Here is a 57,671-nt window from a genome sequence, read left to right on the forward strand (position 1 = left end):
CAATTTAACGATGGATTGGCCCCAGCGAAAACGGAAGAAAAACTCAAAACCGTGTCCGGGATGAGTTGACCACTACACGTGGCCGTGAAGGATTGGATGACGTACTACATCAACTGCGCTCGTAGCGTTGTTGTTCTGATACAGCCCAATCATTTGCAATGCAAAAAGGTGGTCAAATGAAGCGTAATTCCCCAATCGCCACGTTTAGTAGCGTTGTTTTCTGAAAACTCGCATTTGTTCTCAAATCCTTCAGGTGACGCGTCGAACACTTTCTGAATGGACACTGATGCCCTAATTTTTAAAAAATATCTCGTCGCCATGGACACAGTTAAATAGCGCTACAAAGCACTAATTTCGGTGGTTTCGCCAACTGTCCATACCCTGCTAACTAGCGGATGATGTCGCCAGTGCCGTCCTCAGTATTCTGGCACTTGACTGCCCAACGCTCGCTCATAATCTTCCGAGCCCTCATCCGACATTATGAGAATGACACACATCATTATGCTCGGACGCAGAGCTGACCAAAGGAACGTACAATTCCCCGGGAGGCATGCACTGCCGCTGCTCGAACGCCGGATAACAGCGAAATGGGTCAATGGCTTTGCCGCCTTTCCACCGTCACATGGTTACGAGCTTGATCTGGCAATTACACGAAAAGGAAATAACATGAACCCTGATGAGCTTTATGTTTCCGTCGACGTCGAGACTTCTGGACCTATACCAGGCGAATACAGTCTGCTTTCCATTGGAGCTTGCCTTGTAGATCAACCTGCCACGTCCATCTATCTTGAACTACGACCTGACAGTCCAAAACACGACCCAGAAGCACTGGCAGTATCGGGGCTGAGTCTGGAGAAGCTGGAGCGCGAAGGACTCACTCCGCAACAGGCGATGCTGACATTTGGTGAATGGCTGAAATCATGCTGCCAAACGGGACAGAAGGTCATTTTCGTAGGACTCAATGCACCGTTTGACTGGTCATTCGTCAACTACTACTTCCACAAATACTTGGAAACCAACCCCTTTGGATTTACCGCTATCGACATGAAGGCCTACTTCATGGGAGCTGTAGGTTGCAGCTGGCAGGAAACAAAATCATCCAAGATGACCGCTGCGCTGAAGCCACTCAGCGAACCGAACCATAACGCCTTGGATGATGCTCGCTTTCAGGCAGAGCTCTTCGCGCTAATGCTTGCGGGTAAAGGTAACCGCTGACGTGCCTCCCACGGCACCGACTTGAAGCTTATCTAAGCCAAGTTGCCTCAACATATCTGCCGCCCCTGAACGACCACGCCTTGATGCCTTCTGGTTTTTCGGACTTGCCAACGATAATGGCTATTGGGTGCGGCAGATCCTGCGTATAACGCGCAGCAAATCTGAAAAAACTTCCTATGTCTGCCGGAGAAATCACCGGGACAGATTGGGGATGCGTATGCCAATAGCCCACCAGACGTAACCCTTGTTCGTTGGCAGCTTGGATCTCCTGACGGCACCGCTCCGCATCCAACTCTAGCCAAGACCAGCCTGACCGATCGGCGCAATGAGGCAACGTGGCCAAGGCCAGCAGCAACCCTTTCGGATTAACCGGGCTGACGAATAACTGTCCCCCTCGCTCCACGCCAAAAAGGCCCTGCCGATGACTATCCAAGATGTCCGCGACAGCTTGCGACACCAATAGCTCGGAATCCACCTCCGCCCATCTCCAGCGCCAAGCGATATCCGTCATACAGTTTCATCCCTATGTTCCGGCCATCCGCGCTCGAGTAAGAGTTGCTGCGCCCCCTCTGGCAGCTTGGGCCCATGGTATTGGCCTCCTAGGCTCGGCACATCTTCAGGCCTGTAGATGCTGCTGACCCAAGATGCAGTGCCGATGTTGCCGGTCAATGCGCGTAAAGCCGTGTGCGACACCATAGAGGCAATATTGGTCATACCCAGCGACCCGCCTGGAATAAAGCTCTCCCCACACGCGGGCAGTGGAACCACACCTCCTCCCGGCCACTCTGTAAACTTATGAAGAAAATCGCCGATGTCCGTGAATAAATGACGGCCATCAAAGATACCGGCTGGTGCGAATAGTGCGTGGCCCACCTGGGTATAAGGTTCGCTCCAGGCTTGTAAAAGTCCCCAAGAAACGCCGCTGGATTTGGCTCGCCATACAGTGACCTCCGACTGCCAGTCTGCTGTCGTAATCACGACAAGATCTGCGTTATCGAACACTTCTGGTTTGCTGCTCATCACTACTTCTGCAAAAGTCGAATAAGCGGTGCATTCTGTAGTCGGAAGATCTAACAGAATCTTGTCCCTCAACGCTGAGGCTTTCAGCCTCCCTAGGCTATCCGCTCCCAGAACGTGCCTACCCAGATTGGCTGACACCAAAGTGTCAGGATCGATGAGGGTAAGGTGGCCGACACCGGAGCGTGCCAACTGTATTGCCACCGCACTGCCTAACGAGCCAACGCCAACACAAACGACCCGAGCATTTTCAAGGTGCTTTGCTGTGCCGCTTATATCGCGGGACAGAATGGACGCACGATCAAGCACGTCTAGGGCAGTTGCGCGGACGAGTGCCGGAGGATGTGCATTTGCTATGGCTGGCCGGCGGCGCGCTGTGCGCAAGCCAAACTTTGCCCCCCGCTCTTGCTGTACGCCAAGCGAGCGCACATTGAGGCAATAAGTTGGAGCATCCGTCCCCCCAGGAAGCTCCAGGACAATCCATCGACTCGCCAACGTTCCATGCAGCTCAAACCATGCCAGCAATTGCTCGGCATCGTCTGGTTGAAGGTGTGGCGTTAGCCACAGCAATAAATCTTCTGGATCCGGGGTGCGGATATCCGGATAAGTCTGAAGCTTGACGTAAAAACCGGGAGTTTCGGCCGCGCGAATGACAGCGGAGCGCCCGACAACCCGTCGGTAATGCCCTTTGAGTGCAGCTATGTTCGATGCTAGCCAAACCGTTTCCTGACCGGATGGCACAGCCCGGCGCGGATCGCTGAGAGCAAACAACTGCGAGGCGGTCTGAGGTCGATCCAAAAGTAAGAGGTTCTGGAATGACTGACCGTGCTGAAAAGACCAGTAGGTAGTGATCTCATTCTGAAATTCGATATCGCGCGTTGTCTGGCTTGATCCCATTTTGGACAACGAAACGATCTGGGCCAAGCGCGCAAGGCTGTCCTCTACCACGACCTCCGGGGAGCCCATAATGGGGCGCTCCTGAAAGCCATGAAGACAAAGCCCCGACTTGGTGGCATGCGGCCAAACCAGCCATGGAGAAGGTTCGACGTTCAGCCGCAAGAGCCCACGGGGAAAGTTGGAGGGGAAACCTATACGCAGTCGCCGCTCCTGCCCCGTGTAATCGATGGGCAAGGGGAAGTGAAAGCACGCCGCTTCGTCAGCCCGCATGGGTGCGGGCTGGAGCAATGCATCGGCCGCATCCTGACCTAGGGTGTTTCGCAGTGCCGCGATTCCGCGCTGCAATGGCGTCTTAATAGGATCAGCCAAGGCGTCCAACTGGCTTTACGCTCGACTGAGAGGTTCCGCCACCGCTGGCCCCTCCGAAGAGCGAACCCATCGAAGCAGAGTTTCGAGTAGTGCCATCCGGTCGGCCGGGCATCGTCCAATTCGCAGGGATCTCATTGTTCACTACCGTAATGAGTGCCGGTGCAATACCGAAATTCTTTTTCACTGCCTCGGCAAAGGAATCGTTGGATTCAAAACTTTCCAAACCCAATGACACAGATGCACTGGCGTCCGCATGCCACTTGGCAAATGATTGACGATAGCCTTGCCCCTCACCCGGTCGATTCCACTTCTCTGCAAAGTTTTCGCCATTATCGGCAGGGTTGCAGACAAAGAAATCGCTACCTCTTTGCGCGATGTGCTGCGGCATTCTGCGAACGATTTCCAAAATTGCATCGAGCGGTGCCAAAGGCTTCGACTGGGACTCCTTCACGACATCTAGGTACGCGTGAGTGGCCAAAGTGGTGATAACAGCAGATATGGGGCGAGTATCAGCGCTCCTTGTTTTGATGGCCCATTCATCGCGATGCCGCTTAAGCAGCTTTATGGTCGCACGCAGGGGATCTAGATCGATGTAGTCCTGATAATGCGGCAAAGGATCTTGTGTCGCGGCATCAAGCATTCGCTGGCTTTTGGCAATTGCCAAGCTTTCCATAGAGATTTTCTGGGCCGAAGCAACCTGCAACCAATTCGAGTAAGGAATAGGGCTGCTTGCTTTCCACCCTGTGATCCGATCCGGAACCTCCAGCTTACCCTCGCCGTTTGCTTCGCCATTTCCGTTGATCGCGCGGGCAGGTGTGACATCAATGTGGAAACCTGGATTTTCGTCGGCATAAACGATCCGAATACCACGACGTAGTTGCTTAACTTCCTCCTGAACGCGGGAGCCTTCTCTAAAACGCTGTTCAATCGCCTCTAGAACTTCCTTCGCACCAGCGCCTTGAGCGTGAGGGAGCCAGATAATCGCGTCCGCATCAATGGTGTCCAGATCCGCAGGCGCGCCGGGAATTGGCTTGATGGTGGTTTTCAGCCGCATTGAGCCCTGAACGAAGATATGGGCCTCAGCGAGCAACGGATTGTCAGAAGCCGAGAGGATTTTTTCCAGTTGGGAGTAGCGGTCGTTGATTTTTTCGTACTGCGCCTCCGACAGCGAGATTTCCCGCGCGGCGCGAAGCAGAAAATATTCCCAACTGCTGCGCTTGGTCTGTTCGTTGCTCAAAAGCATTTACATAGCCTCCTGGGCCACCGAGCCCAATTGCAGTGTTTGCGTAAACCGATCTTGGTTTTCTTTGTCCCGATCGAAGATCAGGTACGTATGTTGATGCTGCGTTGTGAGCAACGCGCCAAACTCGATGGCCAGTGCCGCAGGAATGGCAGCGAAGACGTGGATAGGATCAGGAGTCAGAGCATCAAGCTGACTCAGTCGTATTTGGAGTGCGTCGCGAAAGGCATGAATCACCCGACGGTTCTGTACCATCGCGTAGCTTGGTTCAGGGATCGACAGCTCTGCAATACATGCACCGGGTAGAGCGTCGGTCACGTCGCGAACTGGAACTTGTGCAGAAATGGAGAGCACCAACGCCAGTGGACCATCGCCGTTGGGTGGAGGCGTGAACAGAAAACTGGGCGGCTCAGCACACTGATCGGGCCAGCGCAAAAGATGCTCGCGGTGAAAAGAGAAGATTAAGCGTTTGGAACGATCGCCGATGCTCTGGCCCAACATCATCAAAGCTGGGATATCGGCCAAGCCTACTACTGCTAGCGCGGGCGAGTCGCCATAGGTGCCGCCCCGACGCTTGAGTTGCTGCTCCAGCTCATACTGGATGCTGTCTTTGACGTTCTGCCAATAGGCAGCGTCCCTGCCGCGCGGTCCGGGCGCAGGGAAGGCAATTTTGATGCCTTGATCGAAGGCGGTTAATCCCTCCGCAGACATCGCAGTCAATAGATCGCGAACGGGAATATCGTTGATCGTCTGGAAATGCTGACTCTGAACAATGAGAGGAATCGCTCTGCCACCATCAGGGGTCGTTGCGGCGATTCGGATGCGCTCTAGGTATGCTTGGTGTAAACCACTCAAATCATTTTCAGGATAACCGTCTGCGTCACGATCAATTTTGTCATGACAGCCTGGGCACAGGAGCATCAGGTTAGCAGTATCGTTCGTGTGCGCCTCAGCATCATGATCCGCGCGTCCCCGAGGCCCCTTGGGACTGGCGGGTAGGATATGCGCCACTTCGCCCCATTTCATTGGCTTGCCGGCACGATAGTCGAACGTTAGATCTGTGCCGCACAGTTCGCAATGACCAGCGGTCTGTGTCCATACGATCCGCTTCGTCTCATCATTCGTGTTAAAGCGCCCAATCGCGGGCTTAGCGTCTTCTGGTTCTGCCATTTCGACCTATCCCCGAGAAACATCCATGATTGAAAACGATGATGGCAAGATAAGATCATATTAAGGTCATTTGCCTCAAATTCAAGAGAGATCTGAGTGGTGACCAATGCTGAGCCAACTTCGAGCAGGACGCTTGTTTTGACTCATCGAAACGGAGTGATGGCAGCTTTCGCTTTCTGGAAAATGCTGATGGGTAATGGCGCTGACCAAAGCGTATGTTGCAGCACTTCGGGAGAGGCAGAAAATCGGCCAAAAGCAGACGGCAGTGATTATCACGCTTCAACCGGCTTAGGCATCGCGAGCATAATGAATCGTTCCTACCAAGACCAAATCGTGGAAAATATTATGATCGAAGCTCAGCGCTGGAACGTGAAATGTCAAAATCCTACAGATGGAAGTGGAGACGTCATCGTTGACTTACCTGCTGACCTACTCGTGAGCATGGGACTCAGTATCGGCGATGAATTGACCATTGAAGTGGTCGACGGAGCAATTGTTTTAACTCCTAAGTCGAAGGATCAAACTATCCCCTGAACCATTTCAGGGCTCGAGTTAAATCTCAGGTTAGCACACAGAAATTGGGGCTATCGACGGCGAAGAAAATTCTATTGGGTTAGACAAGAAACTGCCGTGCTACGCTGCAACTGGTCGATTTTTACCTGTCGCCACCCTTAGATACGTGGCTTGGGTTGGCGACCACTTAAATATTGAGAGTTGGATCGATTGATGGTGTTAAATCCAGTCCGGGATATGACTGACGCCCCTAATATTTTAAGCTTCAATCGACACGAACCTGTTGGGTGACCCCGCGGTAAGTGAAGGCGGCTTAATACCCCGCGGGCGAAAAGTGAGAGTACCCACTTACATCGATGTGACCGACACTACTTTCACAAACCTAAATTTTTTTTGGCCGTCTTTGTAGCTTCTCGTTCTGCAACTAGGAAGCTCAGCGTATCGGCCTCATGCACCATCTGGTGCGTCTCACCCTCGAATTCGCTCCCCACACGGAGCGTAACTTTCGACCTAGATGTGAAGCCTTTTGAAACCGCCTTTTTCCTCGCTGCCTTCCACGGTTGCACGATCACGACATCCGTGACTGTGTCCTGAACGTCTGAGTTAATTGCGGGCGTAGAGGGCTCAGAATCACCGAATAGCGCCCCACGTATCTCATCTTCCATCAATTGCGTATTCATACTATTTCTCAGAAGAGTGACTGACAACTGTCGATCAGTAGCGGTCAACCTATCTCCTTAAAAGCCCCCGGCAATCAACTATCGGTGGGGTTTCTACAACGTTAGGAGGCGAGTTTTGAGAATATAATCACTCACAGCAATTTACCCGTTAGCAAACCTACCGGTTCATGCTCGACTCCAAATATAGCTGCAGCATCAAGGAAATGGTTCGAAGCATCACGGGATCGTCTCCGCAGTATTAGCCTCGCCTCCCTCTCGAATTGACCTTTCATGAGCCACTTGGATGTTTCGGCCTTACGTTTGCCTTTCATGGTCAATCTCATTAGGTCTAATCGTTTTTTTAGGGGGGTCTTGGGGTAACGGTATCACCAAACGCTGGAGCATGGTGATTCACAACGCAAACCGGTCTGACACTTGAATAAACATCACCTCAACCATTCTGGTTTCGGCAATGACCGCAAGAGTAGCGCTGCCGTACTGATGCATAGCTGCCGGCGGAAAATATCCGAATATATCCTGCTGACTATAATCTATAGTCACCAGGATATATTCAGATAGGTGTGGGAGCACTTAGCATTCAGCGGTAACAGTCAGTCATAAGAAAATTATCAATTAAGACAACTTCGGTCCAGCCACATCATCAGAGTGAAGACCTGAAATGTTCTGCGGCTGAAACGGTATACCAAAAGGCGTTCCCAAAGCGCAGAAAACATTTAAACCAGTAAAACAAACACAATATTTATTGAAAGTAAGAAGCATATCCACATTATCAAAATTTTGTGAACACGAATAACGCTTTTCTGCATAAAGTCTGACACAGCACCAATTATCTCTCTAAATATTCCGAGGGTGCGCTTTACGCGCGTAAGGATTTCTGATCATATTTACAAGCTTTAGTGCATACAGTCTGAGCAATTCGTGGTCAAGACTCTGGCTTTGAGGAATCAAGCTTCTGAAGAAGAGTTTTCGTTAACCCGGAACTTTCATTGTCATACTTTCTGAATGTATCTTCAAGATGATAATGCCGTCCGCTTCCCAGTACTTTAACGCATTTAAATCCAACCTGGCCAGGTTATCTTAAATTTTTACACCTATTGTAGGCCCGCCTTCAACTTAGGGGATTCACGACACAAAATATTAAAATTAAAAATCCGCTGATTCTTCTTATTTACCAATTTCAACAAAGCTCGTCTAGTTGAAATGCCAATCACCAAAATTAGCAAACTGAATTTAATAATGACTGAAGCCGCCTACATATTAAAAGCCACATAAAATTATGCACGGCCATTTTTATTCAATGAGCACGCCTTAGCTTCGAGGGTAAGTAAATCATTTGATCATATCCCTTAGCTATGGGTATCGCTGAGGTTGGAATAGATTTAATAATTCGCGCCCACACTTCGAATCAAGTATAAAAAATTGATTTCTAACGAATTGCAGCTAAGGGTCCATAGCAAGTAGACGCACCTCCGGCATTGGATTGCAAATAGGGCATTCAACCACACCTGCCATATCACGCCTAATAAACTTAGAAATATCTAACGACTCTTTTACGATAACGCTGATCACGTGCAAATATTGCACGCGCAACGCCTCATAACTCATGATTGTACGAGTCAAGTCATTCTCTAGCTTTGAAATTTTCACTTTTAAATTGGCAGCGTGCGAGTCCTTATCCAGACTATATTTTTTAAGAGAAAGTGTAGATATGGCTTCATCAAGCTCCCCCTGATGCTTCCTGATAGTTTCTCTAGAAACGTTCGCAAAAACGGCTAATTCCTTTTGGCTATATACATATTGTTCCCCACGACTTAGATATTCAGTATTCAATGCATTCAACGACTCATTAAGATACTCACTCAACCGCTTTCCTCTACGCTGCATTTTGAGTCTCCGGCGCTACTTAAGTTGGCGAACCTCCAACAGGCGAGCGGTACTTCTTGCCACGCGGCTGAAATGGACATCTTGATGACCACCTTCCCCACCGTTCGCTTGAATATATTCCCTAATAGTATTAGCATCATCATTGATTTTTTTCAGCTCAATAAATTGACCTTCATTCTCTACATCCACCACCAAACTTTCACAGCAGTCTCCTCGCTCATTGACTGACAAGCAAGAGAGACTATGCCTGCACGTTTTCAGAGCTAAATCTAATGTACATCCCCCATGTGGCATTGGATTGACAATCCGTACTGCGGCTTTGAGGTATTGTTCGGCAGTTTGGCGATCGGTCATGCCCAAAATGTTATAAGTCTCTTGTATTTGCCCAATGGCTTTATCTTGCCGGATGCTTGTCAGCAAATCCTGAACAACTTTGCTTCTATCGATCGCTAACGTCTGATCATATACTCGCGCCTGCGCTAAGCTTTTTCTAGACAAGAGCGCGTTAACTTGCAAATCAGTCAGCCCCCCTTGCTTGTAAACAGTATTCAACCAGTGTCGTATATCATGCCATGTGAAAGTGGCAACATTACCAGTTCTAGGATCAATAACATTGTATTTAGAAAAAACTGAATCTAGGCCTTTCGCGGCATCGGCCAGCCAATAACAAAATTGTGCTCGAGATACCATCGTATAATTAGCCAAATCCGTATTGAACGAAGTATGAAAAAAGAAACGGGGTAGAACCATCAGCGCATCCTCAACCTCAAGCACTGCACCAGTACCATCTCGAATAACTGGCTCAATTTGTTTATGAAATTCTCCCTCAAAATTGGCGTCATATGTAAATGGGAACGATTTTTTCAACAACTGATCCGAAAGACACACATCAAAAATCTTCCTCACAATACTAGTCGCTGTTTTGTGATGCCTAAAGCGCATCTGATAAAACTGCTCGAAGCGATTGAATGAAACCGAATGAGGATGCACCAACAATACTTCCCTCCAATTAGGAGTATCAAGCGTCACAGGAAACGAGCGCCAATTCGAATCTAAAGAATAATAGACACCTTCTTTAAGTGCCATTTGCCTGTTAACCTGCCTTTTAAAATGCCTTGCACTAACACCTATATACTTAGCTCCTCCATTGATACCCAGGCGCCGCTGGACTCCAACAAAATCTATAAATTGATTACGTTTACCAACCCAAACTGCATCAGGCGTAAAGATACTAAAGCTGGTGGTCCACTCGTGACAAAATCTCCTCGCATAGTACTCTGTAGCTTCCGGCGATTTCCAAACCTTATACCAATCGACAGCCGATGATTCTTTTCTTTTGCGCGCTATACGTCTGCCCCCCACTGTTAGGTTCTTCAAAAACTCGACTGCACTTTTAACTGCCGGCAGCAAATCCTGTGGAAACAATCTCAACGTCTGACCTTCGACCTTTTCGGGAAACAGTCTGAGCACCCACGCGCCCTCATGAAATACTAAACAATCAACTGGCAAACTTGCCAGCTCGCCAACACGCCCCCCCATTGCAGAATTCAGTACAATTGCATTTATAAAAAAGCGATCTTTCGGAGCAAGACTTTCGTTCGACGCTAGCCCGAAAAAATCCCTCATCACCTCAATAGGTATGAGTTTATTACGTCTCCCTTCCTCAGTTCCATCCCGACCATGCTCTATAGTGCTGGTTGCGAGCGCCTTATAACTTATTCTAAGACCTAGATTTATTCTCAGCCAAGAACCAAAATTAAATAGCTTTTTTTGAAGATTGACGTTATTCCCCACGGCAATTTCAAAATCACCATTATTCACCTGCATAATACTTTTTGACCCTAAAATTTCGTCCAGTTTTTTGATAGCCCTCATATCTCCAACGGCGGTAGCATCACAGATATTAGATTTCCAGCGCTTATTTAATATGTATGCTTTAGCTACAGCTCTGAGACCAAGATTACTAATGGACGAAAAAAGAACATTTGAATATCGCGCATTGCCGGGACGTCTTTTCCAACGCAAAACATTCCATTTGTCAGAAAAAAAATCGATATCATCTTCCAAAATCTGCATCCACCGCGTGCACTTATCGATTAGTTGACTTGGCATACCGATTGCTTTTAATTTCTTTAATAATTCCAATTTAGTCACCTGCTTCGATTTTAACAATCACATCTGTGATGGATTGATAAACACGCTCCAACTCTTTAAGCACTTTACTACGTTCGGATCCGTTGATTGCCGCATTCCACTTATTCAACATAGCTTCTATGTAATTCAAAGACCGATAGTGATCGGCATCTTTCCAAGCGATAAAAAATGGACATCCGTTATAACAGCTAAAAAATGGGTGTTTAGTACAAGCAACTTGACTTCCACAGGACCCCACTACTGCGGGGGCAGCTATAACTGGGATCAGTATTGGATTACCTGGCGAAATCGGCGCTATCTTCCCTGCAAAAAATGCAGCTGTGAGCTCGGAAAAGATACCGCCTAACTTTCTTCCGACACGATCCAAGAGTGGACAAAAATCAGATACTAGGCAGTCAATATATGCGTTTACTGCGAAAAGGCTCTTATGCTCCAACACATACCTTATCTCTTCGCTAGTACATCCCTGCATGGCCATTTGTGTTGCGCCGCTATGACGGATACGATACGGCGTCAAAATCAAGATTTCGTTGGTTCTAGGGCTAATGATTTTCTTTTTTCTGGACCAGTTTTTTATCATAGCGTCGAAATTCGATTTTGTGCCAGGTTTAGATGTTACAATTAGCCGCCCCTTAGCCTTTTGACACTCACTTACGCCTTCACGCTTTCCATACTCTAAAATTTCATTAGCTAGTTCAGCTGTAATAGGCCACAAATCACTGGGCTGTCCCGCGTTATACTTAATTTTCGGAATTCTCAAGAAGAATTCTTTTTCACCTAAAATACCTGGCGGCGACCAGAGAGCCTCAATATCCATACTTGAAATCTGCATTGGTCGCTTGAGCGTTTCAAAGGAAATCCAAACAAAAAGTCTTGCAACATTTTCATCCCATGACTCGTTCCCACTCTCAAGCATCGCTCGGCGCACCAACTCCAGCTCTGCGTTAGTCAAAGCCCCACGTTTTTTATCCCAATCCGATATAACTCTTGTCGATGGCGAGCCCACTGCAATTTGATTAAGTTCAGCAGCGTAAATTTCGTCCGCCTGGGCCAAACCATTATCAGCACAATATGTATAAAATTTTCTAAAACAAAGCCTTATAGACTTCGACGCGGTAGCGAACATCTCAAAAAGTTCATGCCATGACAACGACGAAAAATTTTTCCACTCATCCTTCCATACAACAGCCATCATCTTTAATGCTGACTTCACTTCATTTACAATTGCCGGCGTATGGTCTTGAAGTTTATCACACACATATTCGTATGCTGCATCAACTACCTGAGAGCAAAACAGGTACATGGAAAAGTCAATCCAATATCTTCTGCCCCTCCAGATACTTTCTATCCTCGGCCCAGTCACATCAATCAACAAACAGGAAGAAGGATCAGCGTAACACTTTATGAAGATATTCCCGTCGCTATTTACATACTTCCCCTGTTCATTGACTTCCATTCTGAACCCTCCTCTTATTATTTTCAGTAACTTTTCTACGTGTAGAATCTCTCACTGCCCGGTTTGCATAAAGAAGCAAAGACGTTTCACTTCGCCACCCCCCCATATATACGATGCTATCGATTGCAGCGTTTCGGTCAGGAGATTCCTGAGCTGCAATATATAATCGGTTAAACTTTGAATGGCGAAGCAAATGCCATCTAAACGTTACTCCAGATTTCCGCTGAATGACATTTGCGATGCGGCTCGCGGAAGAACAAGACAAAGGTTTTCCTGCGCCAAAACTTCCATGCGTAACAAACAGATAATCATGATCTAAAAAATTAGTCACTCTCATCTTGCCCCTGATAAATTTCTTCATAACCCTATATTTCTTTACATACAGCTCAAGCAATCCAACTAGATCATCATCCTCAGGCTGTATATACAAATATCGACCTAGCGTTTTAACTTTTGGATTATAAGGAACTCTGGAGTCTAGATTGCTATTTCTTCTATCCAGATGAACTATTTCAACATACGGATCACTACCCGACAAATTCAAATCTTCCAACCTAAGCGATAGTGCCTCACCAATTCTTAATCCAAACGCTTTTACGAGTCGCCATAATAAATAATTTCTATGACAAATACCCTTGTCAAATTTTGCCTCTTCAAATTCATGTAGCAAGAGATTTTCGATTGAATTAAGCTCACTATCGCTCAAGTCCAAAGCGAGTTTTCCTCCCTCCCCTCCAATGGTCGCCTTACTCCAAAAAAAACGCTGCGTATTAACGAGGGCAATTAACTCCACATCCGCCTTAATCAGCTCACTCGAGCTTACATAGTTGAAAACAAACCACACAACAAAAGTTTTACAGCTTTGCATTACCTGCCTATTGTAGGCGCTGATAGTGTTTGAGTCTTTGTCAACCACCTCACTGAGCCAATCCGAGAAACTTTTTATTTGTTTATAGCGAAGCCCAAATCCACTCAATAGATAGAATTCTAAATCGACTTTTCCTTCGCTAGCCCAAGTAAATAAAAATGCTACGTGATGAAACAGGGTAAATATGCTACCTTTGTTTTTTCTTTCCCCTCGGGCGTACGCTGCCTCGAAAAGCGATGCAGCCAAAGACGGAACCAGTGTTCTAGAATTGACAAATAAGCATCTACCGACCCCTTCAGCTTGAAACTTGACTAGTTTATACCGTAGATTTTTTCGACCCTTCGATATGCGAATATTAACTTTCACAGTTCACGCCCCCATTTAGATTCGCAGGCGTCCGTCCATATGCAGCCAAACAATGCACATCGATATAGATTTTTCTTACCTATAGCGAACAATAACGAGCGGAAGATCACAGACACATAGAATTTCTTGCCCATGGGCTTAACATCCCACCAGGCAACGCCCGGTAGACCAATTAGAGATTCGGCTCGAAATTGATATTGAAGGTGTGATCTTTTAATACACATGCGCACAACCCCGACGTCTTAGTAAACGTTCGTGGGTACAGATGCGCGTCAGCGGACTCCGACAGGCGGTCGCTATCTATGGTCCCGAGGCGTTGCGATGACGCCCCTAATTGACGATAGCGCGCTATCAGCAGGTTCGCCACTCCGCAATTTAATATATTCCTAAAATTAAGTAGGCACCTTTCGATCCACTAAATCATGGATAAAGCCGAAGCTGACCGTCATGACAAAATGCTTGAACTCGCCGAGTTGCTGGCAGAAGTGTTGCAAAAAGCCGTGCCGTCCCTGAGCGAGCAGCAGGTGGAGGAAGCCGGGATCTACATGGCGAAGAATCGCGATGTGTTTGCCAAGGCGTTCAAGAGCCAACCGGACGCGCTGTCCGAGTTGCTGAACCCGCCGGCGGAATAAAGCCAGAATTGAACAGGCCCTGAATCATTGGTTCAGGGCCTTTTTAATGCCTGGCTTTTGTACGAACAGCTCAGCGGTACAACAAGCGCTCCGCCAACTCATCCGCCACCCGCGCGGGCGAGCGTTTTTCAGCCTGGGCATGGGCGAAGACTTCGGTCAGGCGGGTGCCAATGTTCGACAGGTGGGCAGTGATGGTCGAAAGCTCTGCACCGCCGTGCTTTAGGGCGACGTAGATCAGCCCGCCCGAGTTGATCACATAGTCCGGGGCGTAGAGGATGCCGCGGCCTTCCAGTTGGTCGGCCACTTGCAGGTTGGTCAACTGGGCGCTGGCGGAGCCAGCCACCGCCGCGCAACGCAACTGGGCGACGCTTAGGCGGTTGAGTACCGCGCCCAGGCCGCAGGGTGCGAGGATGTCGCACGGGGTGCTGAGCAAGGCGTCGTTGGCAATCGGGTGGGCGCCCAGTTGTTCCATGGCCAGTTGTACCTTGCCGTGGTCGATATCGCTGACCAGCAATTCAGCACCAGCAGCATGCAGTTGCTCGGCCAAGGCGAAACCCACATTGCCCAGGCCCTGGATTGCCACCCGCAAGCCTTCCAGGTTATCGCTGCCCAGGCGCGCCATGGCAGTGGTACGGATGCCGGCAAATACGCCCATGGCGGCATGGGGTGATGGATCGCCAGCGGCGGTGGTGCTGGTGACGTAGCGAGTTTGTTGGGCGATGCAATCCATATCGGCCACGGAGGTACCGCTGTCGATGGCGGTGATGTAGCGGCCGTCGAGTTGTTCAATGCAGCGACCGAAAGCTTCGAACAGCGCCGCACGGCTTTCCACATGGGCGGGGCGAATGATCACCGCGTTGCCACCGCCCACGGGCAAGCCAGCCAGGGCGGCCTTGTAGCTCATACCCTGGGCCAGGCGCGCAGCATCCGCCACGGCACTTTCATCGTCCGGATAGGCAAGGTAGCGACAACCACCCAGGGCGGGCCCCAGGCGGCTGCTATGAATGGCAATGACCGCCTTCAACCCGGTCACCGGGTCAACACTCAGGTGCAGCGATTCAAGGCGAGTGCCGTGCATGAGAGCAAACATCGTCGAGCTCCCGAATCACTTCTTGTAGTCGATAAGTATAGGCTGCCGGTGAAAGCTTGCCGAAGTACGCCGGAATAAGCCCGCCGGTTTTACGGGCTTTACGACATAACCAGATAGGACGCTTCTCAAGAGACTGGACGAAACTTCACAGCAAGGCTAAAACGGGACATCCGTCGGAGAAAGTGATGAATCCCCGCCAAGCCTTTTTTGCCTGTCTGGACCGGTCACCGCCCGCGCTGTTTGAAGCCGCGCTGTGGATTGCTGCCGAGCATGACCCGGCCGTGGAACCGCTGACCATCCTGCACGACTTCAAGCTGCTGCAGCAGCGGATCAGCCTCAGCATGCCGATGCTGCCAGCCGATGAGCTCGGCCAGCCATTGTTGCGGCGAATGAACGACCTGGGGTTCGCCCAGGATGACTACACCCCACTGCGCCCCGCTGCCGCCCTATTGGACAAAGTCTTGCAACGCCTGCGCGGGCAGCCATTGGCCCTTGGGTTGATCGCCCTGGAACTGGCGCGGCGCCTGGACATTCCCATGGTCGGGGTGAACTTTCCGGGGCACTTCCTGCTGCGAGTATCTGGCGCGGATCATCTGCTGGACCCTTGCGGTGGCAGGCGCTTGTACCCCAGCGATTGCCGCGAACTGCTGCAACGCCAATATGGGCCGAACCTCAAGCTGCAAGCCGACCACCTGCACACCGCCGAACCTCGGCAGATCCTGCAACGGCTGTCGCGTAACCTGCGCCAGCTGCACCTGTCCAACGACAATCACCTGGCCGCCCTGGTGGACGCTGAGCGAGTGCTCGAACTGGGCAATGCCAGCGCCGCCGATTACCTGGCCAGGGCCAGCTTGTATCAGCGCCTGGACTGCCCGAACGCCGAGCGCTTTGACTTGGAGCATGCGCTAATGCTCAGTGAAGACCCGATCCAACGGCTGCGACTGACTGAGCGGCTGGGGCATTTGCCGCCCAACTCGGTGGTGCACTGAGAGGCTGATGGCTTGGCTTGCAAGCTAAACCGTATCGCTTCCATCGCAGCCTCGCCAAGGCTCGACAGCGCCTACAATTGATCGGCGACCGACTCAGGATTTAGCCAGGGTTTTGCGAATGTCGAGTAGCGCGCGAAAGCTGGCAATCTGTATAGCTATCGCAGGCAAGCCACACTGCTCTATGGCGTGTCCGGGGTATCAGGTTGGTTGGCAGGATGTGCCTGAACAAACGCCGGATGCTGCGCAGCCAGCGCCGCCACTCGTCGAATCCGTGGGTACGCCGCCAACGACACCTTAAACCGCTCGGCTGCATACACCTGCGGAATCAGAAAGGCATCTGCCATCCCCGGCTGCTCGCCAAAGCAATAGCCCTGATCCCCAATCAACTGCTCCACAGCCCCAAGCCCTTGGCTGATCCAATGGCCGATCCATTCCAGCACTTGTGCCTCGTCATGCCCCCACTGGCGCAGCAGGTTCTGCGTGCTGGAGTTGTGCAACGGGTGGATATCGCAACCAATGATCGAGGCCACCGCCCGCTCGTGGGCACGGGTCGCCAGGTCGCGGGAGAGCAATGGCGCCTGTGGATAACGCTCCTCCAGGTATTCGATGATCGCTGGCGACTGAATCAACAGTTCGCCATCCTCGGTACGCAAGGCCGGCACGCGACCTTGCGGGTTGATCCTCAGGTACTGCGGCTGACGATTGGCGCCGCCCTTGGGCACCAGCAGATTGACCGGTACCGCCTGAAAATCCAGGCCCTTGAGCGCCAACGCGATACGCACCCGATACGACGAAGTGGAACGGTAGTAGGTATAGAGTTCCATCGCCCTGCCCTCTCAGCGCGCCGCGACCACAGTGCCCCGGCATTCGCCAAAGCCGATGGAGGCAAAACCATCACGGGTGCAGCGGGCCCGCAGGATGATTTCATCGCCATCCTCAAGGAATTTACGGACTTCACCGGACGCCAATTCAATCGACTTTTTCCCGCCTTCGGTGATTTCCAGCAGGCTGCCGAACTGCCCAGCCTCAGGCCCGGACAAGGTGCCCGAACCAAACAGGTCACCGGCCTGCAACTGACAGCCGTTGACACTGTGGTGCGCAACCATCTGCGCCACGGTCCAGTACATATGCCGGGTGTTGCTCAGGGTCAGGCGATGGGCCGGCAGGTTTTGCTCGCGCATCGTTTGGGTGGTCAGCAGCACTTCCAGCTCGATATCAAAGGCACCGGCCGCTTGGTCACGCTTGTCCGACAGGTATGGCAGCGGCTGCGGATCGCCCTCGGGACGCGCCGGTTGAGCCTTGCGGAACGGCTCCAGTGCTTCGGCCGTCACCACCCACGGCGAGACGCTGGTGATAAAGCTCTTCGACAGGAACGGCCCCAGCGGCTGGTATTCCCAGGCCTGGATATCCCGCGCCGACCAGTCGTTGAGCAGGCAGAAACCGGCAATGTGCTCAGCCGCATCGCCAATGGCAATCGAGTCGCCCATGGCATTGCCCTGACCGATCCAGATACCCAGTTCCAGTTCGTAGTCCAACCGGGCGCAAGGGCCGAAGGTTGGCTCGGTCTGGCCGGCGGGCAGGGTCTGGCCTTTTGGGCGGCGAACATCCGTGCCCGACGGGCGAATGGTCGACGCACGGCCGTGATAACCAATCGGCACATACTTGTAGTTGGGCAGCAATGGGTTGTCGGGACGGAACAGTTTGCCGACGTTTTGTGCGTGTTCTATGCCGACGTAGAAGTCGGTGTAGTCATTGATCTTCGCCGGCAGGTGCATCTGGCAATCGGCGGACAGGGGCAGCACTTTCGCCCCAAGAGCTTCCAGTTTGCCCTGCAGGGTGCTGCCTTCGCTGAGCAGTTCCAAAAGGCGCTCGCGCAGGGCAACACGGGGGCCACGGCCCAGGTTGAAGAAGGCGTTCAATTGACCGCCAGCGGTAGCTTCTACAGCGCTGCGGGCTTGGCCTTCAAAGAAATCCAGCGCGGCGTGCAGGTCGAAAATATGCTCACCAATGGCCACGCCACTGCGCGGCGCCGAACCATTAAGGCTGAACACACCCAGCGGTAGGTTTTGCAAAGGGAAATCGCGGTGACCGTTGGCGGAGGTCACCCAACTGCGAATGATGGTGGACTGAGTCATGGGTTATCTCCGGTTCGGGTTGAAGGTTGCCGGCAGCGAGGCCCAGCAAGCGTCGTAATTGTTTTGCAGCTGCGTGCATTCCAGTGCGAACTGAGTGGGACGCAGCACCTGGCTGGTCTCGAACATGAACGCCATGGTGTTATCGATCTTGTTGGGCCCCAGGTCCACGGCGATGGCCTTGGTACAGGTCTCACCATCCGGCCCGTGGGCGCTCATGCAACTGTGCAGGGACGCGCCACCCGGCAGGAAGCCTTCGGCCTTGGCATCGTAGGCACCCTGGATCAGGCCCATGTATTCGTTCATCAGGTTGCGGTGGAACCATGGCGGCCGGAAGGTGTTTTCCGCCACCATCCAGCGCGGTGGGAAGATCACGAAGTCGAGATTAGCCAGGCCGTGGACGCTGGTGGGCGAGGTCAATACGGTGAAGATCGACGGGTCCGGGTGATCGAAACTCACGGTACCGATGGTGTTGAAGCGGCGCAGGTCATATTTGTACGGCACGTTGTTGCCGTGCCAGGCCACTACGTTTAGTGGCGAATGATCCAGCTCGCAGCCCCACAGCTCACCGAGAAATTTTTGCGTCAGCGTCGTGGGCTGCTTGAGGTCTTCGTAATGGGCCACGGGGGTGAGGAAGTCCCGTGGATTGGCCAGGCCGTTACTGCCAATTGGGCCAAGGTCCGGCAGGCGCAGCGGGGCGCCATGGTTTTCGGCGACGTAGCCGCGGGCCTGGGCGTCCAGCAGTTCGACACGAAATTTCAGGCCACGAGGCAGTACGACGATTTCCAGCGGTTCGACATCCAGCACACCCAGTTCGGTGGCGATGCGCAGGCGGCCTTGCTCGGGAACGATCAACAGTTCGCCGTCAGCGTTGAAGAACACCCGGTCCATCGAGCGATTGGCGCAGTAGTTGTAAATGCTGATGCCGGACGGTTTTTGCGCCGCCGAATTGGCGACCATGCCCACCAGGCCGTCGATGAAATCGGTCGGTTCGATCGGAATATCCAGCGGGTTCCAGCGCAGCCGATTGGGGGTCACAGCACCCAGCGGGCCACCGGCCAATTGCCGCTGCAGCTTGACGAACGCCGGGTGATTGGCCGACGGCTGGATGCGGTACAGCCAGGTGCGCCGGGCTTCGCTGCGGACCATGGTGAAGGCGGTGCCGGAGAATAGTTCGGTGTACAGCCCGTAGGGCGCTTTTTGCGGGGAGTTCTGGCCGACGGGCAATGCGCCTGGCAGGGCTTCGCTGGCAAATTCATTGCCAAAGCCCGATTGATAATCGAGGGTCATGGATCTTCCTCTACGCTGAAGTTATTTTTATCGTAATCCAATTACGCATAACGTAATTTGATTGGTATTGACCGTCAAGCTATAAAGACGCCCATTCGTCTTTCGGATTCATGCCCTCCATGGAAAAGCCGCGCGCTACCCGCGACACCGGTAAACAGAAAGTCCGCTCGGCCGAGGTCGGCACCGACATCCTCAAGGCCCTGGCCGAACTGTCGCCGGCCACCTCGCTGTCGCGCCTGGCCGAACATGTGCAGATGCCGGCGAGCAAGGTCCACCGCTACTTACAGGCGCTGATTGCCTCGGGCTTTGCCGAACAGAACACCGCCACCAACCATTACGGCCTGGGCCGCGAAGCCTTGCGCGTCGGGTTGGCCGCCCTGGGTAGCATGGATGTACTGAAAGTCGCCGCCCTGCCCCTGGCGGAACTGCGGGACGAATTGAACGAAACCTGCTTTCTCGCGGTGTGGGGCAACCAGGGCGCAACCGTGGTGCATATCGAGCCGGCGGTGCGCGCCGTGACGGTGGTGACGCAATTGGGTTCGGTGCTGCCGCTGCTCAGTTCCTCCACAGGATTGGTGTTCAGCGCCTTTCTGCCGTCGCGGGAAACCGTGGACTTGCGCCAGCGGGAGATAGAGGCCGGGATCGCCCATACATTAGCGGACGATCAGGCATACGCCACGGCCTGTGAACAGATTCGCCAGCGCGGCCTGCACTTTGTCCACGGCTTGCTGATGCCGGGGGTCGATGCGCTATCGGCACCGGTGTTTAACGCCGTCGGGCAAGTGGCGGCAGTGTTGACAGTCGTAGGGCCGACTTCGCTGTTTCACGCCGATGAGGACGGGCCAGCAGCCAAGCGCTTGCTGGCAGCAACCCAGGCGGTGAGTTGGCGGATGGGGTATCAGCCTTAAGCCATCAACCCCAGTGTCTTGGCCTTCGCCACCGCTTGCGTGCGGCGCTCCACGCCAAGCTTGCTGTGAATCCGCCGCGCATGGGTTTTCACCGTGTGCAGCGAAATGAACAATTGATCAGCAATTTCCAGGTTGGAGCTGCCCAATGCGATCAGCTGCAGCACTTCCAGCTCACGATGGCTAAGGGGATTTTCGCCAGCGGCCGTCAACATTTCCTGGGGTTCGAGCCCCAATTCACTCAACAACCCCGGCTGACGCAACCGCAACTCGCGAATCGCCTGTTGCACCCGGCAACGCCCTGCCAGTTCCAGCCCCGCTTGCAGTGAGCGCACGGCCAACGGCCGATCACCCACTTGCCAGGCCACTTCCCCCAATACCAGGTGCAATTCCGCTTCCAGGCAGAGCATGCCCCGTTGCCGGGCGGTGTCCAGTAAGGCGTTGAGCCGGGCCAGCGGTTCGTCGGCGCGGCGCAATTTCACTTCGGCAAGCACCTGCAAATATTCCAGGCGAGGGATCAGCTCCAGGGTGGCCGGCGGTGCCTGTTTCGCCTTCGGCCCGCGATAGTGACGCAGCACGCGGCTGACGGCCTCCAGGGTCAGTTCGGCGCGCCCCTGTTGCAACCAGAAATGCCCGCTGAGCAACAACAGAACCGCCCGGTACACCGTGTCGGGCACCTGCCGTGTTTGCATCAGGCGCTCGGCGTCCCGCAGCTGAATAAAGGCTTGGTCGTAATCGCCCTTGTTGGCCGCCAACAAGGCGAGCCCGAGAAACCCATACAGCACACGTTTGTCCTGGCTGTGCAGGCACATGCCCAGGCCCGACTCAAAGCACTCGGCGGCCACGGTATCTTGACCTTGGCGCAAGGCGAGATGCCCTCGCCGCAGGGCGATTCGCCCCACCAATGGCCCGGCCTTGAGCCGCTGCCGGACCAGCATCGCCTGGACATTCTCCAGCAGGCTCTGAGCCCGATACGGCGCGCCGCGCTGCTCCAGCAACTGCGCATGATCCAGCTCCAGCAAAGCCTCCAGCAACAGCGAACCATGAGCTCGCGCCAGGCACAGCGCCTCACGGTTCAGTGTCTGGGCCACGTCCAGCTCACCCCGCAGCAAGGCTTGTTGAGTCAGGCCCGACAGGCACATCAGCCGCGACGTCCAGGCGCTGTCCGGCAAATCTTGCAGGGCCTCAAGAAAATGCTCGCGGGCGCGTACGGCCTCTCCGCCCAAATGCAACAGCCAGCCCCACTGCGCCTGCCAGCGAGCCAGCAGATGACGCTGCAACGGCGCCGTGGGTTGCGGGGTGAAGCGGGCCAATTGATCAATGCATAACGCAGCCTGATCAAAGCGTCCAGCAAACAGCAACGCTGCCGTCACCAGCCCCACCAACTGCGCAGATCCCAGCATCAGTTCATCGCCATGCTGCTCATGCAGGCGCAACAGCAGCACCGCGTTTTGCTGGCGGAACAGGTCTTCAAAACTGAAATGCTGCAACAGGCTGACGGCGACTTCGTACTCCTCGGCCAACAGCGCCTGTTCGAACGCCGCTTGCCAGTCCTCTGCGAGGGTAAACCACTGACAGGCCCGTCGGTGCCAGGAGCGTTTGGCCGGCCAGGCTTCGTCCCGCAACAGTTGCGCCAGGGGCGGGAAGACCTGCAGCCAGTCCGGCGAATCCTCCCACGGCTCGATAAAGGCGCCGAGGGTCTGCAAATCGCGCAAATATTCTGCACCCTCACCAAAACCGAACAGGTGTTCACACAACCCCGGATTGAACCGTGGCAGGTGTGCCAGCACGCGCCAGGCTTCGGCCAGTTCCGCGGGCAAGGTGCTGAACAACTCGTGTTGCAGGTAGTCGAGCAAGGTTTGCGAACGGCCATGCCAAGCGCCTCTGTCCGCGTGACCATCACCCTCAAGCAGGGCGATACGCACTCCGGCGCACCAGCCGGCGCTGAATTGCAGCACCTTGTCGGCAGTCTGCCCGGCATGGGAGTGATGGCTGATCAGTTGCTGGACGTCCTCGTGATTGAAGGCCAGTTCCTCACCCCCGCACTCCCACAGGTCATCATCAAGCAGCAGTCGCGGCCAGTTGCAGGACGGCCGCCGCCGTGCGCCCAGCCACCAGGTCAGGGCCGGGCTGCTGGCCGCCAGAGCGCGGTCGAGCAAGGCATCCAACTCAGGCGACGGCACCCGGCAAAAGTCATCGAGAAACAGCCACGCCGAGGTTTGCCAGCGGCCCAGATCCAGCAGCAGCGTGGCTTCATCGGTAAAGGCCAAGCCAAGGCTTTGCGCCAGGCGCTGGCAAAAGTCGAGGGTGTCGAGGACCACTCCATTGAGAGGCAGCCAATACACTTGGCAGCTCGAAGGCGCCTGTAGCGCGCATTCGGCGAGCAGCGCGCTCTTGCCACTGCCGGCCGGTGCACAGAGCAATTTCACCCGCGCCGCTGCCGTAAGCAAAGGCCCGGCCAGGCGTGGGCGCAACAGGTGATGGGCAGACAAGCGTGGCATGAATCCAGGACGATCCAGGCACCGGGTCATGGCAGTCATTACGGCATCCCTGTTTTTTATTATTAGGCGGCGTGCCCCTACCCTAGTCCTGTGGTCGGCGGTTGTTGAAGGAGTATTCAGCGGGCTGATTGCCGGGCATAAAAAAACCGGGATTCAAAGAAGTCCCGGCACGACGTCTAAAGGTGGGACCCGACAAGCCCGGCTCCCACATTTCGATTGCATTTCAACTAAATATTAGCGAACACCTGAGGCGCGCAACGCCGCCGGGGTGTAGTCCGCCGCCTTGGCCGCAAAGCCGAACACGAAGCTGCTTTTCTCCTCATTTTTCATCCCCAGGGCGATGTAGCGGCCGGCGATGATGTCGTACAGGGTCTCGACGGTGTAGGCCGGCACCTGGTGGTCGTAGTAGAACTGCGCATGGCCTTCGGCAACGCGCCACAGTTGGCCACGACCGTCATAGTGATCCACCAGCGCGACCTGCCAGCTGTCTTCGTCGATGTACATGTGGCGCTTGGCATAGATGTGCCGCTCGCTCGGCTTGACGGTGCCAACCACTTCCCAGACCCGGTGCAGCTCGTAGCGGGTCAGGTCCTGGTTGATGTGCCCGGCCTGGATGATGTCGTCGTACTTGAGGGACGGCGAGTCGAGCTTGTAGCTGTTGTAGGGGATGTACACCTCCTTCTTGCCCACCAGCTTCCAGTCATAGCGGTCTGGCGCGCCGGAGAACATATCGAAGTTGTCGGTGGTGCGCAGGCCATCGGAAGCAGTACCCGGCCCGTCGTAGGACACTTGCGGCGCACGACGCACCCGACGCTGGCCGGCGTTGTAGATCCAGGCCAGACGCGGCTCCTTCACCTGGTCGAGGGTTTCATGCACCAGCAGCACGTTGCCCGCCAGGCGCGCGGGTGCCGTGACCGACTGCTTGAAGAAACTCAACACGTTGGCGCCCTTGACCGGGTCCATGTCCGGGATCAACTGCGGCACCGCCACTTCTTCTTCGAAGCGGATCGCCGTGTAGCTGCCGTTAGTCTGCGGCGTGGCCTGGGTGATGATGCGTTTGAGGTTGCCGCCGTGGTAACGGGTGATGTGGTTCCACAGCACCTCAACGCCGGTCTTGGGAATCGGGAAGGCGTAGTAGCGATTGCCGGTGAAGTTCTCCAGGCCATTGCCGTCGTTGATCGACTTGACGTTCAGCGCGCTGCGCTTGATCGACTCGTAGATGTCCGCTGGCAGGTTGACCGTACGGTGGGTCGGGTAGACCGGAATTTTGTAGGTTTGCGGGTAGCGTTTGAACATCGCTACCTGTCCCTCGGACAACTTGTCCTTGTACTTGTCGACGGTGGCCGCGGTAATCACGAACAGGGGTTTTTCACTGGCGAACGGGTCCGCCAGGAAGCCTTTGCTGTCCACCGCGCCGGCGTTTTTCGGGATACCGCCGGTCCAGGCCGGAATCGATCCATCGGCGTTACCAGCCTTCTCGGCACCCACCGGGGTCAGGGTGGCGCCCAACTTGGCCGCTTCTTCCGGCGACACTGCCGCCATCACGTTGGCCGCCAACAGGCTCAGCGCCAACACGCCGCACTGCAAAATCGTCTTACGCATGGTTGTTGTCCTTCTTATTGCGAATCAGAAGTTCACGCCGAAGCTCAGCGCGAGGAAGTCGCGGTCAGTCAGGGTGTTGTAGTCACCGCCAAAAAAATCGGTGTAGCTCAGGTTCGCGGTGTAGGTGTTGCGGTAGTCCGCATCGACACCGACGCTGATAGCCTTGGAGCCCTCGTTGAACAGGCCGTTGGGGCCGTAACCCTTGACGTCGTGGGACCAGGACAAGTTGGGCTTGAAGTTGATCCCGGCGATCACGTTGTTGTACTCAAGGATTGCCCGGGCGCGATAACCCCAGGAGGTGGAGGTGACAAAACCGTCGGTATCGCCGCCAAAACCATATTGGCCATACACCGAATCGCGGCCATAACGCAGTTTGGTTTTCGACTCCAGCCCGCCGACCCGCACGATGGCCGCTTCGCCGACCAAAGTCAGGCGTTCAGCGCCCAGGATCTGGTCGAAGAACTGGGTCATGGAGGTCTGGAACTGGGTGACTTCCTTGCGCCGGTAGCCGGTATTGTCCGAGCCAAATGAGCTCTGGATCGGTGACGCGGCGCCACCGACAATCGGATTGACCAGGGCCAGGGTCAGGTCCGTGGTGTTGAGTTGCACCGGTGCATTGGGGCGGTAGCTGATTTCCCCGGTCCAGGCCGTACCGGTGGGCAAGGTGGTGGCGAAACTCGCGCCGTACAGGCGGATGTCTTCCGGGTAATCAAGATAATACTGGCCACGCCCGAGCATGGTGCTTTGGGCCAGGCCGAAGCCGGTGCCAGGGGCGATGGCGTTGGCGGTGTCGCGGATGCGATTGATCGTCGCCAGGTTGGTGTTGGCAGTAAGGGTGCCAACGGTTGGCGTACGGCTGTGGTAGTTCATGAAGTACAGGCCGTACTCAGTGTCGTCCCCCAACCAGCGCAGAGCTGCGCCGAACTGCCCGGAGTCCCGCGCATCACGGTCGCCGGCACGATGGACAACCACACCCTCATTGGTCACATCAAAGCCCTGGCCGAACGCCGCGGCCACCGGTTGCAGCGGCCGGATCGCCGGGCTACCGACGGTGTAGTTGTTGGTGCAGCCGTCGGCCGCCACGTCACCACCAAAGAAGGTGCCGCAGTTATCCAGCACCGTCTGGTCCCACTCCAACTGGTAGAAACCTTCCACCGTCAGTTGGTTGGTCAGGCCCTGGGAGGCGAACAACATGTTCACCGGAATCAGCCCTTCCTTGATCTCGGCGCCAGGCCGGCGGAAGGCCGATACGTCGATAGGGTTGATGCTGTTGATGGAGTTGCCGATGAAGGTACTTTCACCCCAACTGACCACCTGCTTGCCGGCGCGCACGGTGCCTGGCAGATCGCCCAGGGAATAGTTGTGGTAGACGAAGGCATCGAGGATCTGCGCACCGCTGGATTTGGCGCCTTCCTTGCGATTGTGGTCGCTGATCTGTTTGAACTCGCGGTCTTCGTCCTTGAGCTCGAAGTCGTACCAGTACTTGCCACGCACAAACACGCCGGTGTCGCCGTACTTGAGCTCCAGGTCGTGCAGGCCCTTGAAGATCTTGGAGAAGGTTTCGCCCTTCTTGAAGTTCTGCCGACCGTCATCCCCGGTCGACGCCTGGCCACTGCCGCCATTGGGAATACCGATCAGTTTGCTGTCGGCATCGCGCATGCCCCAACTGGCGCCTACCGAGAGTGAGGAGTCGAATTGCCCTTCGATCTCCCCGATGTTGAACGAAACAGCCTGCGCCTGCGCGCAGCATCCCAAAGCAACCGCAGCAGCCAGCGCCTGTGGCCTGAAGATGGCGCGCATTGTTGTTCTTGTCATGCGTCTTCCCCGGTGGTGTAACAGAAGGCCCCACCCTACTGCCCAACATCAGGAGCGATAAGCGCACCAAGGAGGTATTCGCGTTGTCGCTCGAAAGGATTAATTGGCGCTCTGGGTTGGGTCTTAGCGGGGATATGGACGGGATGGATGAAGCGCTATCAAGAGGATGGATGAGTATTAAGACGACTGTTACTGAATTGGTAACAGTCCTTGTCCTGAATCAGTGTTTTTCATTCTGTTACAAGGGACTATTCTTGCTGGACTTTCAGGGTAAACAACCCGCTTCCCAAATGGGGAGAAAAGCCAGAATCCAACAGATTGACCTCTACTTTCAGTCTGTTACCCGTGTTTACTGACGTTGATTTGTTGCTCCTTGATCCAACGTCTTACTTCGGCCGCTGCCTTTGCAGCGGCCTTTTTTATGCATGAAATAAAACGGGGCACTGTAGGCGCCCCGCTGGATTAAATGTTTTTCATGTAACGATCACAGGGCGTACTTCTGCAGGTTCGCCATCATCTCCTTCAACGCCTCTATAGTGTCCCTGGGATGGGCCGCGCCTTCGAAGTCGCAAATTTGCTGCCAATGGGCCGCCACATCGTCCGGGGAAAAACCAGCCTCGGGATCGAATCCCATGCCCAGGCTGCGCTCCCAACGGGTTTTGCCAATCCAGCCGCCCCCCACCTCAAACAGCCCGGAGGTTTCCTGACAGGCCTCGCTGCCCAGGTACACCACCAACGGGCTGACCAGCTCCGGCTTGAGACGCTCGAAGACTTGCGGCGGGATCAAGCCTTCGGTCATGCGCGTGCCGCCGGTCGGCGCGATGGCATTGACCAGGATGTTGTTCTTGCGCCCTTCCAGGGCCAGGGTGCGGGTCAGGCCGTACAAGCCGAGCTTGGCCATGCCGTAGTTGGATTGGCCAAAGTTGCCGTAGATCCCGGAGGTCGACGCGGTGAAGATCACCCGACCATAACCTTGCTCGCGCATATGGGGCCAAGCAGCGCGGGTGACTTTGTAGGCACCTTCGACATGCACCCGGTAAACCAGGTCCCAGTCGCTGTCGTCCATTTTATGGAAGGTCTTGTCTCGCAAGATCCCGGCGTTGTTCACCACCACATCGACACGACCAAAAACGTCGAGAGCGTTCTGCACGATCTTGTCGCCATCGGTGACCGAGTCGTGGTTGGCTTCGGCAATCCCGCCAGCCTCGCGAATCTCGGCCACCACACGGTCTGCCGCCGAAGCATTGGCGCCTTCGCCCTGGGCCGAGCCGCCCAGATCGTTGACCAGAACCTTGGCCCCGTGCTTGGCGAATAACAGCGCATGGGCCCGGCCCAACCCGCCGCCGGCACCAGTGACGATCACAACCTTATCTTGCAAATGCACAGGCTCACTCATACAGAACTCCAGCGGCAATAGTGGACGATGGGTGGAGTGTCAGGCACCGGGCTTCTGGTCACAATAAATACGGCTAAGGCTGAATGGTGCGCAATAAGGCTGGGGGATGATTGTCAGGAATAGGCCACCCGAGGCGGCGCTTGCGCAATACGCTCGCGAAACGACAGGTAATGCTTGAGCACCTGAACTGGTGCTTCGATCTGCGGGTAGTGACCGATGTTGGCCAGCAACACTGCATCGGCCTGCGGCACCAGCTCACGATAGCGTTCGACCATGTGGGCGCCGGAAATAGGGTCCACTTCACCATCAATGACCCGCAACGGCACCTCGCCACGCTGCATGGCCGCCACCCAGCGTTCGCGCTGCTGGCGTCGCTGGGGGATGTAGGCGATCAGTTTGTGCAGGATGCGCGGGCCGTAGTGGCTTTCGATCAGACTCCAGAAATCGTCCAGGGCACTTTCGCTGGGACGGGTGTCAGAGCCGAATATCTGCATGAAACTATTGGCCAGGGCGTTGCGGCCAAAGGCACGACCGATCATCCAGCCCAAGGGGCTGAGCAGCAGTTTCTGCACCAAGGCCGGGCGATGGGTCTCAGGGAACAACCCTCCGTTAAGAAACACACAACTGGCCATCTGCAAGCGCCCCTCGTAATGCCGGGCAAGCAGCTCCTGGGCGACGCTATCGCCGTAGTCATGGGCCATTACGTGGACAGGCTGCGGCACCCGAAGATGTTCCAGCAGCGCCTGCTGCAAATCAGCCTGTTCCAACAGGCAATAGGTGTGGTCCAGGGGCTTGGCCGAATCGCCGAAGCCCAGCATGTCGCAGGCGATCACCAGATTGCGCTGGGCCAGGGGCTGCCAGAGGTAGTGCCAATCCCAACTGGCCGTGGGGAAGCCATGGATCAGTAGCAACGGCTCGCCCTGCCCGGCCACCCAGTAACGAATGGTCTGGCCGCGAAAGACAAAGCTCTGCCCACGCTTGCGCCAGGCACTCAGAGGAATCTCGGCCAGTGGCATCAGAGTTTGTATCCAGGGTCTTGTTTGTCCAGTTTGCGCAGCAGCGCCGGCCAGGCCAGCGTGCCACCCATGCCTTGGGCACTCTTGGTGACCCCGGCGATCATCGCCTTGGCGCCGGCAAGAACCTGCGGCTCGATGGCGATCAACTCGGCGCCTCCGTTCTGCGCCAGCACCTGGATGTCGCAGGCACGCTGGAAGGTGAACATCATCAGGAACGTATCAGCGATGGTACCGCCGCAGGTCAGCAGGCCATGGTTGTGCAGCATCAGGAAGTTGTTCTCTGCGAGGTCGGCCTGCAAGCGAGCCTTTTCCTCGTGGTTCAGCGCCACGCCTTCATAAGCGTGATAGGCCAGGCTGGACAGTACGAACAACGACTGTTGGCTGATGGGCAGCACGCCTTGCTTTTGGGCGGACACGGCAACACCGGCAGCGGTGTGGGTATGCAGCACGCAGACCACGTCATGCCGCACTTGGTGTACCGCACTGTGAATGGTGTAGCCCGCCGGATTGATCTCGTAGGGGCTGTCCATCCGCTTGTTGCCGGCCTGATCGACCTTGACCAGGCTCGATGCGGTGATCTCGTGAAACATCAGCCCGAACGGGTTGATGAGGAAGTCTTCGGTGCCCGGCACTTTGGCCGAGATATGGGTGAAAATCAGGTCATCCCAGCCATGCATGGCCACCAGGCGATAACAGGCTGCCAGGTCGATACGGGTCTGCCATTCGGCGGCGCTGACCTGATCTTTTACACTCTGTGTCGATTGAACGGGGGCTAGGCTCACGGCAATGACCTCGATGGTGTGGTTTTCTTATTGTTTTCTAGGCGAAGGGCTTTCGGGTGAAAGGCCAGTCTAGTCAGAGGTCACGGTTGCGGTAGTTGCATTGGCAGCCAGCTTGATGACCGAGCGAGTCAGCCATCAGGATAGTTCGATTTTGTTCAATGCGTGTCAGAGAAGCGACACCAATAAAGGTGCGGCGAACAGGTTGAGCAAACCCGTCAAGACCATGACCAGGCCCGCCACCGAACCTTCCTCACTGCCCACTTCATGGGCACGACTGACGCCCGCCCCATGCGCCCCGACACCAAACAAGGCGCCCCGAGCCAGGGCACTGCGCAACGGCAGCCACTTGAGCAGCACCCCGCCGAGCATGGCACCAAATACGCCGGTGAACATCACGAATACCGCCGTCAGTTCTGGCACGCCGCCCAGGTCATGGGCCATGGGCATGGCAAACGGCGTGGTGATCGAGCGCGGCACCAGCGACAGGGTTACCGAACTGTCCAATGCCAACGCCTTGGCCAGCCCGAACGAGGTGCCGATGGAAGCCACACTGCCCGCCAGCATCCCCAGCAACAACGCCGGCCAATGGCGCATCAGCAACTGGCGTTGTTGCCAGATCGGAATGGCAAAGGCCACGGTGACCGGGCCCAGCACCAACATCAGCCAGTGGGTGTCGGTGGAGTATTCGGCATAAGCGGTGTTCAGCGGCACAGCCACCGCCAGCAACAGCGCCGGCACCAGAATCAGCGGCGACAACAAGTAGCGCCCGGTGCGCCGGTAGATCCAGCGGCTGAACACATAGGCGGCCAACGTCAGGGCCAACCAGAACATCGGCATCAGCTCAAGCTTCATGGCGCAGTTTCCAGCGGCATACCACCTCTACGGTGAAGGCCGTTACCAGCATGACCATCAGGGTACTGAAGCCGATCACCAGCATGATCCGCCAACCGTCATGGCGCAGCAGGCCACCGTAGTCGAGCAGGCTCATCAGGGCCGGAATAAAGAACAGCAGCATTTCCGCAATCAACACGCCAGCGCCCAATTGCAGGGCCGCCGGCTTGATCAGGCCGCTGGCGAATACCAGTAACAACAGGCCCAGGCCGATCACGCCGCCGGGAATTGGCCACGCCAGCCACACCGCCAGTTGACAGCCCAGCAGGTAAATCGCCAGCAGTACCACCAGTTCAACCAGCAACCGGCCAAGGTGTTTGAAGGTGAAACTTTTCATGAGCTTTGAGTCCTCGCAAGCACTCATTTTAAAGAGTCGCCTGACATCCCCAAAGCGAATTGTTAGACTGCAAACTATTCCAAACTGGAATCATGGCAATGGAATTCAAACAGCTGCGCAGCTTTGTCGAAGTGGTTCATCGAGGTGGTTTTACCCAGGCGGGAAAAACCCTGCACATCAGCCAATCTGCCGTCAGCAAGCAGGTGGCGCAGTTGGAACAGAGCCTCGGCACGCCGCTGCTCGATCGCATAGGCTCGCAGGTACGCCTGACCGCCGCCGGCCAAGTGGTGTTGCAACGGGCCGAAGCGATGTTGCGCCTGCAAAACGAGTTGCTCAGTGAACTGGACGATTTGAATCAGATGACCCGCGGCGAATTGCGCATGGGCTTGCCGCAACTGGGCGGTGACATTCTGTTCGCCCGCCTGTTTGCCGAATACCGACGGCGCTATCCCAATGTGACCATCCAGTTGCTTGAAGGCGGCAGCCGCAACATTGAGCAGGCGATCCTCAATGGCGAACTGGAAGTAGGCGGCAGCTTGATGCCCACCAACCCGGCCTTTGCCTGGCAAGCGTTCTGCGATGAGCCGCTGGATGCTTTGTTGCCGATGGACCATCCCCTGGCGGATAACGCGCAGATCCGCCTGGAGGAATTGGCGGACACGCCGTTCCTGATGTACCAGCGCAGCTTTGTCTTGAACGACCGATTGCTGCAAGCCTGTCAGCAGGTGGGCTTTACACCGAAGGAAAGCGGACGCAGCGGCCAGGCGGATTTTCTCGCGGCGCTGGTGGCCGCCGGCCAGGGCGTGGTGTTGCTGCCCAGCGTGGTGGCCCGGGGCCTGGTGCGCCCCGGCGTGGTACGCCTGACGCTCAAGGCCCCGGAGTACCTGCGCTGGGACATCGCCTTTATCTGGCGTGAGGGCGCTTATCTGTCGAAAGCTGCCCAGGCCTGGCTGGCATTGCTGCGCGAGTACCCGATCAGCCGCGCAGTGCAGTAACCAGCTCGGCCAGCCACGGTTCGGCGTCAGTTTCCGGGGTCACACTTTCGCTGGCGTCCAAACGCAACATCGGCAGCACTTCGCGCACGCCCAACTCGCCAAACAACTCGCGCATTTGCTCGCCACCGCCGCAAAAGGTATCGCCGTAGCTGGAGTCGCCCAGGCCGATCACCGCGCCAGGCAAACCACGCCAGGCTGCCGGCAATTGGTCGCGGATGGTCGAATACAACGGCTGCAAGTTGTCCGGCAACTCGCCCATGCCGGTGGTGGAGGTAACGGCCAAAAAAGCCTCGGGGGCAAAGCCCTGGATGTCCGCCAGGGTCGCCCGAGGGTTGTGCCAGGCGTCGAAACCGGCTGCATTAAGGAGTGTTGCAGCGTGGCGGGCGACTTCTTCAGCCGTGCCGTACACCGAGCCGGAAAGGATGGCGACTTTCATCAAACTGATCCTGTAGCTGAGTAAAAGCCTGGGATATTAACAGCTGGCGCGAACGTTTCAGTGAATGCCGCCTACTATTCAATGATGGCAAGTAGACAGGCCGTTGGCGTGTCTTAAACTGCACACTCCAAAAACAAGCCATGGACCGCTCAATGATTAACGCCCAATTGATGCAAATGGTCATCAACGCCTCCAACGACGGCATCGTCATCGCCGAAAAGGAAGGCAAAGACAAACCATTGATTTATGTAAACCCCGCCTTCGAACGCTTGACCGGCTACACCCGCGAAGAAATCCTCTACCAGGACTGCCGCTTCCTGCAATCGGGCGATCGTGACCAGCCCTCACTGATAGCCATTCGCGAAGCGCTGGACACCGAAGGCGCCTGCCGGGCAATCCTGCGTAATTACCGCAAGGACGGCACGCATTTCTGGAATGAGCTGTCGTTATCAACGGTTTACAACCAAGCCGATAAACAGACTTACTTCGTCGGTGTGCAAAAAGACATCACGGCTCAAGTCAAGGCTCAGCAGCGTGTCGCGCAACTGGAAAGCCAACTGGCCGCCGTTACAGCCGAACTTTTCGCACTCAAAGCGACGAGCGGATCTAACAAAATTTAGAAAATGCGGTCATTAGAGCGATAATCGATTTTTTCACGCATTACCTTGAGCCAGATCAATGCAACGCGACGCGCTGTTGACGCAGGACGAGCTGGATTTTATCCAGACCATGCACCATAACCCGCAACTGAATGTGCGGGACGCGTCGTCGAGCCTGATGGTCAATGGCGGTGCGCAGATTCGTGATCTGCTCACCCGCCTGGCGGCCCATGAACACGTCACCATCCAGGCACAATTCGATAACCAGCAAATGACCTTTCCGCTGCAACTGGTGGAAGACGAGTTTAATGCCGTCCACCTGCGCTTGGGCGTGCCGAGCATTTTCGAAGACGGGCCGATGATTCGGCCGTGGCGGTTGCTGCTTGAGGAGCCGGTGGCCCTGGAGAACATCAAGGGCCAGCCCGGCGTGCTACTTGTTCATGAGGTGTCGTTCAAAGGGGTGCTGGTGGAAGCCCGAGGCCGGAGCAAACCGCCGAAAATCTTTTCTTTGTGGTTCAGCCCTTCGGGCTACGAGCGTATTGCCCTGCGTGGCACCTTTGAGCGAGAAAACGCCCAGGGCTTGTTCGCCTACCGCTTAAGCCAGGGGGACACGGACGAAACCGAACGCCTGCGCCAGTTCATCCTGCAGCAACACCGCCTCGCTCACCCTGAAGTTCACGCCTGATCTCAGGTATCCAGGGTACCGCCGAGAAACTGCTGCAAGCGCCGCTGCATCAAACGCCCTTCATTGCCCAGGCAGCCGATGGAAGAACCGGCCAAGTAGTGCTCAGCCAGGTCCGAGGCATCGCCAGCCAACAGCAACGGGCAATTGAGGGTCAATGCCAGCCGACTCAAACGTCGCGGCAACTCGCTGGTCGGCGAATGGTTGGAAAACACCACCAAGGCTTGCGGCCGGGTCTTTTCACAGATCAGCGTCAACTCATCAAATGGCTGGCCCATGCTTAGTACGCGAACCGCCAACTCGTCACCGCCCATCAATACACCGGCTACGAGCAACTCCAGCTCACGGCATTCACCAGCAATGACTGCCAGCAATATCCGCGGCGCTTGGGAGGCACATGCCAGCTGCAGGCGCTGCCAGGTCCGGGCACGCAAGAAACTGTCGAAAAATAGCCACTCGCTGGCCTGGCCAAAACGGCCCTGATGGCGCAACAGCTGGTGCCAGAGCGGCATCAGGATGTCCTGAAACACCACTGGCGTGGGGTAAGCGGCAAAAATCTGCCCGTACAGGCGGTCCAACTGCCGATCATCAAAAGCGCCGATGGCCTGCTGCAGTTGCAGTTGCCACTGAGTCCACTCGTGATATTCGGCGTCTTCCCGGACGTTGCGCGGTGACAGATCTGGCCCATCGCCGCGAGCGAGAATCTTGCCCACCTTACTGACCGCGACGCCGCGCTCAATCCAATCGAGAATACGATGGACGGTCTCAATATCGTCCCGGGAATACAACCGATGCCCGCTTTCGGTGCGCACCGGCTGAATCAGGCCGTAGCGTCGCTCCCACGCCCGCAGCGTGACCGGGTTGATTCCTGTCAATCTCGCTACTTCGCGAATCGGGAACAGCTCATCCCCATTGGATGTGCCGCCATGCGCAGTTTCAAGTTGAAGAGCAGTGATTACAGGCATCAGTGAACACAAACACCAGGAAAAAAGTTGGATCCCATTTAACGCCTTACACCTGTCGGTTTCAAGGTCCTGGCCCAACCGACCAATGCCGCTGGTGTATTTCGTCAATTCAGGAATAATCCTTGCTAGGTTTTTAAAACCAGAATTTTAGCGCAGCCGCTCTACCCCGCAGCTGCGTCTGGTGCGCCACCTACCCGGTACCGTGCGCCCATACATACGGAGATACACAATGTCTACCCTACCCGTTACCTTGATGGTCGCGCGCCGCGTGGCCAAAGGTCGCTATCAAGACTTGATGGCCTGGTTGCGCGAAGGCGAGCAATTGGCCACTGACTTCCCCGGTTATCTGGGCTCCGGCGTGCTTGCACCGCCTCCCGATGACGACGAATTCCAGATCATCTTCCGTTTTGCCAATGAGCAGACCCTGCATGCCTGGGAGTTCTCCGCCTCGCGCAGCGCCTGGCTCGGCCGTGGCAGCGAGTTGTTCGCCGACCCGTCGGAACATCGAGTCCGTGGCATGGACGGCTGGTTTGGCGCGATCGGCCAACGCCCCCCGCGCTGGAAGCAGGCAGTTGCCATCTGGCTGGCATTTTTCCCGGTGTCGCTACTGTTCAATTTCGGGCTTGAGCCGTTGCTCGCCGAACTGGGGCTGTTGAGTCGCGTACTGGTCAGCACCCTGGCGCTGACGCCGTTGATGGTCTACCTCTTTATTCCGCTGTCGACTCATCTGCTGGCCAGTTGGTTACATCCTGCGCCATTGCGGGTAAAACCCACTGAAGCAGCGGTTTGAGCTAGTCCGCAACTGGCCGGTCGCTGGTATAGTTTTAGCCTCCCAGCGACCCGAGCCTCCCATGACCTCATCTCCCGCCCCGATCCTGATCACCGGTGCCGGCCAGCGTGTCGGCCTGCATTGCGCTTTACGCCTGCTGGACGAGGGGCAGCCGGTGATTTTCAGCTATCGCAGCGAACGTCCCGGCGTACAGACTCTGCGCGATCGCGGCGCGATTGCCTTGTTTGCCGACTTCTCCTGCGAGGCCGGCATCCTTGCCTTCATCGATGAACTGAACGCTCATACCAGCAGCCTGCGCGCGATCATTCATAATGCCTCGGCCTGGGAAGCGGAAACGCCGGGCGATGAAAGCCGGGCCTTTGCTGACATGTTCAGCGTGCACATGCTTGCGCCGTACCTGATCAACCTTCATTGTGCGCACTTGCTGCAACGTTCCATACCGGCCGATATCCTGCACATCAGCGACGACGTGACCCGCAAGGGCAGCCGCCAGCACATCGCCTATTGCGCCACCAAGGCCGGGCTCGACAGCCTGACCTTATCCTTTGCCGCCAAATACGCGCCGCAGATCAAGGTCAACGGCATCGCGCCGGCAATGGTGATGTTCAACGAAGACGACGACGCGGCCTACCGCGCCAAGGTCCTAGGCAAGTCGGTACTGGGCATCGAGCCCGGTCCCGAAGTGATTTACCAGAGCGTGCGTTACCTGCTGGATAACCCTTATATCACCGGAACGACCCTGACCGTCAACGGCGGGCGACACATCAAATAAGCCGTTTGCGAGGATGCTGTATGACTTTATCCCTGCCTCAGCACTACCGTGAGATTCTCAAGGGCCTGGGTGAAGACCCGGAACGCGAAGGCTTGCTCGACACGCCAAAACGCGCGGCCAAGGCCATGCAGTACCTGTGTCATGGCTACACCCAGAGCATTGATGAGATCGTCAACGGCGCGTTGTTCGCTTCCGACAGTGACGAAATGGTGATCGTCGCCAATATCGAGTTGTATTCCCTGTGCGAGCATCACCTGCTGCCCTTTATCGGCAAGGCCCATGTGGCCTATATTCCGACGGGCAAGGTGCTGGGGCTGTCGAAGATTGCGCGCCTCGTGGACATGTTCGCCCGACGCCTGCAGATTCAGGAAAACCTCACACGGGAAATCGCCGACGCTATCCAGGACGTTACCCAGGCCGCTGGCGTGGCGGTGGTGATCGAAGCCCAGCACATGTGCATGATGATGCGCGGCGTGGAAAAACAGAATTCAACCATGAACACCTCGGTGATGCTCGGCGCCTTCCGCGAGTCGAACACCACCCGCATGGAGTTCCTGCAACTGATTGGACGGAGCAAGTAGCAATGCCACAACTTCAGCCAGGCATGGCGCGCATCCGGGTCAAGGACCTGTGCCTGCGTACCTTTATCGGGATCAACGAGGATGAAATCCTCAACAAGCAGGATGTGTTGATCAACCTGACCATCCTGTATGCCGCCCAGAAAGCCGTACGCGACAACGATATCGACCACGCGTTGAACTACCGCACCATCACCAAGGCCATCATTGCCCACGTGGAGGGTAATCGCTTTGCCCTGCTGGAGCGCCTGACCCAGGAACTGCTGGACCTGGTGATGAGCAACGAGTCGGTGCTGTATGCCGAAGTCGAAGTCGACAAGCCCCATGCGTTGCGTTTTGCCGAGTCGGTGTCGATCACCCTCGCGGCGAGTCGCTAACCCCTTACATTCGCAGTGAGCATTATGAACGATCAACAACGCCTTGAACTCGAAGCCGCCGCCTTTCGCCGACTGGTCGCACACCTGGACAGCCGCAAGGATGTACAGAACATCGACCTGATGAACCTCGCCGGGTTCTGTCGCAACTGCCTGTCCAAGTGGTACAAGGCCGAGGCCGATGAGCGCCAGATCGAGGTCAGCCTCGATGACGCCCGTGAAGTGGTGTACGGCATGCCGTACGCCGAATGGAAAGCCCAATACCAGCAAGAAGCCAGCGCCGAACAGCACGCGGCGTTCGCCAAGGGAAAAACCCATGATTAGGCGCTTTGAATCGCCGCTGGTTTCATAGACTGCCCGAAGGGCCGCAATGGGTCGTTTTGAGCCGGGCGCGACAGGCAGAAACGACCCAAAGCCGTCCTTTACTAAAGGCCGCTACCGGCCAGAAACTATCCGATATTGAAGACTGGCGGGGATTGATGCATGTCCTCGCCGGCGTTAGTCTCAGATGGTCAACAGCCTGACCTCTATTTCTGGTGAGTATTAGAAATGGGGGGATTACCCAGCCTCCCCCGCGATCAGTTCCAAGCTATTTCTGTCCTTTCCTTGCTTGTGATCAAACAAATGTACGTCTGGTCAGGTCGCGCTTTAGGAGCCGTTGTAAGGGCCGCCCATTGACGCTCCCCAAGGAATACCACTCCCGCCCGTTACTGAGCCAGGTCCACGCGTACCGTTTGCTAAAGAATTGGCTACAGCGCCACCTACAACTATACCGACTCCTCCTCCGACTGGTCCAAAATAACTGCCAATAGTCCCCCCGATCGCTCCGCCAATAGTCTCGGGCGAGACATTCAATCCCGAATCTGCACCCGAAATAATTAGTAGTTCTTTGTCTGTTAATTTTCTCATCTTCTTCCCTTAGTTTATATCAGTCAAGTTTGATTATTTGATGCTGGCTTGAGCTTACCGGTTACTATGATTTCTGAAGCCAAATAAACGAAGTGATATAGTAATAGCTACAGCCATCAATATGTATTTGATAAATTTATTAATTTCCAAATATTCAGATGCTGTTCCCACTGCGATACCAATTAAAATTGTAGCTAAAAACACAAAAAAACCTTTCAAGACAATCACTCTCCTTGTTAATGGTATGCTTTCGCACTATTGTGGCTTGCATGTGGCTGTGACGTCAATACTGATAAAGGCGTTTGGCCTGCTACATCGATTAAACAATCCTCTTTCGGCCCTTATCATTGATACTTGTAAGCGGTGCAGCACTTATTCTGATTTAAAAGTCTCTACGCCTTAGTACACAGGGGGCAAGCTCAGCGCGGGAAATATTTATTTAGCTGATCGAAGACCTCTTGCCCTTACTATGAGGAAAATACAGCAATGATCTACACATATCCGCTGTCATCCCATCTTGCTTGATGAAGCAAAGCGCTAGTGCCCGATAACAAAAAGTGCTCGACATAATCAAAGTGTGCGCTCCTGTGACACTACCTATAGAAGTAGCAGTGTGGCAAAAAAGAACAAATCTTCTAGCGATCAACGGCTGGAATAATGCGACGTAGCTCACGGCTGATCGAGGACGGGCTACGCCCCAACATCCGGGCTTTTTCGCGCGGGCTGAGTTTCTTATAATGCCCGACTTGAATGGTCGCGCGTACTTCAATGCTGAGTTTTGTATAGAACATGGCGGAGCCTCACCGGAGGGTGAGATATTGCACTCAGTTTTCGCGGTCGCCCCCTATTAGCGCTGAAACTTAAAAATTAAAGACAGGTATTTAGTACTGAGAAGCCTTGTAGCTTAATCCGTTTTCCTTGCAAAGAATTTCAACCTCCTTTAGTAGCTTCGCCTTTTTTTCTTCGGGAAAATAAAACGGGAAGTGTATTATTTGCAATAAATTTTTTTCGACTATCGTCAATTCAATCTTGAGGCGTGTTTGATTTTTTGTATTGATGGTTACGCAATCGCGATGAAATTTTACTTCCTTTCTCCCTTTCTTAAAGTGCAAAAAATCCCCTTCAAACCATAAGGTACTGCGACTATAGCAATAGATAAAAATAAAAAAAACAGACCAAAGCAGAATCGAAAACAATACTATTTTTAGAGGCTGGTCAGATACACTTAAAATACTGAAAAGTAACGCACCACCGAATATATAGACTGGGAAATTAAAGTTTGTGAACTGTATTGTTTTGCTCATATTTTAGCACCTTGGTTATGGCCGTCGGATACGAGGGTAAACGTTGATATTTATAGACATGGGTAATCCCCCCATTTTTAGTACTCATCAGAAGTAGAGGTCAGGCCACCAGGGCCAACTTTTGTTTGGGGGTGATGCCACCGAGGGCCATATTCGGGCGCTCGTGATTGTATGTCCAGATCCAGTTCGTGCCGTAGTCCTGAACTTCAGCTATCGACTCAAACAAGTAATGGCCAAGCCAGTCGTAGCGTACCGTGCGGTTATAGCGTTCGACGTAGGCGTTTTGCTGCGGATTGCCCGGCTGAATATATTCCAAACGGATGCCTCGTTTTTCAGCCCAGCCAGTGAGTTTGGCGCTGATAAATTCGGGGCCATTATCACTGCGGAGTGCCTGCGGTTTCCCACGCCATTCAATAACCTGATCCAATGCCCGCACTACGCGCTCAGCCGGGAGCGACAAATCAATTTCCATACTCAGGGCTTCCCGGTTGAAGTCGTCAATCAGATTGAAAACCCGAAAGCTGCGTCCGTCCGCTAATTGATCGTGCATGAAGTCCATCGACCAGCACTGGTTAGTTGCCTCAGGAACGGCCAGCGGCTTAGGCTTCTCGCGCACGATGCGCTTGCGTGGTTTGATGCGCAAATTCAGCTCCAATTCGCGGTAAATCCGATACACCCGCTTGTGGTTCCAGCGATAGCCCTTCACGTTGCGCAGATACAGGAAGCACAAGCCAAATCCCCAGTTACGCTGGTTGTACGTGAGCTGGATCAGTTTATCGGAGATCTCCGCATTTTCAGGCGCCAAACGCGGCTGATAGCGATAGCACGTGAGGCTAACCTTGAAAGCTAGGCACGCCAACTTGATGCTGCACCGACCTGCACGAACCACTTCCTGCGCCATCTCTCGTCGCCGCGATGGCTTCACCACTTTTTTGCCATGGCTTCCTGGATAATTTCGGCTTTAAGACGTTCTTCGGCGTACATTTTTTTAAGTCGTCGGTTTTCGTCCTCCAACTCGCGCAGCCGAGTCAGCAACGATGCGTCCATACCGCCGAACTTGGTACGCCACTTGTAGAACGTAGCCGAACTGATGCCGTGCTCGCGGCACAGCTCTGGCGCAGGGGTTCCAGCCTCAGCTTGCTTGAGGATAGCCATGATTTGACTGTCTGAAAAACGTGATGTCTTCACGCAAAATTTCCTTGATCCGGTCAGGAGAAAATTCTACTTCTGATGAGTACTTTTTTCAGGGGGGATTAACCGGTAAAGCGTGCTTTTTTTTGCTCTAATGTCAGCCTGAATTCACGTAAACACGTGAGCCTCTATAGCCAGCCTGTCGAAGGAGGTTAGCCCTTAGCTTCCACTTAGAGGTCCTAGCGACCCCATCGGAGGAATACCCATAATAGGAATTCCAGGGCCTGGTTTTACGTTCGAAAGCCCCTCCATAAATCCTCCAATTTTATGCCCCGCAAATCCGCCAATAACAGCTCCACCATTACCGGCCAGTTTATTACCGATGGCACCACCAATTAGTGCTCCTAATGTCTCTCCATCTCCCCCTCCACTTATAAGTAAAATTTCATTATCCGTAAGTCTTCGCATAACTACCTCTAATAGATTAAAGCACTATTTTTTTTCTTTAATAGCAGAGTACCTTCTGACAATTTTAAATGTTTGGCTTGTTACAATCACAGTTAAAATCATCAGCCCGCTTTGCACATTATTGTTAACATCCATATTTTTTGCAATGATTGCTACGATGATTCCAAGAATAATCGAACAAACAAACTCGGAAAAACTTCCCACTCGTCAACCACCTTTATATTTCTGGAATCGTAGTAAATTCAGATTTAACGCTACACAAGCACTGAAGATTATTAGAATGAAATCCCTTTGCCAAGGCTGATTTTCATCTTTTTTTTCTGCTCAATTTTAAGCTGTTTGGATAGCTGATTTTCTTCTTGAAATCCCTTTGCCAGTTGCATAACCGCTGTCTTCTGGTCCTTGGATAACCCTCTGATTGACCCCAGAAGCTCGTTTACCGCTTTTTGATCCTTCGACAGCGCTTCTATCAGGTCTTTCGGCTTGCGGCGCTCCGGCTCACTCACTGAGGCTTTAGGGAAGGTCTGAAGTACCCACCGATTTTTGATGCCCTCGCTGCCTGAGGTTCAAAAAATTCAAGCGGGTCGAAAAATCAGACCTTTTTTGCTCTTAACTCATGATTATTTCCAATAACCGTGCCTTTTCAGGGCCATTGGCCCACATTACGGGCGCACCTCGCCCATACCCATCAACCGTTTTCGCACCATCCACAGGTTCGACAAGGCAAACAATATCGCCTGCTGCGCGATGTTTTTTGCCAGACCACGGAAACGCACTTTCGTATAGCCAAACTGACGTTTGATCACGCGAAACGGATGCTCAACCTTGGCCTGCACCTGCGCTTTCGCATACTCAATCTTGCGTCGCATGCGCCCGATCAGACTCTTTATTGCGTGCTTTTCATAGCTGCTTGGTCGGGCGGCAATCGACCAGATCATCTTGCGATCCTGATGCTCGGGACGTTTGTCCACGTCGGTGTAACCGGCGTCACCACACACGTAAGTTTCCTCGCCGTGCAGCAACTGATCGACCTGCGTCACGTCCGCCACATTCGCCGCCGTGCCCACCAGGCTATGCACCAGGCCGGATTCGGCGTCGACGCCTATGTGCGCTTTCATTCCAAAATAATAATGGTTTCCTTTCCTGGTCTGATGCATTTCGGGATCGCGTTTACTGTCCTTGTTCTTGGTCGAACTCGGCGCGTGAATGATCGTCGCTTCGACCACCGTGCCGTGACGCAACAGCAGGCCACGGTCGCCCAGATAGCCATTGATGACCTGCAAGATCCCGCCTGCCAACTCATGTTTTTCCAACAAGCGGCGGAAGTTGAGGATCGTGGTTTTATCGGGAATCCGATCCAGATTCAAGCCCGCGAACTGGCGCAGAATCGTCGTTTCATACAGTGATTCTTCCATCGCCGGATCGCTGTAGCCGAACCAGTTCTGCATCAAATGAACGCGCAACATGGCCATCAACGGATACGCCGGACGACCGCCTTCACCCTTTGGACAATACGTCTCGACCAAGGCAATCAGACCCTTCCAGGGCACGACCTGATCCATCTCGATCAGGAAGCGCTCGCGGCGGGTCTGCTTACGTTTGCCAGCATACTCAGCATCGGCGAAGGACATCTGTTTCATCGGGGCTCAACCGTCGTGTTCGTGTTAGGCGGGTATTTCACCAGAGATGGAAGTCTTTTTCAGAGTTTCCCTAGATAGCCTCTGCTTTTGCAAGAGACGCAACAATCAACTTGAGAAAAGTCATATTCTTCAGTTAAATTGTATTTTCATATAGGGATGAAGGTCACTTGCAAGATGAAGCTTGTGCATCATAAAAACCTTGAGAGTTTATTGTGAACTTAAAAAGCCCCACCGAAAAGAAAATATAATAACCATTCCCGGCTCAGGATAAAACCCCTACAAGTGTAGGGGGGGCGGAGACAATTTCATTGACTAGAAAACCACCTATACTACTAAAATAGTATCGCATATTAATTACTTAATGCTAGCTGCTGTCGAAAAGATCAGTATTGGTGTGTTAATTTGCAAATAATGTAGCGAGCTGCTGAGCTTGCGATTAACATCAGAAATTTCAAGTATTAGAGGCATACTGTGATGGCTGGAGGGGAAAAAAGGAAACCCAGAATTTGGTTTTTTAAAGGACTACTTGACGTTATCTCGCTTTACTGGAAGAGCGATGAAAAATTATTTGCGTGGACAGGAACACTATTACTGATAATACTTTCGCTTTCAGGAGTAGCGACAGCGCTTATAACTAACGAGTGGTTCAAATATTTCTATGACTCCTTGCAAGCCTTGGATGTGGGGAGGTTCTATTTTTTGACATTCATATTCCTAGGGATGATGGTAATCTCAGTACTTAGATCAGTAATAGCATCTTATTTTGTTGACGCTTTCGCTATACGCTGGAGGAAATGGCTGACGGGGTACTATCTCACCGCATGGGACTCTAAAGTCCTGGACAACAAAATAAAAATGCGAGATATAGATAATCCAGATCAACGAATTGCAGAGGATATTAATAAATTTACTTATGACACTTTAGATCTGGGCTTTTGGATGATCTACACCATAACAAGCGCAATTTCCTTCAGCGTGGTTTTGATCAGTGTTTCCGGTAGCCTGAACGTCTTAGGAGTGACTGTTCCATACTATATGTTTTGGCTAGCAGTGCTGTACGCCATATTTGGCACTTATGCAAGCCAAAAAATAGGATTTCGCCTGGTAGGTCTCAGTGGTAATCAACAGAGAATGGAAGGTGATTTACGATATGCACTTGTAAAGTTTAGAGATGAGAGTGCACTGAATAGTGCGCAACAGCTACATCCATCCAAGAAAGTCGATATAGATAAAAAACTTGACATAAGTTTGGGCAATATGTGGAAGACCATTAAAATCAAGGCACAGCTTTCATTGCTGACGGAAAGTTATAGTCAGCTATCGCTAATCTTCAGCAGCCTACTTGCTGCGCCTCGGTTCTTTTCAGGAAAAATAACTTTTGGCGAGCTAATGCAAATAAACTCAGCATTTGGTAATCTGCAAGAAAACCTAAGCTGGTTTATCAACATTTACCCCCGACTGGCTGACTGGAAAGCAACAGGAGAGCGTCTTATAAGTTTACATATGGCACTTGCCACCTCATCAGTGCAGACCGAAAAAAAAGACATAAGTCATGTAATACAGACAATAAGTGCTCATGAGCCTGAAATAACTCAACTACTTCAACGTCCAAAAACCTAAGCGCCCTAAGCCGGCAGCCAGTTTTAAGCGAGCGATCTGCCAATTATTCAAAACTTGAATATGTTGCTCCTCCGCAGAAGCATACGCAGATAAGGCATTCAAAAGCTCAATCATGCTTCCAACTCCAGATCGATATCGCCCTTGGACAACCTCCAGAGCCTCACGGGACTGCTCGACCAACTCAGTAGTTCGTTGCAGGCTCAATGTCTCAAGATTAATACTTTGATAACTGCTCCAAACATCCATAGCTACTTGTTGTTCGGCTTGGAATAACTCAGCTTCACTGACTTCTACTTGGGCCAACGCGTTGCGTATTTTATATCTACGCTCAAAACCCTCAAAAATTGGGATGCTAAGTTGTACACCGATGCTTTTTTCATAGTTGCGAACTCCTCCACTAAGAGAGGACGACTGTGCAGCATGAAGGTTAGAAAAGCCTCCTATGAGAGAAATGTTTGCTTTTCCTTCTGCACGCGACTCTACTACGGCAAATTTAGCCGCTTGCAGTCGGGCGCGAACGGCTAACAATGCCGGATTCTCTAGCATTGCTTGGTTTATCAGCGCGTCGGTCGCCCTGATAAAACTCGTATTAGCAACCGGTCGAAGGTCTCCACTCAATGTCAGTTCAGTGTCTGCTGGTAGCCCCATTTTTAGAGCCATGATTCCAATTGCATTGCGAAGCTCCCCGGCATATCGTATTTTCTTTAAATGAGCTTGTGAAAAAGCGGTCTTAGCCTGTAACTGATCAGAAAGCGCAGCGGCCCCGGCTTTATATTTCGCATCTGCCGCCTTCAAATTTTCCGATGCCATTTTTGCTACTTGAGCAGATGAGGTAAAATTGCGCTTCGCAACAAGTGCATTATAGTAAATTTGAGCCGCCATGACGAAACTGCTCTGCAGAATGACATCATGAGTAGAGTTGGCTGCCAAAAGTAACTGTTGAGCATTATCTAGTGCGGCTTTCCTGCGGCCGAAGTCATAGACAACCCAGCTCAAATTTAAACTACTAGACAAGCGCCTGAAGTCACCTTCTGTTGTTAAATTTTCGTGCTCGACGTAAACAGATTTACTAGAGCCATATGCACTTTTGACGCTGCCATCTAGCCGAGGGAGATAGGCTGATTTTTTCATACCTACCTGCGCAGCCTGAATCTTAGCGTTAGCCCATGCTAGGCGGGTAGTAGGCTCATTACATAAAATTCGCTCAATGGCGTCCTCCAGCGATAGAGGTCCTTTCTGTCCCCTAAATAGACAAGCCATATCGCTCGCTGCACCTGAAATGGGCAGGGTTACGAACACCTGCTCGACGGCAGCTGCGGTTGCCGTAAACGACAGGTTAAGGGCACATAGCACTACCGTGTGCCTGTACCAGGCGTTCACAACGATATCCTCTTGGTATTAGTCAAGGATGAAGAAGTAGGACCTTCTACCAGCGGACCGTAACGATCATCATATGGGACGATCCCGTTTTCAATTACTATAGCTCTGTCGGCCGAGGCCACTGTTTCTGGACGGTGAGCTATAATAATTCTTGTGATATTTAGTGATTTTATTGAACTATTCACCAGTGCCTCACACGAGGTATCTAGGTGGCTGGTCGCTTCATCTAGAAACAGTATCCGAGGTTTTTTATAGAGCGCTCTAGCCAATAAGATACGTTGTTTCTGACCGCCAGAAAGCACCGTCCCCATGTCTCCGACCAACGTGTTGTACCCCATGGGCATAGCTAGGATGTCATAGTGAATAGCCGCCATTTGCGCACATTTAATAGTCCATGACATATCAACATTAGATTCAAAAAAAGAGATATTTTCAGCCAGAGATCCTGCGAACAATACATCATCCTGCATAACAGTACCAACCACCGATCGGTATTCTTCAATACCTATTTTGTCAAGCTCGATACCGGCAACAAGTATTTGTCCTCCGGTCGGCTGGAGTATCCCTAACATTAGATTCATTAGCGTGCTCTTTCCGCAGCCTGAGGCACCAGTGATGGCAACTGACTCGCCTTCTTGAATCTTTAGGTTGATACCGTTCAATACCAAAGGCTCGTGCTCCGAATAGCCGAATTTCAAGTTTCTAATTTCCAAACTTGCACTACGATCGCACAATAATACAGTATCGCCTTTCAAATGGTTGTCGTCGGGCTCATGTGTGACGATGTCCGCTAATCGTTCACCTTGTAGTTGGAGCATATGTAAATCAAACAAATGATCTATCAAGCTAGCAACTCGACTAACAAACTGCGTCTTGTAAGCCGTGAACGCCATCAACACGCCTATACTAAATTGGCCATTCATCACAAGATTAGCGCCCAGCCAAAGGGCCACTAGATTTTCAACTCCAAAGAGTAAACCATTGAGTTGCATATACAACAGTTGCAGCTTTTGTGTACGCAGTCCTGCATTGATCTGCTCTACCAACAGCCCTAACCAAGCAGCACGCCTCTCATGCTGACGTTGAAAAAGTTTGAGAGGCCTTACTCCTCTTATGGTCTCTAGAAAATGGGACTCTTGTCGTGCCGAGTGAACAATTTGCTCTGCCGTTGCATTGCGCAACGGTCTATACCAGACCCATCGGCCCAGTGCGTACAGTGCCATAGCCACCAGAGTAATGGTTGCCAGAGTAGGACTGTATACACACATCAGTGTAAGCGTTGCAATACTCATGAGTCCGTCAAGCACTGTAGAAAAAAAGGAAGCGGTAAGAGTGTGCTGTATATTATCGACTGCTCCAAAACGCGAGACTACATCACCCAAATGCCTTTTTTCAAAATATTGAATAGGTAACCGCAAAAGATGACTGAAGACGTTGGCTCGCCATTGCACATTCAACAACGTGCTCATGTGCATCATTACCCAAGAACGAACACAACTCACGGCTTGCTGCATCAGCAGCAGCAAACCAAAGCCTATCACCAGCGTTGATAACAGATCACGATCCTCACTCACTAGAACGTTATCAATCGTCCATTGAAGAAAAAAAGGACTGACAAGTGTGAACACTTCTAATGCTAGCGCGAGAAGCAGAATTTGCGTCAATGACCGATAGAGACCGGTAACTGTACCAAGCATACTAAGTAGCTTTATCCGCGGCTTGACTTCTTGTTTCTCAAATCCAGTTTCAGGCCATAGTTCCAAGGCGACGCCTGTAAATGACTTGCTCGCTTCGGCTAAACTCAAGCGTCGCACACCTTGCGATGGATCATGAATCGTCACGGTACCGCCATCTACAGACTTCAGGACCACAAAATGATTGAAATCCCAATGCAGCACGCAAGGCAATTTCAGGTTAGTGAGGTCCTCTATTTCTAGGCGAATTGCACGGCTCCCTAATTTGAGAAGGTCTGCTGTTTTAATAATTTGATTAAGGTTCACGCCTTTTAGGGAAATGTTAAATCGACGCCGCAATTCATACAAATCAGCACTATAGCCGTGGAAACCGAGAACCATTGCTAAACAGGCTAAACCACACTCTGTTGCTTCTGTTTGCAATAGTATCGGTAGGCGACGCCCAAGGCGCAGCTTCAAAGCGTCAAGATTAACCATATAATTCTCCCTAGAGTTTGCCAGTCAAGCTGTAGAGAGGCTCGAGCACCCATTCATATAAGTGACGTGTTTCCTGCAATATGTCAGCTTCCAGCAGCATGCCGCCTTGCAGTTCTCTTGCTTCTCCATAGGCGAGAACCTCTTGTTTATCAAGCTCCACTCTTATGCGATAGATTTGCTCTCTATCAAAATCAATTTTAGGTATAACACCGACTGCTGCTGCCAATTCGCCAGCAGATAGTGTCGTTTTGGAAATAGTTTTAACGATTCCTTTATGCTGCCCAAATTTCTGATAGGGATAAGAACTGTAACGTACGCGTACAGTGTCACCTGCTTTGATAAAACCTATTGTTTTACTGCGTGCATAAAGCTCTGCTTGCAGGCGGGAGTCACGAGGTACGATACTTAAAAGCGGTCGAGAACCGTCGATTGCTTGGCCGACCTCGCCTAGTACCGCTGTGGCAATGCCATCTATTGGGGCGTGAATAATTAGCAGTCGCTTAGCTTCACTTTCAACCAACTCTTGGTCAACGCTTGATAAAACTCGGGAAATACTTGCCAATTGGTTGGCATGTAGAGCAGATAATGCTGAGAGCTCATTATAGCGTTCGGCGAACTGTTGTTGTACGGCAGTGCCCTCGCGCGACAAGCTTTGGAGCGTTTGTTGCTGCCCTATCAGTTCAGCTTGACGCTGCTGTAATTGGTCCATAGAGATGTAACCTTTCTCCATCAATCCCTGGTAACGACTTGATGCGTTTTTGGCTAAAGATACAAGCTGCTTTTGGCTGGAGGTTTGCTCTGATAGAGTAGAAAGCTCCTGCCTCAAGCTTGTCAGTTTACTCTCTAAACTATTACGTCCCTCTCTTTGAACTTGTTTTATCTTTTCAAGCTCCTCTTGTAATGATTCATGTCTTTGTTTCAAACGATCACTAATGGCTGCTTGTACCGGATCAGAGTTTCCGCTGTACCGTTCACTATCAATTTTGAACAGCGGCATTCCTTTATTGACGAGCTGATCTTCTTGGACAAACTTTTCCAGGATCACTCCATATTGCGGACTGTGTACTTTTATTTGCCCAGCGGTATGAATCAATTGGCCAGTTACCGTGCTTCTCTTAGTGTAATTTCCGAAAACAAAAAACATCACCACCAAGAGCGCAATCACTGACGAAAAAAAGGTTAGAAATGCAAATGAAACCGGTCGAATCAGTACAATTTCTCCCAGCCATTGCACTTGTTTCGATTCTAGAGCCTGACGTCTGAAAAGAGGAGTTTCCTTAGTCATAGTAAAAAATCCTTGCTGAAGGCGGCAGATCTGTCTAAATATAAAATTTTTAAAGGATGGTGCTGAAGCACTCACTATTTTTTGATGCCCACGCAGCTTGAGGCTCGAATACCCTAAGTCGATCGAAAACAACCTTTTTCTGCCTTTAATTCACCGCTCTTTCCTCTGATCATGCTGTTTCAGGGCGATCAGCCCGCATTACAAGCGCACCTCTCCTGCACTCAACAACCGCTTTCACACCATCCACAGATTCGACAAGGCGAACAACGTTGTCTGCTGAGCGATACCGCCAGATCACAAACACGTACTTTCGTATAACCAAACTGATGCTTGTTCACTCGAAAAGGATGTTCAACCTTGGCCCTAACTTGCGCCTGACGTATTTGATCTTGCGCCGCATGCGCCCGATCAAACTTTTTTACCGTATTGTTTATAGCTACTGGGCCGGAAGGCAACCAACCAGATCATTGTGCGGCCCCGATGCTCCGGACGCCTGTCCACGCCGGTAGAACCCACATCGTCGCAGACGTAAATCTCCTCCCAGCGCAGCAACTATTCGACCTGCCACGCCCGCCACATTCGCTGCCGAGCCCACCAAGCTATGCACCAGGCCGGATTCGGCATCAACTCCGATGTGAACTTCCCCCCAAGACATACATATTTCCTTTCTTCATCTGATGCATCTCGGGATCGCATTTGCCGTCCTTGTTCTTGGTCGAACTCGGCGTATGAATGATCGTCGTATCGACTACCGTACCTTGGCGCAACAGCAGGACATGGTCGCCCAGATAACTGTTGATGACCCGTAAAATCCTACCGACCAGTTCATGCTTTTCCAACAGCCGCCGGAAGTTAAGGCTCGTCGCTTCATCGGGAATCCGATCCAGATACAGCCCGGAAAACTGGCGCAAAATCGTGGCCTCGTAGAGGGCTTCTTCCATCACCGGATCGCTGTAGCCGAACCAGTTCTGCATCAGATGATGCCGCAACATGGCCAGCAACGGATACGCCGGACGACCATCTTCGCCCTTCGGATAATGCGGTTCAATCAAGGCAATCAAACCCTTCCAGCGTACGACCTGATCCATCTCGATCAGGAAGCGCTGCAGCGGGTCTGCTTACGTTTGCCGGAATACTCGGCATCGACGAAGGACATCTGTTTCATCGGGCTCAACCGTTCGACTCGTGTGAGGCCAGTATTCCACCAAGCTTGGAAGTTTTTTCAGAGTCTCCCTAAATTTCCCCTGCTCTAGTTCGTTACTCAATTTTAGATTGATGCCAGTTGGCTATCTCATAGCTTGAACGTGTCAAAAAATTTCAACTTTGGACAATTAGAAAATGGAGCAAGTTTTGCGTATCACTGAGAAGGAGCGTTCAGTAGCTTTGTTGCTAGCACAAGGGCTAACAAACAAGCAAATTGGAAAAGCGATGGGCATCAGTGATCATACTGTACGCGATCATCTTTCCTCTCTATACCGAAAGCATGGTGTTAGTAATAGGGTTTCACTCGTTGCGAAGGGCATAACAAATATATAATGCATTCTAGTTTTCAGCTAGCACACTGCATATGGTAGCACTTCTGCGGCGCCTGGCCCTCCCCTACATTTGTAGGGGAAGGTGACTGCAAGGAAACTGTCCATAATTTTTCCTAGTATGCCCGCCAAAAGCAGCATTTAAATCCTACCGTATGGTCGCATGAATAAGGTCATGGGTTATCATGAAAAGTAAAAGTCTGGCAGATTTACCTGAAGTTTTCCTTCCGTTTGAAACGATAAAAATTGAAGGCTCGTCAGTAATTTTTTTCAATGAGGATTTTAACAGCTTAATAACTGAGGCTGACTTACTCCACAATTATAGCTATGTAGTTACTTGTATATCACTGGATAATATCTCGAGTCGAGATAGAAAGCTGTTTTTTGCCGAACGTTATGGCGGAGATGGAATACTAACTAACGGCGGCGGTGGACGATGTGGCTTTGATGGCAAGTTTCAAGTAAAAGGGATCGGACCAAATAAGCTAGTTGGCAAGGGTGTGGAGGAGTCCCACGCAAATGGGTTTCTCAGTCTAAACCTAGCAATATATGAGGCCGTTTGGTCTGAAATCATTCACTTCTCTCTTCCCTATGGTGCTGTGAGGGCTGTTGCCATTCTGGATACTGATACCGACTTCATTGAGCAACAAGAAACCAAGCCTCGCAGTCTTTTGATTAGAGAACCCTCTGTCAGACCTGCTCATTTTATTCGAGCAACCTTTTTCAAAGAGGATCACCATCTCAAATTGAGCGAGGATGCAAGGCGGGTGGCATCGGCGATATCACGACTAGATGAGTTCCTACCAAAAACCTCTAGAAACGGGGCCGTTTGCTTTCAAGGTGATCCTTTAGAGGACGGTCTCGTAGAGCTGGCCAAACGTTTTGCATCGCAATTCGCAGCAGCTAGGGCCAAAGGCATCGCCCATTCTAACGTTAGTGCATCCAATGTGGCGATGAACGGTGCGTGGCTAGACTTGAGTAGGACAATGATGTTCACTCTATTGATTGCTGACGACTTGGCAGATATAAAAAAATTCAATCAAGAGTACGTTAATGCGATAGAAAGCATTCGATCCATTTGCTTTTTTCTAGGAAAATATTTGCTTGTTGACAAACAGCGAATAGACCAACTCTTTCTAAAAGTTGTAGAAGAGTTCGCGAAAACCTATGAGCGCCAGCTCCATTTTTATAATGCAATTCAAGCTGGCTTCCCTAGGTTTCTACTAACGGAACTAATCGAAAGCTCGGCTTTTAAAGAATTCTCTATAGACTTGCAGAAAACTCTTGAGTTAGATGAGTTCTCAATTCAATATTTGGCCAAGAGGCTAGGCTGGGATGGTTATGAGCATTGGAGAGGGCGCTTATATTTGGCGCTACATAAAAACATAGCGTGTCATTTTGCGATGGGCGACTTTGAGAAATTAGGTGTAGCTACTGACCTAGCTAAAAAACTGACTAGTTCATTTAACAACCTAACCAGTCTCGTCATGACTAAGGGAGAAAGCAAAGGATTTAGCAGAAAAAACATAGGTCTGTATCTCATAATTAACGCTACGCGCCTTAACCGTACGCATAGCCTACTAATGCATCTTGAGACGGCAATAAATGAAGCCGTTATAGTGGGGAAAATTGGTGAAAAACCTAATAATCACCAAGCCCTAATTGAAGAAGCTGTAATGGTCGCCACCCTAACCTTGGATGACGGTGATGCCACAAATATTGCATTTTGGCTCAGTACTTCAATCCGTATATGGTTCAGCGCCACAAGTGGTCTTTTTTTTATTGACGGCGTTACTTGCCAAACAGTTTCATTTGAGGAGCTTATCGAGATGAGAGATAGTAATTCTGAAATCAATAGCGCACTATCGTTCTACGGGAAAATACTGGAGGCGGTGTTGTGATAAAGGGTTACGATTTATCGACCAAGAACTTAAATGTGAACTTTGAACGTAGCGCTAGTGTTTTAGGATCTGTGTGCTCAATTATTTTTAATTGCAAAAAATATAGTTTGCTTCATGCCATTGTACTCAAGCATTGGATTGTTCCAGCAATTGAGCATGATCAAATTAGAGTTTACTTTGATAAGTTTTCAAATCCTGTAGGCTATATAACGTGGGCTCACTTGGCTCGGGACACTGAGTTACGTCTGCTCAACGACCTTGACTTTTCTCTTCATTTATCGGAGTGGAACGAGGGCGGCAGGACCTGGATTTTAGACTTCTGTTTTCCGACTGGGATGGCGAAGTTCTCCATAGCACAACTTAAAAAAGATCTTACAGGTCAGGGTATAAAGCAAGTTTTTTGGGTTCGCAGAGACGCTGACTACTCAGTTAGAAAAGTCTCTAGTAGCCCTGCCGCCGCCACCTCTATCCTTCTACCGTTACCCGGACATTTATAGACGTCCGAGGGCCCCACATACTGGATTTGCCCCTACAAAACCGGACACCAACTCCCTGTTAAATTGGTGCTGCCGCCAAGCGCCTGAACTCCGTAAGCGCCTCATGAACCCCACATACCAAACGATGGGCTTAATGGTTACCGTGGCATCTCTGGTGAGCAGTTCCACGGCAGCAAGGCTTCGAAGTCTTCTACCGAAGTAGCTTGCGGTAGGCGTTCAAGTACGTGGCGCAGCCACGTATAGGGCTCTGCCCATCGTCACCACCCCGCCCCTACAGGTGTAGGGGGTGAAAAAAGCGTTCATATTACCTAAAATCGGGCAGGTTAAACTCAATAATTTATCGCCTACGGGGAGTTGTATGAGAGCATTAACGGAAAATGAAATTATTCTGATATCAGGGGCAGATCGTGGGGATGCTGCAGTTGCAGGTCTGATCGCAGGTGCTGCGGCGGGAGCTCGAGTGGGGGTTCCTGCGGGAGGTGTCGGTATTGCGGTCGGAGCAGTCGCCGGCGGAATGCTAGGAGCAGCGGTTTCGGCTTGGACCTACAATACATTCGAAGGGTCCTAGTTATGAGGGAGCATGTTATGAGTCTGGGTGCTAAAAAGTTCATAATTTGTGCTTTTATTTTGTGGCTTTCACTTTATATGGCGCTACCCAGTGCTGATAGCTTCATCTCCCCGAGGTTCTTGTTTTCTTACCTATTTGTTGTCATTGCAGGTAGCGTAACTAGCTTCTTGGCGTTTAAGGGAGTACTGACGATGCCGGTGTGGTTACCTGTGACATTGACGTCATATATGGCAGTATGTATGCCACTTGTTAAAATGTATTTTTCTTAATAACCCGTTAGAGTGAAGAGGCAGGGCGGTCTCAAGGACCAAGTGCAACACCTGATGTAAGGTGTTGCCATGCCAACGAAGTACACACATCTCAGCACTGAGGAGCGCGTCGCCATCATGGTGATGCAGCTTCAACAACTCACTCTTCGAGCTATCGCCGTTTTGCTCAGGCGTCATCCCAGTACCATTAGCCGTGAGATCAGGCGGCACAGCCAACTGGGGCGATACGATTCAGCTCACGCCGCAAGCCGGGCGCGAGTGCTACGTCACAAGCCGCGCCGTCAGTCTCGCTTGTGCTCTGGCTCTGAGCTGTTCCAAGTGATCATAGAAATGTTGCGCATTGGCTGGTCACCCCAGCAAATCGCCAGCAGACTACGCCGTATCTGGCCCGATCACCCCGAGCGATATGTGAGTCACGAAACCATCTACCTGGCAATTTATGCCTATCCGCGAGGCGAGTTGAAACGCCAGCTCATCAGCTACTTGCGCCAAGGTAAAGGCAAGCGTCGCCCGCGAACCCAGAGTGCCATACGTCGAGAGCGCTATCCTGCTGAGCTCAGCATCCACTTGCGTCCACCAGAGGTCGCTGATCGCCTTGTTCCAGGACACTGGGAAAGCGACCTGATCATCGGGGCCAACAATCGCTCTGCTGTCGCCACGATGGTTGAGCGCACCAGCCGTTACGTAATCTTGGCAAAACTCGACGCACCGACCGCCGATGCAGCCGCTCAAGCCATTACCAGAGAGATGTCGCGGATGGCGCCATCATTGCTGAAAACCATGACGCACGACCAAGGCAGTGAAATGGCCCGTCACGCCGAAATCACGGCCCACACCGGCCTGAAGATTTACTTTGCAGATCCGCACAGCCCATGGCAGCGCGGCAGCAATGAAAACACCAATGGCTTGCTGCGCCAGTATTTGCCAAAAGGCACGGATCTCTCTCTGGTCACCCAGGAGCGACTGGACGAAATTGCCGACTTGCTGAACACTCGGCCACGCCAAACGCTGGGCTGGAAATTTCCGGTCGAAGTACTGGTTGAATACCTTCAGCTATTAGCGAGCAACAAGCTCGAAACCATCAACTGACTGTTGCACTTGGAACCTGAGACCGCCCTCCTGGCCGTTGGCTTTGGCAGTTTCGACGATTCCCTATATTTTTTTTGCCTAGGATGTAAACGTCAGCCTCAACCTATTGAATCCTCAATTTTCTCCGCTCTAACATGCTAAAAAATGGTCTTCTTAGGCTTTCTCCTGACGGTCGCTCAAAAAGGGAGTTACCGTGCGGTTGCTTTTCTCAGATTGACAGCCACTAACATTCTCGCAAAGAAATCCGAAAAATAGTTAGATTAGGTAAGCATCTGATTTATGGAAGAAAAAATATATATAACTGTTAACAAGGCTCCAGAAACCATGACTGACCTGAACACCCTGCGCGCCAGCCTCAATAGCGGCGAACACGTCTTGGCCGACACCTTGGCCTTTGTCGCCACCGGCTACGATTACCAGCCACAGGCCTTCACCAACGCCAGTGTGGAAAACGCTGCAGGGCAGAACGAAGGTTCTTGCAAGACCCTGGGCCTGGCCTTGTTGGAGGGCTTGAGCGATCAGGAAACACTGCTGGCGTTTGGCGAGCATTACCGATCGGTGCTGGCCACGCCTGAGGGCAGTGACCATGGCAATATTCGTGCATTGATTGAGCATGGGTTGGCGGGCGTGAAGTTTGCCACGCAGCCTCTGACTCGCCGCTGAATGCTCGTTCCCACGCTCGCGTGGGAACGAGCAGATCATCAGATCGTGCGCATAAAAAAACCGGCCTCGCAGCCGGTTTTTTCATTTCAACGATTTAGAGCGTAGCGTCCTTCAACCCGTCGAGGTAACGCTCGGCATCCAGTGCCGCCATGCAACCGGCGCCGGCGGAAGTAATGGCCTGGCGGTAAATATGGTCAGCCACATCACCGGCGGCAAAGATGCCTTCGATGTTGGTCGCAGTGGCGTTGCCTTCACGGCCGCCCTGCACCACCAGATAACCGTCTTTGGCGGTCAGCATACCTTCGAACAACGAGGTGTTCGGGGTGTGGCCGATGGCGATGAACACGCCGTCGACGGTCAGTTCGTCGAAACTGCCATCGTTGTTTTTCAGGCGAGCACCGGTCACGCCCATGTTGTCGCCCAAGACTTCATCCAGGGTGGCGTTGAGCTTGAGGATGATCTTGCCTTCAGCAACCCGTGCATGCAGCTTGTCGATCAGGATCTTCTCGGCGCGGAAGGTCTCGCGACGGTGAACCAGGGTCACGGTGCTGGCGATATTGGCCAGGTACAACGCCTCTTCCACGGCAGTGTTGCCGCCACCGACTACGGCAACCGGTTTGTTGCGATAGAAGAAACCGTCGCAGGTGGCGCAAGCAGAAACGCCCTTGCCCATGAACGCTTCTTCTGACGGCAGGCCCAGGTAGCGGGCACTGGCGCCAGTGGCGATGATCAGCGCGTCACAGGTGTAGACGCCGTTGTCGCCGGTCAGGCTGTAAGGCTTTTTCGAGAAGTCGACCGCGTTAATGTGGTCAAAGACGATCTCGGTCTCAAAGCGTTCGGCGTGTTCTTTCATACGCTCCATCAGCACCGGACCGGTCAGGCCATGGACGTCGCCCGGCCAGTTGTCGACTTCGGTGGTGGTGGTCAACTGACCGCCCGCTTGCATGCCGGTGATCAACAGCGGCTTGAGGTTGGCACGGGCAGCGTAGACGGCAGCGCTGTAACCGGCAGGGCCGGAACCGAGAATAATCACTCGCGAATGACGGACTTCAGACATGACTCACTCCTATCGACCGCCCCGAGATACTTGAGCGGAACGCCGGCAGACCGGCTGGAATAAAAAAGGACTGCGAAGCACTTGGGGAAGGCTTGAACTCGCAGGCCCTGAAAAATAATGGGTGTAGCGTATCGAGGGGGGCAAGATTAAGGAAATACGGAATAACAATCCAGCTCATAGGTGGTCTCTATGCTGCCACGCCTATTAATCAACCGGTTTGTTACCGTTAATGTCGACGTACCGGCCGTGCTTTCGCCTTGAATGCAAAGCCGGTAAGGTCAGCGCGTTCGTCACCTTGCCCGGAGTCATCCATGCCCGCCCCCGTCCTCTCAGGCCCACAATACCTGCGCGAAGGTCTCAAACTGATCCTCAGCCCAGGCCTGCGCCTGTTCGTCCTGCTGCCCCTGGCGATCAACCTGATACTGTTCGTCGGATTGATCTATTTTGCCGGCCATCAGTTCAGCCTGTGGGTCGATACGCTGATGCCGACCCTGCCAAGCTGGCTGAGCTTCCTGAATTATCTCCTATGGCCGCTATTCGTGGTGCTGGTGGTGCTGATGGTGTTCTTCACCTTCACCATGCTTGCCAACATCATTGCCGCACCGTTCAACGGCTTTCTCGCGGAAAAGGTCGAAGTGGTGGTGCGTGGCACCGATGACTTCCCGGCCTTCAGTTGGGCCGAGCTGTTCGCCATGGTCCCGCGCACCCTGGCCCGGGAAATGCGCAAGCTGGGCTACTTCCTGCCGCGGGCCATCGGCCTGTTTATCCTGTCGTTCATTCCGGTGGTCA

Annotated in this window: 50 protein-coding genes and 4 pseudogenes (1 of these 54 running past the window's edge); 20 read left to right on the top strand and 34 right to left on the bottom strand. The window is 52.9% G+C overall.

All coding sequences use genetic code 11. From position 1 onward, the window contains the following. Window positions 1-666 precede the first annotated feature (666 nt). Window positions 667-1,215: a 3'-5' exonuclease gene (locus AAEZ06_RS23730; protein ID WP_153328938.1), complete on the top strand. Its 549-nt coding sequence runs from the start codon at window positions 667-669 to the stop codon at window positions 1,213-1,215. Window positions 1,216-1,243: 28 nt separating this feature from the next. On the opposite strand, the gene AAEZ06_RS23735 is transcribed toward AAEZ06_RS23730, so the two are convergent. Genes AAEZ06_RS23735 through AAEZ06_RS23750 form a run of 4 tightly spaced genes read right to left on the bottom strand, consistent with a single transcriptional unit; the run spans window position 1,244 to window position 5,908 of the window. After that, on the bottom strand, window positions 1,244-1,726 hold the full coding sequence (locus AAEZ06_RS23735; RefSeq protein ID WP_153328936.1) for a Mov34/MPN/PAD-1 family protein: 483 nt from the start codon (window positions 1,724-1,726) through the stop codon (window positions 1,244-1,246). Beyond that, window positions 1,723-3,507 (bottom strand): ThiF family adenylyltransferase, encoded by a 1,785-nt coding sequence (locus AAEZ06_RS23740; protein WP_153328934.1) that lies wholly within the window; start codon window positions 3,505-3,507, stop codon window positions 1,723-1,725. Before AAEZ06_RS23740 ends, AAEZ06_RS23735 begins: the two co-directional genes overlap by 4 nt. Then, window positions 3,491-4,741 (bottom strand): nucleotidyltransferase domain-containing protein, encoded by a 1,251-nt coding sequence (locus AAEZ06_RS23745; protein WP_198822260.1) that lies wholly within the window; start codon window positions 4,739-4,741, stop codon window positions 3,491-3,493. The genes AAEZ06_RS23740 and AAEZ06_RS23745 overlap by 17 nt, the downstream gene beginning before the upstream one ends. Beyond that, entirely contained in the window at window positions 4,742-5,908 is a 1,167-nt protein-coding gene (locus AAEZ06_RS23750) for an SAVED domain-containing protein (protein WP_322234667.1), read from the bottom strand. 159 nt (window positions 5,909-6,067) lie between these two features. Here AAEZ06_RS23750 and AAEZ06_RS23755 point away from each other — a divergent pair, with 159 nt between their 5' ends. Beyond that, a complete protein-coding gene (locus AAEZ06_RS23755; protein WP_306106495.1) occupies window positions 6,068-6,442 on the top strand; it encodes an AbrB/MazE/SpoVT family DNA-binding domain-containing protein in 375 nt (124 codons plus the stop codon). A gap of 327 nt (window positions 6,443-6,769) precedes the next feature. Here AAEZ06_RS23755 and AAEZ06_RS23760 read toward each other — a convergent pair. The 5 genes and pseudogenes from AAEZ06_RS23760 to AAEZ06_RS23780 form a co-directional block, all read right to left on the bottom strand. Further along, window positions 6,770-7,101, bottom strand: a pseudogene (locus AAEZ06_RS23760) (hypothetical protein). A gap of 1,440 nt (window positions 7,102-8,541) precedes the next feature. After that, entirely contained in the window at window positions 8,542-8,985 is a 444-nt protein-coding gene (locus tag AAEZ06_RS23765; RefSeq protein ID WP_153326396.1) for a hypothetical protein, read from the bottom strand. 15 nt (window positions 8,986-9,000) lie between these two features. Continuing rightward, a complete protein-coding gene (locus tag AAEZ06_RS23770) occupies window positions 9,001-11,130 on the bottom strand; it encodes a hypothetical protein (protein ID WP_143513909.1) in 2,130 nt (709 codons plus the stop codon). A 1-nt stretch (window position 11,131) separates the two neighbouring features. Continuing rightward, window positions 11,132-12,595 (bottom strand): site-specific integrase, encoded by a 1,464-nt coding sequence (locus AAEZ06_RS23775; protein ID WP_017734296.1) that lies wholly within the window; start codon window positions 12,593-12,595, stop codon window positions 11,132-11,134. Beyond that, window positions 12,582-13,709, bottom strand: coding sequence for a tyrosine-type recombinase/integrase (locus AAEZ06_RS23780; protein WP_153326392.1), 1,128 nt, complete (start codon window positions 13,707-13,709; stop codon window positions 12,582-12,584). The genes AAEZ06_RS23775 and AAEZ06_RS23780 overlap by 14 nt, the downstream gene beginning before the upstream one ends. 542 nt (window positions 13,710-14,251) lie before the next feature. Here AAEZ06_RS23780 and AAEZ06_RS23785 point away from each other — a divergent pair. Beyond that, window positions 14,252-14,461 carry a YebG family protein gene (locus AAEZ06_RS23785; protein WP_017734297.1) on the top strand — a complete coding sequence of 70 codons (210 nt, stop codon included), beginning with the start codon at window positions 14,252-14,254 and terminating at the stop codon, window positions 14,459-14,461. A 70-nt stretch (window positions 14,462-14,531) separates the two neighbouring features. Here AAEZ06_RS23785 and AAEZ06_RS23790 read toward each other — a convergent pair whose 3' ends face one another. Beyond that, complete coding sequence (locus tag AAEZ06_RS23790) at window positions 14,532-15,551, bottom strand: Leu/Phe/Val dehydrogenase (protein ID WP_149411698.1); 1,020 nt, start codon at window positions 15,549-15,551, stop codon at window positions 14,532-14,534. 185 nt (window positions 15,552-15,736) lie between these two features. On the opposite strand from AAEZ06_RS23790, the gene AAEZ06_RS23795 reads away from it, so the two are divergent. Then, window positions 15,737-16,540, top strand: coding sequence for a SirB1 family protein (locus AAEZ06_RS23795; RefSeq protein ID WP_149411699.1), 804 nt, complete (start codon window positions 15,737-15,739; stop codon window positions 16,538-16,540). A gap of 179 nt (window positions 16,541-16,719) precedes the next feature. On the opposite strand, the gene maiA is transcribed toward AAEZ06_RS23795, so the two are convergent. Genes maiA through hmgA form a run of 3 tightly spaced genes read right to left on the bottom strand, consistent with a single transcriptional unit; the run spans window position 16,720 to window position 19,962 of the window. Further along, window positions 16,720-17,364: a maleylacetoacetate isomerase gene (gene maiA / locus AAEZ06_RS23800; RefSeq protein ID WP_149411700.1), complete on the bottom strand. Its 645-nt coding sequence runs from the start codon at window positions 17,362-17,364 to the stop codon at window positions 16,720-16,722. Window positions 17,365-17,376: 12 nt separating this feature from the next. Then, the gene (gene fahA, locus AAEZ06_RS23805) at window positions 17,377-18,675 is read right to left on the bottom strand and encodes a fumarylacetoacetase (protein WP_350616516.1); all 1,299 of its coding nucleotides are present in this window, start codon (window positions 18,673-18,675) and stop codon (window positions 17,377-17,379) included. 3 nt (window positions 18,676-18,678) lie between these two features. After that, window positions 18,679-19,962 (bottom strand): homogentisate 1,2-dioxygenase, encoded by a 1,284-nt coding sequence (hmgA, locus tag AAEZ06_RS23810; protein WP_350616518.1) that lies wholly within the window; start codon window positions 19,960-19,962, stop codon window positions 18,679-18,681. 119 nt (window positions 19,963-20,081) lie between these two features. Here hmgA and AAEZ06_RS23815 point away from each other — a divergent pair, with 119 nt between their 5' ends. Further along, window positions 20,082-20,870: an IclR family transcriptional regulator gene (locus AAEZ06_RS23815; RefSeq protein ID WP_149411703.1), complete on the top strand. Its 789-nt coding sequence runs from the start codon at window positions 20,082-20,084 to the stop codon at window positions 20,868-20,870. Here AAEZ06_RS23815 and AAEZ06_RS23820 read toward each other — a convergent pair. The 8 genes from AAEZ06_RS23820 to AAEZ06_RS23855 all read right to left on the bottom strand — a co-directional run bounded on the left by AAEZ06_RS23820 (window position 20,867) and on the right by AAEZ06_RS23855 (window position 31,207). Beyond that, a complete protein-coding gene (locus AAEZ06_RS23820; protein ID WP_149411704.1) occupies window positions 20,867-23,407 on the bottom strand; it encodes a LuxR C-terminal-related transcriptional regulator in 2,541 nt (846 codons plus the stop codon). The two genes, AAEZ06_RS23815 and AAEZ06_RS23820, sit on opposite strands and share 4 nt — an antisense overlap. Before the next feature lie 195 nt (window positions 23,408-23,602). Beyond that, window positions 23,603-24,970, bottom strand: coding sequence for a DUF1329 domain-containing protein (locus tag AAEZ06_RS23825; protein WP_350616521.1), 1,368 nt, complete (start codon window positions 24,968-24,970; stop codon window positions 23,603-23,605). Window positions 24,971-24,994: 24 nt separating this feature from the next. After that, window positions 24,995-26,785 (bottom strand): DUF1302 domain-containing protein, encoded by a 1,791-nt coding sequence (locus AAEZ06_RS23830; RefSeq protein WP_149411705.1) that lies wholly within the window; start codon window positions 26,783-26,785, stop codon window positions 24,995-24,997. Between the two features lie 484 nt (window positions 26,786-27,269). Further along, window positions 27,270-28,181, bottom strand: a complete 912-nt coding sequence (locus AAEZ06_RS23835; RefSeq protein WP_149411706.1) for an SDR family oxidoreductase — start codon at window positions 28,179-28,181, stop codon at window positions 27,270-27,272. A 113-nt stretch (window positions 28,182-28,294) separates the two neighbouring features. Further along, window positions 28,295-29,197: an alpha/beta fold hydrolase gene (locus tag AAEZ06_RS23840; protein ID WP_149411707.1), complete on the bottom strand. Its 903-nt coding sequence runs from the start codon at window positions 29,195-29,197 to the stop codon at window positions 28,295-28,297. Next, the gene (locus AAEZ06_RS23845; RefSeq protein ID WP_149411708.1) at window positions 29,197-29,979 is read right to left on the bottom strand and encodes a class II aldolase/adducin family protein; all 783 of its coding nucleotides are present in this window, start codon (window positions 29,977-29,979) and stop codon (window positions 29,197-29,199) included. The genes AAEZ06_RS23840 and AAEZ06_RS23845 overlap by 1 nt, the downstream gene beginning before the upstream one ends. A 165-nt stretch (window positions 29,980-30,144) precedes the next feature. Further along, complete coding sequence (locus tag AAEZ06_RS23850) at window positions 30,145-30,831, bottom strand: LrgB family protein (RefSeq protein ID WP_133101997.1); 687 nt, start codon at window positions 30,829-30,831, stop codon at window positions 30,145-30,147. Beyond that, window positions 30,821-31,207: a CidA/LrgA family protein gene (locus AAEZ06_RS23855; RefSeq protein WP_149411709.1), complete on the bottom strand. Its 387-nt coding sequence runs from the start codon at window positions 31,205-31,207 to the stop codon at window positions 30,821-30,823. The genes AAEZ06_RS23850 and AAEZ06_RS23855 overlap by 11 nt, the downstream gene beginning before the upstream one ends. Window positions 31,208-31,305: 98 nt before the next feature. Between AAEZ06_RS23855 and AAEZ06_RS23860 the strand changes: the two genes are divergently transcribed. After that, window positions 31,306-32,202 carry a LysR family transcriptional regulator gene (locus AAEZ06_RS23860; RefSeq protein ID WP_350616525.1) on the top strand — a complete coding sequence of 299 codons (897 nt, stop codon included), beginning with the start codon at window positions 31,306-31,308 and terminating at the stop codon, window positions 32,200-32,202. Here AAEZ06_RS23860 and AAEZ06_RS23865 read toward each other — a convergent pair. After that, window positions 32,183-32,638: a flavodoxin gene (locus tag AAEZ06_RS23865; RefSeq protein WP_133101994.1), complete on the bottom strand. Its 456-nt coding sequence runs from the start codon at window positions 32,636-32,638 to the stop codon at window positions 32,183-32,185. The two genes, AAEZ06_RS23860 and AAEZ06_RS23865, sit on opposite strands and share 20 nt — an antisense overlap. A gap of 152 nt (window positions 32,639-32,790) precedes the next feature. On the opposite strand from AAEZ06_RS23865, the gene AAEZ06_RS23870 reads away from it, so the two are divergent. Both AAEZ06_RS23870 and AAEZ06_RS23875 read left to right on the top strand, forming a co-directional pair. Beyond that, window positions 32,791-33,258, top strand: coding sequence for a PAS domain-containing protein (locus tag AAEZ06_RS23870; protein ID WP_149411711.1), 468 nt, complete (start codon window positions 32,791-32,793; stop codon window positions 33,256-33,258). A gap of 58 nt (window positions 33,259-33,316) precedes the next feature. Next, window positions 33,317-33,922, top strand: coding sequence for a hypothetical protein (locus AAEZ06_RS23875; RefSeq protein WP_350616527.1), 606 nt, complete (start codon window positions 33,317-33,319; stop codon window positions 33,920-33,922). 2 nt (window positions 33,923-33,924) lie between these two features. On the opposite strand, the gene AAEZ06_RS23880 is transcribed toward AAEZ06_RS23875, so the two are convergent. Continuing rightward, a complete protein-coding gene (locus AAEZ06_RS23880) occupies window positions 33,925-34,884 on the bottom strand; it encodes a MerR family transcriptional regulator (RefSeq protein WP_149411713.1) in 960 nt (319 codons plus the stop codon). Between the two features lie 229 nt (window positions 34,885-35,113). On the opposite strand from AAEZ06_RS23880, the gene AAEZ06_RS23885 reads away from it, so the two are divergent. The 5 genes from AAEZ06_RS23885 to AAEZ06_RS23905 all read left to right on the top strand — a co-directional run bounded on the left by AAEZ06_RS23885 (window position 35,114) and on the right by AAEZ06_RS23905 (window position 37,722). Then, window positions 35,114-35,674: a putative antibiotic biosynthesis monooxygenase gene (locus tag AAEZ06_RS23885; RefSeq protein ID WP_350616530.1), complete on the top strand. Its 561-nt coding sequence runs from the start codon at window positions 35,114-35,116 to the stop codon at window positions 35,672-35,674. 61 nt (window positions 35,675-35,735) lie between these two features. Then, a complete protein-coding gene (gene folM / locus AAEZ06_RS23890) occupies window positions 35,736-36,446 on the top strand; it encodes a dihydromonapterin reductase (protein ID WP_149411715.1) in 711 nt (236 codons plus the stop codon). 20 nt (window positions 36,447-36,466) lie between these two features. Then, a complete protein-coding gene (gene folE / locus AAEZ06_RS23895; RefSeq protein WP_133101988.1) occupies window positions 36,467-37,027 on the top strand; it encodes a GTP cyclohydrolase I FolE in 561 nt (186 codons plus the stop codon). A 2-nt stretch (window positions 37,028-37,029) separates the two neighbouring features. Next, window positions 37,030-37,401: a dihydroneopterin triphosphate 2'-epimerase gene (folX, locus tag AAEZ06_RS23900; RefSeq protein ID WP_149411716.1), complete on the top strand. Its 372-nt coding sequence runs from the start codon at window positions 37,030-37,032 to the stop codon at window positions 37,399-37,401. A gap of 24 nt (window positions 37,402-37,425) precedes the next feature. Beyond that, complete coding sequence (locus AAEZ06_RS23905; protein ID WP_133101987.1) at window positions 37,426-37,722, top strand: DUF1244 domain-containing protein; 297 nt, start codon at window positions 37,426-37,428, stop codon at window positions 37,720-37,722. Between the two features lie 1,244 nt (window positions 37,723-38,966). On the opposite strand, the pseudogene AAEZ06_RS23910 reads toward AAEZ06_RS23905, so the two are convergent. From AAEZ06_RS23910 to AAEZ06_RS23930, 5 genes and pseudogenes are all read right to left on the bottom strand, one after another. Continuing rightward, a pseudogene (locus AAEZ06_RS23910) lies at window positions 38,967-39,098 on the bottom strand (helix-turn-helix domain-containing protein); the annotation flags it as partial. Window positions 39,099-39,188: 90 nt separating this feature from the next. Then, window positions 39,189-39,611 (bottom strand): hypothetical protein, encoded by a 423-nt coding sequence (locus tag AAEZ06_RS23915; RefSeq protein WP_350616533.1) that lies wholly within the window; start codon window positions 39,609-39,611, stop codon window positions 39,189-39,191. Between the two features lie 100 nt (window positions 39,612-39,711). Further along, window positions 39,712-40,799 (bottom strand): IS3 family transposase gene (locus AAEZ06_RS23920; protein ID WP_350616535.1). Its coding sequence is split into 2 segments (ribosomal slippage): window positions 39,712-40,547 and window positions 40,547-40,799, totalling 1,089 coding nucleotides; the frame shifts between segments, so codons are not numbered across the junction. Window positions 40,800-41,485: 686 nt separating this feature from the next. Then, entirely contained in the window at window positions 41,486-41,716 is a 231-nt protein-coding gene (locus AAEZ06_RS23925) for a hypothetical protein (RefSeq protein WP_350616537.1), read from the bottom strand. Window positions 41,717-41,872: 156 nt separating this feature from the next. Further along, entirely contained in the window at window positions 41,873-42,850 is a 978-nt protein-coding gene (locus AAEZ06_RS23930) for an IS5 family transposase (RefSeq protein WP_350616539.1), read from the bottom strand. 474 nt (window positions 42,851-43,324) lie between these two features. Here AAEZ06_RS23930 and AAEZ06_RS23935 point away from each other — a divergent pair, with 474 nt between their 5' ends. Continuing rightward, complete coding sequence (locus tag AAEZ06_RS23935; RefSeq protein ID WP_350616541.1) at window positions 43,325-44,470, top strand: SbmA/BacA-like family transporter; 1,146 nt, start codon at window positions 43,325-43,327, stop codon at window positions 44,468-44,470. On the opposite strand, the gene AAEZ06_RS23940 is transcribed toward AAEZ06_RS23935, so the two are convergent. The 4 genes and pseudogenes from AAEZ06_RS23940 to AAEZ06_RS23955 all read right to left on the bottom strand — a co-directional run bounded on the left by AAEZ06_RS23940 (window position 44,447) and on the right by AAEZ06_RS23955 (window position 50,471). After that, on the bottom strand, window positions 44,447-45,850 hold the full coding sequence (locus tag AAEZ06_RS23940; RefSeq protein WP_502948048.1) for a TolC family protein: 1,404 nt from the start codon (window positions 45,848-45,850) through the stop codon (window positions 44,447-44,449). The genes AAEZ06_RS23935 and AAEZ06_RS23940 overlap by 24 nt on opposite strands. Continuing rightward, window positions 45,847-48,021 carry a peptidase domain-containing ABC transporter gene (locus tag AAEZ06_RS23945; protein WP_350616543.1) on the bottom strand — a complete coding sequence of 725 codons (2,175 nt, stop codon included), beginning with the start codon at window positions 48,019-48,021 and terminating at the stop codon, window positions 45,847-45,849. Before AAEZ06_RS23945 ends, AAEZ06_RS23940 begins: the two co-directional genes overlap by 4 nt. A 10-nt stretch (window positions 48,022-48,031) precedes the next feature. After that, entirely contained in the window at window positions 48,032-49,306 is a 1,275-nt protein-coding gene (locus AAEZ06_RS23950) for an HlyD family secretion protein (protein ID WP_350616545.1), read from the bottom strand. Window positions 49,307-49,540: 234 nt separating this feature from the next. After that, window positions 49,541-50,471 (bottom strand): annotated as a pseudogene (locus AAEZ06_RS23955) (IS5 family transposase). 173 nt (window positions 50,472-50,644) lie between these two features. Here AAEZ06_RS23955 and AAEZ06_RS23960 point away from each other — a divergent pair. From AAEZ06_RS23960 to AAEZ06_RS23970, 3 genes are all read left to right on the top strand, one after another. Next, window positions 50,645-50,842 carry a response regulator transcription factor gene (locus tag AAEZ06_RS23960; RefSeq protein ID WP_350616547.1) on the top strand — a complete coding sequence of 66 codons (198 nt, stop codon included), beginning with the start codon at window positions 50,645-50,647 and terminating at the stop codon, window positions 50,840-50,842. Between the two features lie 181 nt (window positions 50,843-51,023). After that, the gene (locus AAEZ06_RS23965) at window positions 51,024-52,739 is read left to right on the top strand and encodes a hypothetical protein (protein WP_350616549.1); all 1,716 of its coding nucleotides are present in this window, start codon (window positions 51,024-51,026) and stop codon (window positions 52,737-52,739) included. A 35-nt stretch (window positions 52,740-52,774) separates the two neighbouring features. Beyond that, window positions 52,775-53,236, top strand: a complete 462-nt coding sequence (locus AAEZ06_RS23970) for a toxin-activating lysine-acyltransferase (protein ID WP_350616551.1) — start codon at window positions 52,775-52,777, stop codon at window positions 53,234-53,236. Between the two features lie 137 nt (window positions 53,237-53,373). Here the strand turns inward: AAEZ06_RS23970 and AAEZ06_RS23975 are convergent. After that, a pseudogene (locus AAEZ06_RS23975) lies at window positions 53,374-53,484 on the bottom strand (transposase domain-containing protein); the annotation flags it as partial. A gap of 658 nt (window positions 53,485-54,142) precedes the next feature. On the opposite strand from AAEZ06_RS23975, the gene AAEZ06_RS23980 reads away from it, so the two are divergent. After that, complete coding sequence (locus AAEZ06_RS23980; protein WP_263472456.1) at window positions 54,143-55,162, top strand: IS30 family transposase; 1,020 nt, start codon at window positions 54,143-54,145, stop codon at window positions 55,160-55,162. Between the two features lie 324 nt (window positions 55,163-55,486). Beyond that, a complete protein-coding gene (locus AAEZ06_RS23985) occupies window positions 55,487-55,825 on the top strand; it encodes a HopJ type III effector protein (protein ID WP_350616554.1) in 339 nt (112 codons plus the stop codon). 94 nt (window positions 55,826-55,919) lie between these two features. On the opposite strand, the gene trxB is transcribed toward AAEZ06_RS23985, so the two are convergent. Next, window positions 55,920-56,882 carry a thioredoxin-disulfide reductase gene (gene trxB, locus AAEZ06_RS23990; RefSeq protein ID WP_350616556.1) on the bottom strand — a complete coding sequence of 321 codons (963 nt, stop codon included), beginning with the start codon at window positions 56,880-56,882 and terminating at the stop codon, window positions 55,920-55,922. 311 nt (window positions 56,883-57,193) lie between these two features. Between trxB and cysZ the strand changes: the two genes are divergently transcribed. Beyond that, window positions 57,194-57,671 carry the 5' portion of a sulfate transporter CysZ gene (gene cysZ / locus AAEZ06_RS23995; protein WP_350616558.1) on the top strand. The gene runs 278 nt beyond the window's last position, so 478 of the gene's 756 nt are visible here — the first part of the coding sequence; its start codon is at window positions 57,194-57,196; its stop codon lies beyond the right edge, outside the window.

The sequence above is a fragment of the Pseudomonas sp. HY7a-MNA-CIBAN-0227 genome (genome assembly GCF_040310325.1).
Classification (GTDB): domain Bacteria; phylum Pseudomonadota; class Gammaproteobacteria; order Pseudomonadales; family Pseudomonadaceae; genus Aquipseudomonas.

Coding starts and splice junctions, on each gene's coding strand:
- AAEZ06_RS23730 (WP_153328938.1), top strand. CDS start 667: ATGAACCCTGATGAGCTTTATGTTTCCGTCGACGTCGAGACTTCTGGA.
- AAEZ06_RS23735 (WP_153328936.1), bottom strand. CDS start 1,726: ATGACGGATATCGCTTGGCGCTGGAGATGGGCGGAGGTGGATTCCGAG.
- AAEZ06_RS23745 (WP_198822260.1), bottom strand. CDS start 4,741: ATGCTTTTGAGCAACGAACAGACCAAGCGCAGCAGTTGGGAATATTTT.
- AAEZ06_RS23750 (WP_322234667.1), bottom strand. CDS start 5,908: ATGGCAGAACCAGAAGACGCTAAGCCCGCGATTGGGCGCTTTAACACG.
- AAEZ06_RS23755 (WP_306106495.1), top strand. CDS start 6,068: ATGGCAGCTTTCGCTTTCTGGAAAATGCTGATGGGTAATGGCGCTGAC.
- AAEZ06_RS23765 (WP_153326396.1), bottom strand. CDS start 8,985: ATGCAGCGTAGAGGAAAGCGGTTGAGTGAGTATCTTAATGAGTCGTTG.
- AAEZ06_RS23775 (WP_017734296.1), bottom strand. CDS start 12,595: ATGGAAGTCAATGAACAGGGGAAGTATGTAAATAGCGACGGGAATATC.
- AAEZ06_RS23785 (WP_017734297.1), top strand. CDS start 14,252: ATGGATAAAGCCGAAGCTGACCGTCATGACAAAATGCTTGAACTCGCC.
- AAEZ06_RS23790 (WP_149411698.1), bottom strand. CDS start 15,551: ATGTTTGCTCTCATGCACGGCACTCGCCTTGAATCGCTGCACCTGAGT.
- AAEZ06_RS23795 (WP_149411699.1), top strand. CDS start 15,737: ATGAATCCCCGCCAAGCCTTTTTTGCCTGTCTGGACCGGTCACCGCCC.
- maiA (WP_149411700.1), bottom strand. CDS start 17,364: ATGGAACTCTATACCTACTACCGTTCCACTTCGTCGTATCGGGTGCGT.
- fahA (WP_350616516.1), bottom strand. CDS start 18,675: ATGACTCAGTCCACCATCATTCGCAGTTGGGTGACCTCCGCCAACGGT.
- hmgA (WP_350616518.1), bottom strand. CDS start 19,962: ATGACCCTCGATTATCAATCGGGCTTTGGCAATGAATTTGCCAGCGAA.
- AAEZ06_RS23815 (WP_149411703.1), top strand. CDS start 20,082: ATGGAAAAGCCGCGCGCTACCCGCGACACCGGTAAACAGAAAGTCCGC.
- AAEZ06_RS23820 (WP_149411704.1), bottom strand. CDS start 23,407: ATGACTGCCATGACCCGGTGCCTGGATCGTCCTGGATTCATGCCACGC.
- AAEZ06_RS23825 (WP_350616521.1), bottom strand. CDS start 24,970: ATGCGTAAGACGATTTTGCAGTGCGGCGTGTTGGCGCTGAGCCTGTTG.
- AAEZ06_RS23830 (WP_149411705.1), bottom strand. CDS start 26,785: ATGACAAGAACAACAATGCGCGCCATCTTCAGGCCACAGGCGCTGGCT.
- AAEZ06_RS23835 (WP_149411706.1), bottom strand. CDS start 28,181: ATGAGTGAGCCTGTGCATTTGCAAGATAAGGTTGTGATCGTCACTGGT.
- AAEZ06_RS23840 (WP_149411707.1), bottom strand. CDS start 29,197: ATGCCACTGGCCGAGATTCCTCTGAGTGCCTGGCGCAAGCGTGGGCAG.
- AAEZ06_RS23850 (WP_133101997.1), bottom strand. CDS start 30,831: ATGAAGCTTGAGCTGATGCCGATGTTCTGGTTGGCCCTGACGTTGGCC.
- AAEZ06_RS23855 (WP_149411709.1), bottom strand. CDS start 31,207: ATGAAAAGTTTCACCTTCAAACACCTTGGCCGGTTGCTGGTTGAACTG.
- AAEZ06_RS23860 (WP_350616525.1), top strand. CDS start 31,306: ATGGAATTCAAACAGCTGCGCAGCTTTGTCGAAGTGGTTCATCGAGGT.
- AAEZ06_RS23865 (WP_133101994.1), bottom strand. CDS start 32,638: ATGAAAGTCGCCATCCTTTCCGGCTCGGTGTACGGCACGGCTGAAGAA.
- AAEZ06_RS23870 (WP_149411711.1), top strand. CDS start 32,791: ATGATTAACGCCCAATTGATGCAAATGGTCATCAACGCCTCCAACGAC.
- AAEZ06_RS23875 (WP_350616527.1), top strand. CDS start 33,317: ATGCAACGCGACGCGCTGTTGACGCAGGACGAGCTGGATTTTATCCAG.
- AAEZ06_RS23880 (WP_149411713.1), bottom strand. CDS start 34,884: ATGCCTGTAATCACTGCTCTTCAACTTGAAACTGCGCATGGCGGCACA.
- AAEZ06_RS23885 (WP_350616530.1), top strand. CDS start 35,114: ATGTCTACCCTACCCGTTACCTTGATGGTCGCGCGCCGCGTGGCCAAA.
- folM (WP_149411715.1), top strand. CDS start 35,736: ATGACCTCATCTCCCGCCCCGATCCTGATCACCGGTGCCGGCCAGCGT.
- folE (WP_133101988.1), top strand. CDS start 36,467: ATGACTTTATCCCTGCCTCAGCACTACCGTGAGATTCTCAAGGGCCTG.
- folX (WP_149411716.1), top strand. CDS start 37,030: ATGCCACAACTTCAGCCAGGCATGGCGCGCATCCGGGTCAAGGACCTG.
- AAEZ06_RS23905 (WP_133101987.1), top strand. CDS start 37,426: ATGAACGATCAACAACGCCTTGAACTCGAAGCCGCCGCCTTTCGCCGA.
- AAEZ06_RS23915 (WP_350616533.1), bottom strand. CDS start 39,611: ATGAGCAAAACAATACAGTTCACAAACTTTAATTTCCCAGTCTATATA.
- AAEZ06_RS23930 (WP_350616539.1), bottom strand. CDS start 42,850: ATGAAACAGATGTCCTTCGCCGATGCTGAGTATGCTGGCAAACGTAAG.
- AAEZ06_RS23935 (WP_350616541.1), top strand. CDS start 43,325: ATGGCTGGAGGGGAAAAAAGGAAACCCAGAATTTGGTTTTTTAAAGGA.
- AAEZ06_RS23945 (WP_350616543.1), bottom strand. CDS start 48,021: ATGGTTAATCTTGACGCTTTGAAGCTGCGCCTTGGGCGTCGCCTACCG.
- AAEZ06_RS23950 (WP_350616545.1), bottom strand. CDS start 49,306: ATGACTAAGGAAACTCCTCTTTTCAGACGTCAGGCTCTAGAATCGAAA.
- AAEZ06_RS23960 (WP_350616547.1), top strand. CDS start 50,645: ATGGAGCAAGTTTTGCGTATCACTGAGAAGGAGCGTTCAGTAGCTTTG.
- AAEZ06_RS23965 (WP_350616549.1), top strand. CDS start 51,024: ATGAAAAGTAAAAGTCTGGCAGATTTACCTGAAGTTTTCCTTCCGTTT.
- AAEZ06_RS23980 (WP_263472456.1), top strand. CDS start 54,143: ATGCCAACGAAGTACACACATCTCAGCACTGAGGAGCGCGTCGCCATC.
- AAEZ06_RS23985 (WP_350616554.1), top strand. CDS start 55,487: ATGACTGACCTGAACACCCTGCGCGCCAGCCTCAATAGCGGCGAACAC.
- trxB (WP_350616556.1), bottom strand. CDS start 56,882: ATGTCTGAAGTCCGTCATTCGCGAGTGATTATTCTCGGTTCCGGCCCT.